Source organism: Nocardioides yefusunii (genome assembly GCF_004014875.1).
GTDB classification, from domain to species: domain Bacteria; phylum Actinomycetota; class Actinomycetes; order Propionibacteriales; family Nocardioidaceae; genus Nocardioides; species Nocardioides yefusunii.
The window spans coordinates 2751458-2807862 of record NZ_CP034929.1 but is presented as its reverse complement, the minus strand read 5'-3'; the positions used below and the strand labels follow the sequence as shown (position 1 = coordinate 2807862).

Annotated in this window: 55 protein-coding genes and 2 tRNA genes (1 of these 57 cut by a window edge); 37 read left to right on the top strand and 20 right to left on the bottom strand. The window is 68.9% G+C overall.

Annotated features, from left to right (window positions below; all coding sequences use genetic code 11):
• From EOV43_RS12855 to EOV43_RS12835, 5 genes are all read left to right on the top strand, one after another.
• Nucleotides 1–35: transfer RNA gene (locus EOV43_RS12855), tRNA-Arg, on the top strand; it begins 41 nt to the left of the window's first position.
• A gap of 142 nt (nucleotides 36–177) precedes the next feature.
• Entirely contained in the window at nucleotides 178–483 is a 306-nt protein-coding gene (locus EOV43_RS12850; RefSeq protein ID WP_128221647.1) for a DUF2510 domain-containing protein, read from the top strand.
• A gap of 146 nt (nucleotides 484–629) precedes the next feature.
• Nucleotides 630–1025: a hypothetical protein gene (locus EOV43_RS12845; protein ID WP_128221646.1), complete on the top strand. Its 396-nt coding sequence runs from the start codon at nucleotides 630–632 to the stop codon at nucleotides 1023–1025.
• A gap of 149 nt (nucleotides 1026–1174) precedes the next feature.
• On the top strand, nucleotides 1175–1369 hold the full coding sequence (locus EOV43_RS12840) for a hypothetical protein (RefSeq protein ID WP_128221645.1): 195 nt from the start codon (nucleotides 1175–1177) through the stop codon (nucleotides 1367–1369).
• Nucleotide 1370: 1 nt separating this feature from the next.
• Nucleotides 1371–2177, top strand: a complete 807-nt coding sequence (locus EOV43_RS12835) for a hypothetical protein (protein WP_128221644.1) — start codon at nucleotides 1371–1373, stop codon at nucleotides 2175–2177.
• A 15-nt stretch (nucleotides 2178–2192) separates the two neighbouring features.
• Here EOV43_RS12835 and EOV43_RS12830 read toward each other — a convergent pair whose 3' ends face one another.
• On the bottom strand, nucleotides 2193–3422 hold the full coding sequence (locus tag EOV43_RS12830; RefSeq protein WP_128221643.1) for a saccharopine dehydrogenase family protein: 1230 nt from the start codon (nucleotides 3420–3422) through the stop codon (nucleotides 2193–2195).
• Between the two features lie 143 nt (nucleotides 3423–3565).
• Here EOV43_RS12830 and EOV43_RS12825 point away from each other — a divergent pair, with 143 nt between their 5' ends.
• Together EOV43_RS12825 and EOV43_RS12820 are read left to right on the top strand one after the other, a co-directional pair.
• Nucleotides 3566–4840 carry an LCP family protein gene (locus EOV43_RS12825; protein WP_128221642.1) on the top strand — a complete coding sequence of 425 codons (1275 nt, stop codon included), beginning with the start codon at nucleotides 3566–3568 and terminating at the stop codon, nucleotides 4838–4840.
• Nucleotides 4841–4909: 69 nt separating this feature from the next.
• Nucleotides 4910–5137: a hypothetical protein gene (locus EOV43_RS12820; protein ID WP_128221641.1), complete on the top strand. Its 228-nt coding sequence runs from the start codon at nucleotides 4910–4912 to the stop codon at nucleotides 5135–5137.
• A gap of 86 nt (nucleotides 5138–5223) precedes the next feature.
• Here the strand turns inward: EOV43_RS12820 and EOV43_RS12815 are convergent, their stop codons facing one another.
• The 4 genes from EOV43_RS12815 to EOV43_RS12800 form a co-directional block, all read right to left on the bottom strand.
• Nucleotides 5224–5604: an MscL family protein gene (locus EOV43_RS12815; RefSeq protein ID WP_128221640.1), complete on the bottom strand. Its 381-nt coding sequence runs from the start codon at nucleotides 5602–5604 to the stop codon at nucleotides 5224–5226.
• Nucleotides 5605–5741: 137 nt separating this feature from the next.
• Entirely contained in the window at nucleotides 5742–6383 is a 642-nt protein-coding gene (locus EOV43_RS12810; RefSeq protein ID WP_128221639.1) for an SAF domain-containing protein, read from the bottom strand.
• A 162-nt stretch (nucleotides 6384–6545) separates the two neighbouring features.
• Nucleotides 6546–6743, bottom strand: coding sequence for an FmdB family zinc ribbon protein (locus EOV43_RS12805; protein WP_128221638.1), 198 nt, complete (start codon nucleotides 6741–6743; stop codon nucleotides 6546–6548).
• Between the two features lie 66 nt (nucleotides 6744–6809).
• Nucleotides 6810–7430, bottom strand: a complete 621-nt coding sequence (locus EOV43_RS12800) for a 5-formyltetrahydrofolate cyclo-ligase (protein ID WP_128221637.1) — start codon at nucleotides 7428–7430, stop codon at nucleotides 6810–6812.
• Between the two features lie 22 nt (nucleotides 7431–7452).
• Here EOV43_RS12800 and EOV43_RS12795 point away from each other — a divergent pair, with 22 nt between their 5' ends.
• From EOV43_RS12795 to EOV43_RS12760, 8 genes are all read left to right on the top strand, one after another.
• Entirely contained in the window at nucleotides 7453–8889 is a 1437-nt protein-coding gene (locus EOV43_RS12795) for a UTP--glucose-1-phosphate uridylyltransferase (protein ID WP_128221636.1), read from the top strand.
• 64 nt (nucleotides 8890–8953) lie between these two features.
• Nucleotides 8954–10255, top strand: coding sequence for a molybdopterin molybdotransferase MoeA (locus tag EOV43_RS12790; protein ID WP_128221635.1), 1302 nt, complete (start codon nucleotides 8954–8956; stop codon nucleotides 10253–10255).
• A gap of 51 nt (nucleotides 10256–10306) precedes the next feature.
• A complete protein-coding gene (locus EOV43_RS12785) occupies nucleotides 10307–10930 on the top strand; it encodes a GNAT family N-acetyltransferase (protein WP_128221634.1) in 624 nt (207 codons plus the stop codon).
• Between the two features lie 61 nt (nucleotides 10931–10991).
• Nucleotides 10992–11888: a divisome protein SepX/GlpR gene (gene sepX, locus EOV43_RS12780; protein ID WP_128221633.1), complete on the top strand. Its 897-nt coding sequence runs from the start codon at nucleotides 10992–10994 to the stop codon at nucleotides 11886–11888.
• 75 nt (nucleotides 11889–11963) lie between these two features.
• Nucleotides 11964–12036, top strand: a tRNA-Ala gene (locus EOV43_RS12775).
• Between the two features lie 189 nt (nucleotides 12037–12225).
• Nucleotides 12226–12831, top strand: coding sequence for a TetR-like C-terminal domain-containing protein (locus EOV43_RS12770; protein ID WP_206611324.1), 606 nt, complete (start codon nucleotides 12226–12228; stop codon nucleotides 12829–12831).
• Nucleotides 12832–12942: 111 nt separating this feature from the next.
• Entirely contained in the window at nucleotides 12943–13686 is a 744-nt protein-coding gene (locus tag EOV43_RS12765; RefSeq protein ID WP_128221631.1) for a maleate cis-trans isomerase family protein, read from the top strand.
• Between the two features lie 37 nt (nucleotides 13687–13723).
• Nucleotides 13724–15499: an alpha/beta fold hydrolase gene (locus EOV43_RS12760; RefSeq protein ID WP_128221630.1), complete on the top strand. Its 1776-nt coding sequence runs from the start codon at nucleotides 13724–13726 to the stop codon at nucleotides 15497–15499.
• 87 nt (nucleotides 15500–15586) lie between these two features.
• On the opposite strand, the gene EOV43_RS12755 is transcribed toward EOV43_RS12760, so the two are convergent.
• Nucleotides 15587–16108 (bottom strand): CarD family transcriptional regulator, encoded by a 522-nt coding sequence (locus EOV43_RS12755; RefSeq protein WP_128221629.1) that lies wholly within the window; start codon nucleotides 16106–16108, stop codon nucleotides 15587–15589.
• 111 nt (nucleotides 16109–16219) lie between these two features.
• On the opposite strand from EOV43_RS12755, the gene EOV43_RS12750 reads away from it, so the two are divergent.
• The 5 genes from EOV43_RS12750 to EOV43_RS12730 all read left to right on the top strand — a co-directional run bounded on the left by EOV43_RS12750 (nucleotide 16220) and on the right by EOV43_RS12730 (nucleotide 21712).
• Nucleotides 16220–18268: an MFS transporter gene (locus tag EOV43_RS12750; protein WP_128221628.1), complete on the top strand. Its 2049-nt coding sequence runs from the start codon at nucleotides 16220–16222 to the stop codon at nucleotides 18266–18268.
• Between the two features lie 125 nt (nucleotides 18269–18393).
• The gene (locus tag EOV43_RS12745) at nucleotides 18394–19527 is read left to right on the top strand and encodes an ABC transporter permease (RefSeq protein WP_128221627.1); all 1134 of its coding nucleotides are present in this window, start codon (nucleotides 18394–18396) and stop codon (nucleotides 19525–19527) included.
• Nucleotides 19524–20189, top strand: a complete 666-nt coding sequence (locus tag EOV43_RS12740) for an ABC transporter ATP-binding protein (RefSeq protein WP_128221626.1) — start codon at nucleotides 19524–19526, stop codon at nucleotides 20187–20189. The genes EOV43_RS12745 and EOV43_RS12740 overlap by 4 nt, the downstream gene beginning before the upstream one ends.
• Before the next feature lie 34 nt (nucleotides 20190–20223).
• Nucleotides 20224–20802: a TetR/AcrR family transcriptional regulator gene (locus tag EOV43_RS12735; RefSeq protein ID WP_128221625.1), complete on the top strand. Its 579-nt coding sequence runs from the start codon at nucleotides 20224–20226 to the stop codon at nucleotides 20800–20802.
• 97 nt (nucleotides 20803–20899) lie between these two features.
• Nucleotides 20900–21712, top strand: coding sequence for a lysoplasmalogenase (locus EOV43_RS12730; RefSeq protein WP_128221624.1), 813 nt, complete (start codon nucleotides 20900–20902; stop codon nucleotides 21710–21712).
• Here the strand turns inward: EOV43_RS12730 and EOV43_RS12725 are convergent.
• On the bottom strand, nucleotides 21696–23375 hold the full coding sequence (locus tag EOV43_RS12725) for a dolichyl-phosphate-mannose--protein mannosyltransferase (RefSeq protein ID WP_239022121.1): 1680 nt from the start codon (nucleotides 23373–23375) through the stop codon (nucleotides 21696–21698). The two genes, EOV43_RS12730 and EOV43_RS12725, sit on opposite strands and share 17 nt — an antisense overlap.
• A gap of 114 nt (nucleotides 23376–23489) precedes the next feature.
• Between EOV43_RS12725 and rsmI the strand changes: the two genes are divergently transcribed.
• From rsmI to EOV43_RS12695, 6 genes are all read left to right on the top strand, one after another.
• Nucleotides 23490–24317, top strand: coding sequence for a 16S rRNA (cytidine(1402)-2'-O)-methyltransferase (gene rsmI, locus EOV43_RS12720; protein ID WP_239022319.1), 828 nt, complete (start codon nucleotides 23490–23492; stop codon nucleotides 24315–24317).
• Between the two features lie 63 nt (nucleotides 24318–24380).
• On the top strand, nucleotides 24381–25271 hold the full coding sequence (locus EOV43_RS12715) for a TatD family hydrolase (RefSeq protein ID WP_128222316.1): 891 nt from the start codon (nucleotides 24381–24383) through the stop codon (nucleotides 25269–25271).
• A 319-nt stretch (nucleotides 25272–25590) separates the two neighbouring features.
• Nucleotides 25591–26775, top strand: a complete 1185-nt coding sequence (locus tag EOV43_RS12710; RefSeq protein WP_277745776.1) for a resuscitation-promoting factor — start codon at nucleotides 25591–25593, stop codon at nucleotides 26773–26775.
• A 113-nt stretch (nucleotides 26776–26888) separates the two neighbouring features.
• Nucleotides 26889–27788 (top strand): 16S rRNA (adenine(1518)-N(6)/adenine(1519)-N(6))-dimethyltransferase RsmA, encoded by a 900-nt coding sequence (gene rsmA, locus EOV43_RS12705; RefSeq protein ID WP_128221621.1) that lies wholly within the window; start codon nucleotides 26889–26891, stop codon nucleotides 27786–27788.
• Between the two features lie 2 nt (nucleotides 27789–27790).
• Nucleotides 27791–28738, top strand: a complete 948-nt coding sequence (locus EOV43_RS12700) for a 4-(cytidine 5'-diphospho)-2-C-methyl-D-erythritol kinase (protein ID WP_128221620.1) — start codon at nucleotides 27791–27793, stop codon at nucleotides 28736–28738.
• A 45-nt stretch (nucleotides 28739–28783) separates the two neighbouring features.
• Entirely contained in the window at nucleotides 28784–30604 is a 1821-nt protein-coding gene (locus EOV43_RS12695; RefSeq protein ID WP_128221619.1) for an ABC-F family ATP-binding cassette domain-containing protein, read from the top strand.
• A gap of 185 nt (nucleotides 30605–30789) precedes the next feature.
• Here the strand turns inward: EOV43_RS12695 and EOV43_RS12690 are convergent, their stop codons facing one another.
• The 6 genes from EOV43_RS12690 to EOV43_RS12665 form a co-directional block, all read right to left on the bottom strand.
• Entirely contained in the window at nucleotides 30790–31275 is a 486-nt protein-coding gene (locus tag EOV43_RS12690) for a MarR family winged helix-turn-helix transcriptional regulator (protein WP_128221618.1), read from the bottom strand.
• A 102-nt stretch (nucleotides 31276–31377) separates the two neighbouring features.
• Nucleotides 31378–31980, bottom strand: a complete 603-nt coding sequence (locus tag EOV43_RS12685) for a TetR/AcrR family transcriptional regulator (RefSeq protein ID WP_128222315.1) — start codon at nucleotides 31978–31980, stop codon at nucleotides 31378–31380.
• Between the two features lie 86 nt (nucleotides 31981–32066).
• Complete coding sequence (locus EOV43_RS12680; protein WP_128221617.1) at nucleotides 32067–32930, bottom strand: amino acid ABC transporter permease; 864 nt, start codon at nucleotides 32928–32930, stop codon at nucleotides 32067–32069.
• Nucleotides 32927–33616, bottom strand: coding sequence for an amino acid ABC transporter permease (locus EOV43_RS12675; protein WP_128221616.1), 690 nt, complete (start codon nucleotides 33614–33616; stop codon nucleotides 32927–32929). Before EOV43_RS12675 ends, EOV43_RS12680 begins: the two co-directional genes overlap by 4 nt.
• Nucleotides 33617–33702: 86 nt before the next feature.
• Nucleotides 33703–34587: a glutamate ABC transporter substrate-binding protein gene (locus EOV43_RS12670; protein ID WP_128221615.1), complete on the bottom strand. Its 885-nt coding sequence runs from the start codon at nucleotides 34585–34587 to the stop codon at nucleotides 33703–33705.
• Nucleotides 34588–34645: 58 nt separating this feature from the next.
• Nucleotides 34646–35431 carry an amino acid ABC transporter ATP-binding protein gene (locus EOV43_RS12665; protein ID WP_128221614.1) on the bottom strand — a complete coding sequence of 262 codons (786 nt, stop codon included), beginning with the start codon at nucleotides 35429–35431 and terminating at the stop codon, nucleotides 34646–34648.
• 228 nt (nucleotides 35432–35659) lie between these two features.
• Between EOV43_RS12665 and miaB the strand changes: the two genes are divergently transcribed.
• Both miaB and EOV43_RS12655 read left to right on the top strand, forming a co-directional pair.
• Nucleotides 35660–37219: a tRNA (N6-isopentenyl adenosine(37)-C2)-methylthiotransferase MiaB gene (miaB, locus tag EOV43_RS12660; RefSeq protein WP_128221613.1), complete on the top strand. Its 1560-nt coding sequence runs from the start codon at nucleotides 35660–35662 to the stop codon at nucleotides 37217–37219.
• A gap of 90 nt (nucleotides 37220–37309) precedes the next feature.
• The gene (locus tag EOV43_RS12655) at nucleotides 37310–38185 is read left to right on the top strand and encodes an endonuclease domain-containing protein (RefSeq protein ID WP_128221612.1); all 876 of its coding nucleotides are present in this window, start codon (nucleotides 37310–37312) and stop codon (nucleotides 38183–38185) included.
• A 288-nt stretch (nucleotides 38186–38473) separates the two neighbouring features.
• Here the strand turns inward: EOV43_RS12655 and EOV43_RS12650 are convergent, their stop codons facing one another.
• Nucleotides 38474–38965, bottom strand: coding sequence for an NUDIX domain-containing protein (locus tag EOV43_RS12650; RefSeq protein WP_239022119.1), 492 nt, complete (start codon nucleotides 38963–38965; stop codon nucleotides 38474–38476).
• On the bottom strand, nucleotides 38962–39168 hold the full coding sequence (locus EOV43_RS12645; protein ID WP_128221611.1) for an antitoxin: 207 nt from the start codon (nucleotides 39166–39168) through the stop codon (nucleotides 38962–38964). Before EOV43_RS12645 ends, EOV43_RS12650 begins: the two co-directional genes overlap by 4 nt.
• A gap of 68 nt (nucleotides 39169–39236) precedes the next feature.
• Between EOV43_RS12645 and miaA the strand changes: the two genes are divergently transcribed.
• The 6 genes from miaA (at nucleotide 39237) to EOV43_RS12615 (ending at nucleotide 47929) form a co-directional block, all read left to right on the top strand.
• Nucleotides 39237–40151, top strand: a complete 915-nt coding sequence (gene miaA, locus EOV43_RS12640) for a tRNA (adenosine(37)-N6)-dimethylallyltransferase MiaA (protein ID WP_128221610.1) — start codon at nucleotides 39237–39239, stop codon at nucleotides 40149–40151.
• Nucleotides 40152–40426: 275 nt separating this feature from the next.
• The gene (locus EOV43_RS12635; protein ID WP_128221609.1) at nucleotides 40427–40969 is read left to right on the top strand and encodes a dihydrofolate reductase family protein; all 543 of its coding nucleotides are present in this window, start codon (nucleotides 40427–40429) and stop codon (nucleotides 40967–40969) included.
• Nucleotides 40966–41775 carry a diaminopimelate epimerase gene (dapF, locus tag EOV43_RS12630; protein WP_128221608.1) on the top strand — a complete coding sequence of 270 codons (810 nt, stop codon included), beginning with the start codon at nucleotides 40966–40968 and terminating at the stop codon, nucleotides 41773–41775. The genes EOV43_RS12635 and dapF overlap by 4 nt, the downstream gene beginning before the upstream one ends.
• Before the next feature lie 50 nt (nucleotides 41776–41825).
• Nucleotides 41826–43352 (top strand): GTPase HflX, encoded by a 1527-nt coding sequence (gene hflX, locus EOV43_RS12625; protein ID WP_206611323.1) that lies wholly within the window; start codon nucleotides 41826–41828, stop codon nucleotides 43350–43352.
• A gap of 203 nt (nucleotides 43353–43555) precedes the next feature.
• Nucleotides 43556–45835 (top strand): protein translocase subunit SecD, encoded by a 2280-nt coding sequence (gene secD / locus EOV43_RS12620; protein WP_128221607.1) that lies wholly within the window; start codon nucleotides 43556–43558, stop codon nucleotides 45833–45835.
• A gap of 141 nt (nucleotides 45836–45976) precedes the next feature.
• Entirely contained in the window at nucleotides 45977–47929 is a 1953-nt protein-coding gene (locus EOV43_RS12615) for an ATP-dependent DNA helicase (RefSeq protein WP_239022118.1), read from the top strand.
• Nucleotides 47930–47999: 70 nt separating this feature from the next.
• Here EOV43_RS12615 and lexA read toward each other — a convergent pair whose 3' ends face one another.
• Nucleotides 48000–48716 carry a transcriptional repressor LexA gene (lexA, locus tag EOV43_RS12610; RefSeq protein ID WP_128221606.1) on the bottom strand — a complete coding sequence of 239 codons (717 nt, stop codon included), beginning with the start codon at nucleotides 48714–48716 and terminating at the stop codon, nucleotides 48000–48002.
• 105 nt (nucleotides 48717–48821) lie between these two features.
• Nucleotides 48822–49613 (bottom strand): GNAT family N-acetyltransferase, encoded by a 792-nt coding sequence (locus tag EOV43_RS12605; protein WP_128221605.1) that lies wholly within the window; start codon nucleotides 49611–49613, stop codon nucleotides 48822–48824.
• Nucleotides 49614–49945: 332 nt separating this feature from the next.
• On the opposite strand from EOV43_RS12605, the gene EOV43_RS12600 reads away from it, so the two are divergent.
• Complete coding sequence (locus tag EOV43_RS12600; RefSeq protein WP_128221604.1) at nucleotides 49946–50341, top strand: LysM peptidoglycan-binding domain-containing protein; 396 nt, start codon at nucleotides 49946–49948, stop codon at nucleotides 50339–50341.
• A 20-nt stretch (nucleotides 50342–50361) separates the two neighbouring features.
• On the opposite strand, the gene EOV43_RS12595 is transcribed toward EOV43_RS12600, so the two are convergent.
• A complete protein-coding gene (locus EOV43_RS12595) occupies nucleotides 50362–50697 on the bottom strand; it encodes a hypothetical protein (RefSeq protein ID WP_128221603.1) in 336 nt (111 codons plus the stop codon).
• Between the two features lie 465 nt (nucleotides 50698–51162).
• On the opposite strand from EOV43_RS12595, the gene nrdR reads away from it, so the two are divergent.
• The gene (gene nrdR, locus EOV43_RS12590) at nucleotides 51163–51630 is read left to right on the top strand and encodes a transcriptional regulator NrdR (RefSeq protein WP_128221602.1); all 468 of its coding nucleotides are present in this window, start codon (nucleotides 51163–51165) and stop codon (nucleotides 51628–51630) included.
• A 119-nt stretch (nucleotides 51631–51749) separates the two neighbouring features.
• Nucleotides 51750–54560: a vitamin B12-dependent ribonucleotide reductase gene (locus EOV43_RS12585; protein ID WP_239022317.1), complete on the top strand. Its 2811-nt coding sequence runs from the start codon at nucleotides 51750–51752 to the stop codon at nucleotides 54558–54560.
• Nucleotides 54561–54736: 176 nt separating this feature from the next.
• On the opposite strand, the gene EOV43_RS12580 is transcribed toward EOV43_RS12585, so the two are convergent.
• The gene (locus tag EOV43_RS12580) at nucleotides 54737–55204 is read right to left on the bottom strand and encodes a hypothetical protein (protein WP_128221601.1); all 468 of its coding nucleotides are present in this window, start codon (nucleotides 55202–55204) and stop codon (nucleotides 54737–54739) included.
• 67 nt (nucleotides 55205–55271) lie between these two features.
• Nucleotides 55272–56240 (bottom strand): matrixin family metalloprotease, encoded by a 969-nt coding sequence (locus tag EOV43_RS12575; RefSeq protein WP_128221600.1) that lies wholly within the window; start codon nucleotides 56238–56240, stop codon nucleotides 55272–55274.
• Between the last annotated feature and the right edge of the window lie 165 nt (nucleotides 56241–56405).

Sequence of the window (56405 nt, the reverse complement as noted above, 5' to 3'; positions counted from 1 at the left end):
AAAGGTCGCAAGTTCGACTCTTGCCTGGGGCACCACCACGATCGAACCCCGTCATCCTGTGCAGACAGGATGGCGGGGTTTCGTGCATCGAGACGTTGAGCACCGCCACATGCTGTCCGTCAGCGCGATTCTGGAATGGATCCCGTCCTTGTCCTTGTATATCTACCGTGTTCGCTCATGGGGACAAGTGACGAGCAGCCGACCCAACTCAAGAAGGGTTGGTATCCGGATCCGGATGACGATTCCTCGCTGATCTACTGGGACGGCGAAGCATTCGGGCAGCGGATGCCCAAACCCGTTAAAAGTGGCGGCCCGTCGACGTGGAAGATCCTCCTCGGCGTCATGGGCGGCATCTTGGCGGCGCTGTACGTGCTTGCCTGGGTCTCAGAATTGACGAAGCCTGAGCGGCCAGAAGACTGCCACGAACAGATCATGGACCGCGCCATGGGCGGCTTCTCCTACGTCGACCCCGCTTGCGAGTGAGTGGGTGCCTACGGAGTGCGGTTAATGCCCTGATCGTTGGCGCACGCGAGGTCGTCACCTGCCGCGGTGCATCCACAGACGGGAGACGAGGGCCCTCCTGTGGATGACGCCAGCGGGCCGGGGGAGTGCGGGGCCATGGTGGGCGCATGGAGACCACACGCGACGCTGCTGCCGACATGACCCGCACGCTGGACGAACAGATGGCTCGCGCCGAGGCAGCCGTCGTCCGGGCTCGTGCCCACGCCGACCGGATCACCCGCCTGCGCGGACGGGGCTCGTACCGCGGTGTCCACGTCATCGTCGACGCCGGCGGGATGCTCACCGACATCCGGTTCGACGACGCCACTCGCGGCACCGCGCCGGCGACGTTGGCCCACGCGGTCCAGTTCGCGCTGCGGGCTGCGCTCACCGACGTCATGGCCGCGGCTCGCGCCGTCACCGTCGAGACGTGGGGCGAGGACGACCCCGTGGTCCTCTCCAGCCTGGACGACATGGCGGCCCGCTTCGGGATCGAGCGTGCGAACGGGCAGGGCGCCTCATGAGCGCGGGCCAGATCCGTCTCGACCCCGGTGTGCTCCGGCGGGAGGCGAAGGCGAACGATGGGCACGCGGGAACCTGCGCTGAAGCGGCAGCGCGGGTGCGTGGGGCGTCGTTGGGTTCCTCTGACATGGGGTTCATTGGCAGGACGCTGGTGGGAACCGTCAACCGTTCGACCGAGGAGGTCGCTGACGCGATCGGGGCAGTGGGCGAGCTCTGGGGTCGCATCGCCTCGGCGTTGGTGGCCACTGCCCAGGACCATGTCGAGGTCGACCGGCGCGTGGCACACAGGATCGAGGCGCTGACAGTCCGGGTGGATGGAGTGGACGTTCCCCAGGTGGGCAACTGACATGGAGATGGTCGACTTCTTCGCAGGTACTCCGGCGGCAGCGCTCTACAGCGGAGCTGAGTCGCTGGACAAGGGCGACGCGTTGCCCGGCATGCTCGACCTCGCCTCGTCGGGGCTTGACGTCGTGGGACTGTTCGTGAAGGGCGCCGCGGTGGACACCGCTGCCTCGTTCGGTGTCAGCTGGTTGATCGAACACATGTACCCGCTAGATCACTGGCTCGACTCCCTGGGCGGATCTCCAGACGCGGTGAGGAGCTTCTCGGCCACATTCGCCTCGTCGGCAGCGTCACTGGCCGTGGTCGAGCAGGAGAACGTGCACGGCGCGACACTGTGGACCGGAGAGGCCGCAGGACCCCATGCGGTGGCGCGCGCCGCGACTCTGGGCGCCACGCGTGCGCTCGCGCGAATGCTGGAGTCTGAGGCCGCGTCTCTGGAACGTGTGGCGATGGCCGTGGACGCCGTACGGAGTCTCATCCGATCCGTCATCAGCGACCTGATCGTGAAAGCGGTCCGGAACTTCTCCCTCGCGGGTTTCGTGCCCGTAGTGGGACAGGCGGCGGCCACGTTCGCCACTGCTGCCGACGCCGCGAAGGAAGCCGCGAATCTGCGGAAGACCTACGACGCCGTGATCCTGCTGCTGAGGGGCCTCGACGACGCGATCCTGGGACTCCTCGGCCAGGTCGACGACGTGATGCTCGACCTTGCCAAGAAGGTGGTGGGCGACGGGAAGGGTCTGGTGAGAGCGGGCTGGTCAGCGCTCTCGAGCAGCAGCGCCAGCGGACTGCGCTACGCAGAGGAGCAGCCATGAGGCCCCGGGGTCGGTTCAGGTCTCCGAGATGAACTCCATGCCCCGAGCCACCAGTCGTTCCCGCAGCAACGGCCCGAACGCCACCGCGGTGGTCACCTGCCCGGCGACGTCGGGGACGTCGTCCATCACCAGGCACAGGGCGGACTCAGCCAGCATCTTCGAGGTCTCGGTGTAGCCGGGGTCGCCGCCGCTCACGCGGGCCTTCGCGGTACGACCGCCCGAAGTGGCAGTGAAGTCCACGGTGAACCAGCCCCGATCCCGACGCTCCTCCGACGGCCCACTGCCACGGGGGATCCGTGACCCCACGAGCTTCCTGAGCGGTCCGATCCGCGCGGCGACAGCGAGAGCTCCCAGCCCGAGGCCGGCCTTGGCGAGTGTCGAGGTCCGTTGGATCCCCGCGAGGTGGGCGTAGGTGAAGTCAGTGCCGTACGCAGGCAACGCCCGTGCGCTCCTGGCCACCACGGCCGGGTCGATCGTGGGCAACGCAACCAGCCACAGTCCTGAATCCTGGTCGCGTCGAGGACGCGGGTTCTCGACCCGGACGATGCGTCCCGGCGGGCGTGGCTCGCGTCGTCGACGCCGGTCCGCAGCCTGTCGTGCCTGCTTCTGACGGGCGAACGCGCCCAGCGCGGAGTGGAACGTCCCGCCCGAGACGGTGCCGGCGGTCCGCACCACGCCCTGCACGGTGACCGGCTCCGTGAGAGCCCCACCAGCAGCGAGCTTCTCGAGGACGAACTGCACCCCCAGGTCGTGCGGGATCGAGTCGAACCCGCACGAGTGCACCAGCCGAGCACCCGAGGCTCGCGCCACGTCGTCGTAGAGGTCGAACATTCGGTCCACGAACTCTGGTTCCCCGGTGAGGTCGAGGTAGTGGGTGCCGTGGGTGGCGCACGCCTTCACCACCGGTTCGCCGAGCTCCAGGTACGGCCCGACCGTGGTGACCAGCACTGCGGTGCTCTGCACCAGCTCCTCCAGCCGAGCGGTGCGGGCCTCGTCGCCCGGCTCGGGCGTCTCCACCACCGCCCAGTGCGACGGCGGGCAGGGGGCGTCGGCGAGCGACTCCACGAGCTGGTCCAGGCGTGACGGGTCGCGGCCGGCGACGGCCCAGCGCAACCCTGCGGGGCCGTGTTCGGCCAGGTGCCGTGCGGTCAGCGTCCCCGTGAATCCGGTCGCGCCCAGGAGGACCACGTCGAAGTCGCGGTCGTGGGACAGGCGGGTCACGCGCGGCTCATCGGCTCCGGTCATGTGACTCATGGTGTCAGTGGGAGCGGCTCGTCGGAAGAGGATCACGTCCCCGAGGGGCTGCGTCCGTGCTCGTTCGTTGGCCTCGGGCCCGTATATTCAGTGCGGGTCCCGACGCTGTGTCGGGCACGGAACACGAGGTGGGCATGGACGAGCAGCAGCCGCGGCACTCGGTCGAGCCCGGTTCAGCAGCCCCGTCGGACGTCGAGCGCATCGCTGCACAGCGCAAGGTCGCCGGCAAGCGCCGCGGCAAGCCGAAGCGCAGCCGCACCATCTTCACCGTGCTGGCCTCCACCGTGCTCGTGCTCGCGCTGGTCACCGGTCTCGGCGTGGTCTTCGCCTACCGACACCTGCAGGCCAACATCGAGAAGACGGACCCGTTCGCACACCTGGACAACGCCGATCGTCCTGAGGACTACGGCGACGGCAAGTCCAAGACCGTCCTCATCATGGGCCTCGACACCCGCGAGGGCGAGAACGCCATCGACGACGAGCAGGGCCTCAACGGTTCCGACACGACGATCCTCGTGCACGTCTCCGCCGACCGCACTCGCGCCTACGGCGTCTCGATCCCGCGCGACTCGATCGTCGACCGCCCCGCCTGCGGAAGCGACGACGAGGTCCCGGCCAAGATCAACGCGCAGTGGAACGAGGCGTACAGCGTCGGCGGCGCGGCCTGCACCGTCGCCCAGTTCGAGGCCGCGACCGGCGTCCGCGTGGACGAGACGATCGAGGTCAAGTTCGCCGGGTTCGTCGACATGGTCGACGCCGTCGGCGGCGTCCCGATGTGCGTCCCGCGCGACATCACCGACCCCAAGACCGGCCAGTTCTTCCCGAAGGGCGAACGCGACATGGACGGCGAGGAAGCCCTGGGCTACGTCCGTCTGCGCTACATCGGCTCGGGCAGCGACCTCGACCGGATCACCCGCCAGCAGACCTTCGTGGCCTCGCTGGTCAACAAGGTGGTCTCCAAGGGCACGCTGGCCCGCTTCGACAAGGTCTACAAGTTCGCCAACGCCACCACGAAGTCTCTGATGATCTCCGAGGGTCTGGCCGACCTCAAGGAGCTCGCCAAGTTCGGTCTGAGCCTCAACAGCGTCGGCCTCCACCAGATCCAGTTCCTCACCGTCCCCAACGGTGCCTGGGACCAGAACCCCAACCGGGTCGCCTGGAAGCCCGAGGCCCAGGAGATGTGGGACAAGATCGCGCACGACGAGGCCCTCGGCGAGGAGTTCACCGCCGACGCCATCGCGGCCGGGGAGAAGAAGGAGAAGAAGCCGAAGAAGGACGCCTCCGCGTCTGCCGCGCCTTCTGCCTCGCCGTCGTCGGAGCCCAGCGTGGACGTCACCAAGGCTCCCGAGGACGAGGGCCCGACCGAGGCCGAGATCGCTGCCGCGGCCGAGAAGGGCCTCTGCCTCTGAGCCAGCCCGTCAACTGGGCGGGCTCGCCCGGACGTGCTCGCACGACCGGTGCAGTGGCACTCTGGAGTCATGAGCACTTCCGACGACTCCACCCCGGACGGCGTCGCCCCCACCTCCTCGGCGAAGGCCGAGAGCGACTGGCAGCGCAAGCGTCGACTCGCCGAGATCTTCGGCGACGTCCTGCCGTCCACCACCCGCGACGAACGTGACCCCGGCGTGAGCCGTCCGTCCGCCCGCAACGCCTCCGAGGCCTGGCTGCTGAGTCAGGTACCGCCGCATCACGGCGGTCACGGCTGAGACCTTCCCCGGAACGGCGAAGGCCCCGCAACCCATCGGGTGCGGGGCCTTCAGCGTCGTCGGACGTCGACGAGCCGTGACGTGGGTCAGGCGCGGTGCTTGGAGTTGTTCGCGGCGAGCAGGTCGCGGATCTCCTGCAGCAGGACGATGTCCTCGGGAGCGGCGGCGTCCTCCTCGTCCTTGGCCGGGAAGTACTTCTCCTTGGCCTTGGTGTAGGGCGTGATGATGAAGAAGTAGACGACCGCAGCCATGATCAGGAACGAGATCAGGGCGGTCAGCCAGGCACCGATGCTGACGCCACCGGGGTTGTAGGAGGAGAAGTCGGGGGTGCCGCCGATCTTTCCGATCAGGTCCATGATCAGGGTGACGGTGGCGGTGACCACGGCGCCGAAGGCGGTCGCCATGATGACTGCGGTGGCAAGCTCGATCAGGTTGCCGCGCAGCAGGAAGTTCTTGAAGCCGGTCATGTGCACTCTCCGTGACTCGTCGTGTCCGTGGGTGGTCAGGCGGCCCACGGTAATCCGCCCTCTCCCTGACGCGTCAACCACCACCTCATGACGCGAGGGGCACGTCTTTCTTCGAAAGACGTGCATGACGCCATGGATCACGAGGTGAGAACGACCCTGATCGAGCCGTCCCCACCCGCTGCGGCCACGCCCCCGGCCTCGCCCGGCGCCACCGCCAGCGCCACCAACGGCCCCGCGTCGCCGCCACTGCGACGTGCCGACGCCGGTACCACGGCCACCACGCGGGCGGCGCTGCTCAGGGACCGGTGACCGACGCCGCGCGGGTCGACCGCCCACAGTTCGACGACGTCCCCCACGCGCAGCAGCGCAGCCACGTCGGGGTCGCCCAGCCGCACCGGGACGACGCTGCGTCCGGGTACGTGCTCGGTCAGGCCGGGGGAGAGCAGCCGTGCGTCCGTCACCGGCTCCCCGCGCCGCAGCGGCGAGGCCAACGTCCGGCCCCGGACGTCGTCGAGGACGAGCGCACCGTCGGGTACCTGGTCCTCCGCGAAGCGGGTGCTCGCCAGGTCGACGTCGTCGAGACGGGTGCCAGCAGGGAGATCCTGAGCGGCGACGACGACGGCCGTTCCGTCCTCGCCCTGCGAGGCCGTGGCGCCCAGACCTGTCCAGAGTGCTGCCGCCACGCAGGCACCCGCGATCCATCGACGGTGGTAGGTGGCCAGGGCGCGGGCCCGGGCCAGGCGGGCCGAGGAGACTGACGTGGACGGGGTGGGATTCACCCGGGTGAACCTAGGCGGCGTCGGCGCCGTCGAACATCGAGGCGGAGCGAGGGCTGTGGACGGCCTCCAGGAACGACGACAGCCGCCCTGCCTGGGGAGGCAGGACGGCTGTCGATCAGATTCGTAGGGACAACTTCTCTGGGGAAGCGTGTCCGGGGTGCGTCAGTCCGACGAGCTGCCCGAGGAGCGGGAATCGGTGCGGTAGAAGCCCGATCCCTTGAACGTGACGCCCACGTTGTTGAACACCTTGCGCAGGCGACCGTCGCACTCAGGGCAGACGGTCAGGGCGTCGTCACTGAAACTCTGGAACTGCTCGAAGGCGTGACCGCACTCCGTGCACGCGTACTGGTAGGTCGGCACGACGAGGAGTTTACGCCACTCGCGGTCGCGCGCTGGATTCAGACCGTTGGATTCAGGCCGTTGGATTCAGGCCGTGAAGCGGACGACGCCCTCGGCGCTCACCACGACGTCGACGCGCTGGTCGTGCGGTGCGGCGGGGACGTCCTGGTCGATCTCGTCGGGGTGCAGCAGCAGCACCCGCAGGGCGTTCTCACCGACCCGGGCCAGAGCGCGGTCGTAGGAGCCGCCGCCCCGTCCCATCCGGACCCCGTCCGCCGAGACCGCGAGGCCCGGGACGAGCACGACGTCAGCAGAAGCCACGGCGTCCACTCCCAGAGGTGTTGTGGCGGGTTCACGCAAGCCCCGTCCGGCGTCCCGCAGGGAGTCGGGGCCCTCGTACGGCGCCCAGTCGAGGTCGTTGTCGCCCAGCAGTACCGGCAGCAGCACGTGTGCTCCGCGGGCGTGCAACGCGGCCAGGACGGCGTCGGTGGGTGGTTCGGTGCCCATCGAGACGTAGGCCGCCACGGTGCCCGCGAAGGCCACCTCGGGGATCGCCAGGACGTGGGCCCCCAGCGACGCGGCGCGTGCGTCGAGAACCTCCTGGGGTGTGTGACGGCGAGCCGTCAGGAGACGTTCACGCAGGTCACGTTTGCGCTCAGCAACGGCGTCACCGCTGCGCGGGTCTGGACCGTTTTCCTGCTCACACATGTAGTCAGCCTACGATCGGCCAATGCCTACATCTGCACGCAACGGCGCGGCAGGTCTCACCGCCGCCCGGGACAAGATGCGCGAGGCCGGCGTCGACGAAGTCGCCGTCGAGACGTTCGCCCATTACTACCGGCTCCTGGAGCACGGTGAGACCGGCATGGTGCCGGAGTCCACGATCGACCCCCTCGACATGCCTTCGCTGGCCGACGTCGAGGTCTCTGACGAGGACGCGCTCGCCGCGGTTCGCAAGACGGTCGTGATCAAGCTCAACGGCGGCCTCGGCACGTCGATGGGCATGGACCGCGCCAAGTCGCTGCTCTGTGTCCGCCGCGGGCTGTCGTTCCTCGACATCGCCGTGCGCCAGGTCCTGAAGCTGCGCGAGAAGTACGAAGCGCCGCTCCCGTTGGTCTTCATGAACTCGTTCCGCACCTCCCAGGACACCCTCGACGCGGTCGCGCGCTACGCCGACCTGCCCGTCGACGGCATCCCGCTGGAGTTCCTGCAGAACAAGGAGCCCAAGCTCCTCGTCGACGGCCTCACCCCTGCCTCCTGGCCCAAGGACCCGTCGCTGGAGTGGTGCCCGCCGGGCCACGGCGACATCTACACCGCGCTGCAGGGATCGGGCATGCTCGACACCCTGATCGAGGCCGGCTACCGGTACGTCTTCGTCTCCAACTCCGACAACCTCGGCGCCATCCCCGACGCCCGCGTCGCCGGCTGGTTCGCCACCTCGGGCGCCCCGTTCGCGATCGAGGCCGTGCGTCGCACCGCGTCGGACCGCAAGGGCGGCCACTTCGCCCGTCGCAAGTCCGACGGCCGGATCGTCCTGCGCGAGACCGCGCAGACCCTCGACGAGGACAAGTCGGCCCTGGCCGACCTCTCACGTCACAAGTACACCTCGACCAACAACCTCTGGTTCGACCTGCACGCGATGAAGAAGACGCTCACCGAGCGTCAGGGCATCCTCGGCCTCCCGATGATCCGCAACGTCAAGACCGTCGACCCGGCCGACCCGTCCTCGCCGTCGGTGATCCAGATCGAGACCGCCATGGGCGCCGCGATCGAGGTCTTCGACGGCGCGCAGACGATCGAGGTCGGCCGCGACCGGTTCGTCCCGGTCAAGACCACCAACGACCTGCTGGTCCTGCGTTCGGACGTCTACGACATCTCGCCCGACTTCGTCCTCGACCAGGTGAGCGACGAGGTTCCGTTCGTCGACCTCAAGGGCGACTTCTACAAGCTCGTCGGCGAGTTCGACAAGCGGTTCCCCGACGGCGCACCCTCGATGAAGGATGCTTCTTCGGTACGCATCGACGGTGACTTCACCTTCGGTCGCGGCGTCACCTTCACCGGCGACGTCGCGCTCACCGCTCCGGCGGCCCAGCGGGTCGACTCCGGCGCGGTCCTGGGTGAGTCCACCGCATCGCTGGAGAGCTCCGCACCGACCCGCTCGGAGTGACCCAGAGCCCACCGGGGGGAGGGTCATGCGACAGCACCGACCAGCACCACCGATGGGACCTGAGATGAACCACGCCACCGCCCGCGACGACCGTGCCCGCGACGACCAGCTCGAGGTCGACGACTTCGTGGCATGCGTCGTCGCGGGCGTCCGGCCGCTGCCGGACTTCCCCCTGCCCCTCATGGATGCCCTCGGCATGGCCGTCGCGCAGGACGTCGTCGCGGACGTGGCCCTGCCGCACGTCGACAGCTCTGCTGTCGACGGGTACGCAGTTCGGCACGCCGACGTCCGCGGCGCCACCCGCGACGAGCCGGTGCAGCTGCCGGTCGTCGGCGAGGTGGTCTCCGGCCGTGCCGCCCACCTCGCGCTCTCGCCCGGCACCGCTCTGCGGATCGGTGCGGGTGCCCCGGTCCCGGCGGGCGCCGACTGCGTGCTGCCGCTGGCGTGGACCGACGGCGGCGTCGCCCGCGTCGTCGTGACCCGTGGAGGTGTGCCCGGCGAGAACGTGCGCCGCGCCGGCGCCGACGTGGGTGCCGGTGACGTCGTCCTGGAGCACGGCACCGTGCTGGGGCCGCGTCACCTGGGGCTGCTCGCGGCGCTGGGTCGTGCCCAGGTGCGCTCGCGTCCGCGTCCGCGCGTCGTGGTGATCTCCACCGGTGCCGAACTCCGCGAGCCGGGAGCGGCGCTGACCCACGACTCCGTCTACGACGGCAACTCCTACCTGCTCGCCGCGTCGGCCCGCACGGCCGGCGCGACCGTCTACCGCGTCGGGATCGTCCCCGACGACGTGCGCGCGTTCACCGAGGCGTTGGGCGACCAGCTGGTCCGCGCCGACCTCGTGGTGACCACCGGCGGAACCGCCGGCAGTGGCTTCGACGTCGTTCGGGAAGCGCTGGGGGAGCGAGCCCACTCCGTCGGCGGTCTCGGCGGGGTCGAGTTCGTCGACGTCGCGATGACGCCCGGCGGACACCTCGGCTTCGGCCACGTCGGTGAGGACCGGGTGCCGGTGCTCTGCCTGCCCGGCGACCCGGCCGCCGCCTACGTCGCGTTCCAGACGGTCGTCCTCCCGGTCCTGCGCACGCTGATGGGAACGCTGCCGGTGGAACGTCCCACCCGACTCGCACGCCTCACTCACGGCCTGCGTTCCCCGGCCGGGGTGACGGAGTTCGTCGCTGCGGTCCAGGGCAGTGACCGTCAGGGCCTCTCCGCCACGCCTGCCGCCGCGCTGCGCGGCCACTACGGCAGCAGCGACCCGCAGCCCGGAGACCTCGCCACCGCCAACTGCCTGGTGCGTCTCGACGCCACGGTGACGTCGGTGGAGGCGGGGGAGATGGTCCCGGTTCTCTTCCTCGACGAGGAGTTCTGAGGGCAGGATGGGGCGGTCGCCGTCCCGCGACCGGTTCCTGAGGAGAGTCACATGTTCGGACGGGGCAAGTCCCGCCCGCGGCCCTGGCCGGTGGTGCTGCGCGACGGCGACCTGACCGTCCGACCGATCGCCTTCGGCGACCAGGAGCAGTGGACGGCGTTGCGGGCCGCGAGCGCGGAGTGGTTGCGACCCTGGGAGGCAACGGTCCCACCCGGCGCCCACGACGCCCCGGCGTCGTTCCGTGAACTGGTCCAGCGTCTGCACCGGGGTGCCCGGCTGGGGACGACGTTGCCGTTCGTCCTGGAGGCCGAGGGGCGGTTCGCCGGTCAGGTGACGGTCAGCAACGTGGTGCGGGGATCGGCGCAGTTCGGGTCGGTGGGCTACTGGGTGGGACACGAGTTCGCCGGGCGTGGGTTCGCTCCGCGTGCGGTGGCGTTGGTGATGGACCACTGCTTCATGACGGTGGGCCTGCACCGCCTCGAGGTGTGCGTGCGTCCGGAGAACACCAACTCGTTGCGGGTGGTGGAGAAGCTCGACCTGCACGAGGTCGGGTACGCGCCCGGCTACCTCCACATCGACGGCGACTGGCGCGACCACCGCGTCTACGCAGCCACCCGTGAGCACTTCCCGGAGGGTGTTCTCGCGCACCTGAAGACGCACCTGTCACGGGAGTAGTTGCGCGACACACCCGGCCACCTGTGATGCATGTCGCTGACCTGCACATAGGCTCATGCCCGTGACCGACCCGAGCGCTCTGATCTTCATCGCCCTCGCCGTCGCCTGGGCCGCCTACCTGGTGCCCAAGGCATTCAAGAGCCGCGAGGAGCTGGAGCGCGCCTCCACCTCGCAGAGGATCGCGGATCGTGTGCGTGTCCTGGCACGTCGCGAGCCCACGTCCAGCAAGGACGCCCGCCTGGTCGTGACGCCTGCAGCAGCCCCGGTGCGCCCCGGTGCCCCGTCGGTCGCCGACGCCGTGCGTGATGCCGAGAGGCCCTCGGAGCAGACCGGTACCCGGGCGCTGCCCGTGGTGTCGCAGGCTGCCCGTCGTGCTGCGGCGAGCGCAGCTGCCCGTCGTCGACGCAACGTCCTGACCGTGCTGGTCGCGGTCTGGGTGATGGTTGCCGGCGTCGTCACCGGTGGACTGCTCTCCGCCTGGTGGCTCACCGCTCCGACGGCGCTGATCGCGGCGTGGCTGGTCACCTGCCGCCTGACGGTGAGGCGTGAGCGACGCCCCGCGGGTACCTACCTGCTGAAGACGCCGGACCTGTCCGGCGCCCAGCGTTCGAGCCGCAACTCCTACGAGCGCAGCCGCTTCGACGAGGTCGAGACCCAGGTCGCGATGGCGCCGGTGGCCTACGAGATGGACGACGAGACCGGCGAGATCACGCCGATCAGCGACGACCCGTCGCGCTGGGACATGGTTCCGGTCACCCTCCCGACCTACGTCACCGCTCCGGTCGCCGACCGCACGGTCCACGTGATCGACCTCGACTCCACCGGCGTGTGGACCTCGGGCCGCACCCGCGAGGACGCCGAGCTGGCCAAGCAGGACGAGCTCCGTCGCCGCTGGAACACCCGCGTCGAGGACCAGGGTGACGAGCCGGTCGTCGAGCAGCGTCTCTACGGTTCCTGATCGACTTCCGAGGGGGTCGGATTCCTCCTCGGGCCACCGTGGTGCTATGTTTTTCCACGCACCACACGGTGTGGAGGGGCTTTGGCGCAGCTGGTAGCGCGTCTCGTTCGCAATGAGAAGGTCAGGGGTTCGAATCCCCTAAGCTCCACAACACACACGAAGGCCACCGGTTCTCCGGTGGCCTTCGTGCTTTTCTGGCCACTGCTGGTGGTGGTGTCCCACCCAGCGCGGCGTGATGTCGCTGAGAACTCGGCAGAGTCACGTGTTCATCACGGTGTCTAGACGTTGGCGTGTGCTTTTAGTACACAACCCGGCGCAGGTCGTATCGTCAATCAACGTGAGCAAACTGGGGAGGCCCGCCGGGCCGGCAGCCGACACTCTGACCACCGTCCTCACGGCAGCACTCGAGCTGCTGCTGACCGAGGGCGGCACCGCGCTGACCCCGCTGCGCCTGCACCAGGCGACCGGTGTCTCGCGGTCCACCATCTACCGTCACTGGGCCACGCCCACCGACGTCCTCGCGGCACTGATCGACGTCGCGCCGGGCGTCGAGCGCAGCACCACCGGTGACGTGGTTGCCGATCTGCACGCCGAGGTCGACCTCCTGTGCGACCGTCTCCGTGACCGTCCCGTGGGTGCGTTCCTCGCCGCGCTGGTGACGATGGCCGCCAGCGACCCGGCCGCTGTCGAGTTGCGCACCAAGTACGTCGACGACCTCGTCGAGCCGTTCCGGGTCCTGGCGCGCACCACCGGTCGTGACGACCTCGAGGTGGCTGACGCCATCAACGCGATCGTCGCGCCGCTCGTCGTCGACTCCCTGCTCCTGGGCCGTGAGGCGCACCGCGACCGCGCCCACCGTGCTGTCGACCTCTACTTCAGCGCCGAGAGCGCCGAGAGCGCCGTGGCGGTCGAGGCCGACGAGGACGCCAGCGCCACCGTCTGACCCCTGGCGCGCGGGGGCTGCGAGCCCCCGTGCGTCGTCAGCCTCCCCGATCGGGGATGATCGGCGCGCGCAGGCACCTGCGTCACCGCGCCCGTTCCCCAGGAGGCCCCCGTGACCAACGTCGTCGGACCCCGCGCCGTCTTCGGCGTCATCGTCCCCAGCACCAACACCGTCGTCGAGCACGACTACTGGAAGGCCGGCGTCGAGGGCGTCGCCTTCCGGGCCGGGTCGATGTACATCCCCGACCCCTCCATCAACGGCGACGAGGGCTTCAAGGCCCTGCTCACCCAGATCCGTGGCTCCATCGACGACGCCGTGCGCGACGTCCTGACCGCCGAGCCCGAGCGCATGGTGATGGGCATGAGCGCCGAGACGTTCTGGGGCGGCACCGAGGGCAACCGTGCGTTCGAGGAGCGGATCGGAAAGCGGACGGGCCTGCCCGTGACCACCGGTGCCTCGGCCTGCCGTGAGGCGCTGCGTGCGCTGAAGGTGAAGAAGATCGCCGTCTTCTCGCCCTACCAGCCGATCGCGGACAAGGAGGTCGGCAACTTCTTCACCGAGGCCGGCTTCGAGGTCACCTCCATCACCGGTCTGCGTTGCCCCACCGCGATGGACATCGCCCGGGTCGAGGAGCCGCGCCTGCGCGAGGTGATCGCGCAGATCGACAGCCCCGAGGCCGAGGCGATCGTCCAGGTCGGCACCAACCTCTCCTTCGTCAAGCACGCCGAGACCTTCGAGGCCGAGCTCGGCAAGCCGGTGGTCGCGATCAACGCGGCTACGCTGTGGCATTCACTGCGTGAGCACGGCATCGACGACCAGGTCTCCGGGTCCGGGACCCTGCTGCGCGAGTACTGAGGACGTCGCCCGTGCGGCGTCGGAGGAGGTGGCAGTCGTGGTCGCAGAGCGTCCGCTCCCAGCGTTCGTGAAGGGGCTGGACCGTCCGTGGCGGATCGTCGTGGGCCTGGCACTGGTGGTGCTGGGCCTCTGGCTGGTCGCCCGGCCGCTCACCTCCCTGACGCTGCTCGCGCTGTACGTCGGCATCACCCTCGTCATCGTCGGCGTCGGTGACCTGATCGAGTCCCGCGGGCGACGCGGCGAGGGCCGGGACGGGGTCCGTACTGCCTTCGGTCTGCTGTGGCTGGTGATCGGTGTCGGCGCGGTGCTGATGCCCGGACGGGCCTCGGAGACGCTCCCGGCCGTCCTGGCCGTGTTGATGGCGTTCAGCGGTGTGCTGCGGGTGGTGCGCGCCCAAGGTGGCGACGTGCGCTCCCGTGACCGCCGCTGGTCGGCCTCGCTGTTGGGTGCTGCCGAGGCGCTGCTGGGCCTGGTGGCCCTGATGTGGCCCGACGTGACACTCGTCGTCGTCGCGGTCCTGTTCGGGGTTCGGGCCGTGGTGCTGGGAGTCCAACTGCTGTGGGACGCCCTGGCCCGACGCGCCCCCGGCACTCCCGGAGCCGACGACGTCCGTCCCCCGCGACGGGTCTGGCGGATCGGTCGTCTCGTCGCCAGCGGCGGCGCACTCGTGCTCGCCCTGGTCGTCCTCACTGCCTCGGTGCTGGTCCGCACCGAGGAGACCGCCTCGGTGCGCGAGCCGGACGGCGACCCGGAGCTCTCGACGCCCGGGCATCTGCTCGACGCCGAGCCCTTCACCTCCGAGGTTCCTGACGACGCCAACGGCTGGCGGATCTGGTACTCCACCGTCGACCAGCACGGCGAGCCCACGTGGGCCACCGCACTCGTCGTCGTTCCCGACGAGACCACCGACGGCGGACACGACGTCGTCGCCTGGGCCCACGGCACCACCGGGCAGGCCCGGCAGTGCGCACCCAGCCTGCTCGACGAACCGTTCACCGCCGGTGCGTTCCCCGCCGTCATGGACGACGTCGTCGACCGGGGATGGGCCGTCGTCGCCCCCGACTACGTCGGGCTCGGTGGTCCGGGCGAGCACGCCTACCTGGTGGGTGAGGTCGGCGCCACCGCGATGCTCGACGCCGTGCGAGCGGCCCGCCAGTTGCGCGAGGCAGAGCTGTCCGCGCGGACCGCGGTCTGGGGTCACTCCCAGGGCGGCGGCGTGGCCCTGTGGACCGCCCAGGTCCAGCCCGAGTACGCCCCCGACGTGCCGCTGGTCGGCACCGTCGCGATGGCTCCGGCCACCGACCTCCCGGCCGTCGCCGCCCGCCTCCACCAGGTCACCGGCGGCAGCGTCTTCGCCTCCTACGTCGTGGCCGGGTACGCCGCGACCTACGACGACGTCACCGTCCGCAACACCGTCCGCCCGGCCGCGGTGAAGCTGGTCGAGGAGATGGCCTCACGCTGTCTCTCCGAGCCGGGTGTGCTGGCCTCGGTGCTCACCGCACTCTCCCTGGGTGACGCTGACGTGATCCGTCCCGAAGCGCTCAGCGGCGAGGTCGGCAAGCACCTGTCGGAGAACGTCCCCACGTCGTTGGGCGACGCCCCGGTGCTGCTCGCCCAGGGATCCGAGGACCAGCTCATCTCCCCGGCCCAGCAGGGCGCCTGGGTGAAGCGGATGCTGCGGGCCGGTCACGTCCCCGACTACGAGGTGGTCCCGGGCATGGACCACCTGTCACTGGTCCAGGAGGGGTCGCCGTTCCTGGCTGAACTCATGGACTGGACCGCGGCGCGTCTGGCCGGCGAACCGGTCGAGTGACGCCGAGTGGCGTGGGGTGTCCCGAAATGCCCGACGCCCCGCCGGCCGTGAGGCTGCGGGGCGTCGTGACGGGGGGATGCGGGGGGATCAGGCGTCAGCCGTCTCCACCTCGGTGCCGAGGACGGCGTTGCGCAGCAGAACCTCTGCTTCGTCCTCGCTGATGCCCTTGGAGAGAGCCAGCTCTGCGAGCACGAGACGGCTGGAAGCCTTGAGCATCTCGCGCTCGTTGGGGGAGAGGCCGTGCTCTTCCTGGCGGCGGATGAGGTCGCGGACGACGCCAGCCGTGGTCGGGAGCGAACCCAGCTTGAGCCGCTCGGAGTTGGCCTTCATGCGACGCGACCAGTTCTGCTCCTGGGCGCCGGTGGGGGCGCGCAGGACGTCGAGGAGCTCGTTGGTCTCCTCCTCGGCGAAGACGGCGCGGACGCCGACCTCGTCTGCCTGGTCGACAGGAAGGTTGATGGACATGTCGCTGCCGTGCACCTGCAGCTCCAGGTAGGTGCGCTCCTGCCCCTTGAAGGTGCGGCTGAACACCTTCGCTACGGTCGCAGGACCGTGGTGGGGGTGGATGACCGTCTGGCCCTGGGAGAACTCCATGCTCACACTCTTCATCGATTTCAGACTGTCCCGTCACTCCGGGGCGGAGTGACGGCTACTCCATTGTCTCACGATCAACAAGATCGTGCAGTTCTGCGAAGTAGTTAACGGTGTTAGTGTCTTGAAGTGAGTTCTCGGATATGGACCCGGGACTTCAGTCTCGCTGTCGTCACCAACACTTTTGTCTCCCTCGTCTTCTACCTGCTGATGAGCGGCATGACGCTGTACGCGGTGGAGCAGTTCGCCGCCAGTGACACCCTCGCGGGACTGACGTCCAGCATGTTCGTCATCGGTTCGGTGGCCGCCCGCGTCTACGCGGGCAAGCTTCTCGACGTCGTGGGACGCCGTCGGATGCTGGTGGTCGCGATGGTCGTCTACGTCGTCTGCTCGGTGCTCTACACCGTCACTGACCAGATCGGCCTGCTGCTGCTCGTCCGTTTCGTGCACGGCATGGCGTTCGGCGCCGGCAACACCTCGGTGGCTGCGTCGGTGCAGTCGATCATCCCGCCCGAACGACGTAGTGAGGGCACCGGTTACTTCGGTCTCTCCACCACCGTCGCGATGGCCGTCGGCCCGCTGCTCGCGGTGACGCTGAGCGCCGGTGGGCACTGGGATGCCCTGTTCTGGTCGGCGAGCGTGGCGTCGCTGGTGGCCTTCGGGGTCTCCCTGGTGTTGCGCCTGCCTGAGCGTGAGGTCGGCCCTGAGGAGCGCCACCAGTGGTGGCGCCTGCGGATCACCGACGTCTTCGACGCGGCCACGATGCCGATCGCGGTCATCATGCTGCTCTCCGGCATCGCGTACTCGTCGATCCTGTCGTTCCTGGCCAGCTACGGCGTCGCCGAGGGGATGTCGGGAGGCGCGAGCGCGTTCTTCATCGTCTACGCCCTCGCGGTCCTCGTCTCGCGCCTCGTCGTGGGTCGGATCCAGGACCGTCTCGGCGACAACGCCGTCATGTACCCCACGATGGTCTCGTTCGTGCTGGCACTCTTCGTCATCGGGTGGGCACCCAACGGCCTGGCGCTCGCACTGGCCGGAGTCCTGGGCGGCTTCGGTTTCGGCGCGATGATGTCGTGCGCCCAGGCGATCGTCGCCTCCCGTGCGACCCCGGCCCGGATCGGCGTGGTCACCTCCACCTTCTTCATCCTGCTCGACGTCGGCTGCGGCCTCGGCCCGGTGGCGCTGGGCAGCGTCGTCGGGGGAGTGGGTTACCGCGGCATGTACCTGGCGATGTCGGTGCTGATGATCCTCACCATCGCCCTCTACTGGTTCCTGCACGGCCGCGCCCAGGGCGCTCCGCGCACCGCACCCAGTGCCGCGACCGTCTCCGAGGCCGGTACGTCGGCCGTCGTGGGACGTCGTGTGCTGGTCGGCTTCGACGGCTCTGCGGACGGTCTGCGCGCGCTGCGCTACGCCGCGAACGCGGCCAACGTCGCCGGGTACGACCTCTGGGTCGTCTCGGCCGTCACCACCACCGCCACCGGTGGCGACTTCTCCTCGCACATCGACGCCGCCGACGTGGCGCGTCAGGGCGGGGCCCGGCTCGACGCGGCCCGTGCGCTGCTCACCGAGATGCGCTTCCCGGCCGAGCAGACCGTCCTGGAGGTCGTCACCGCCCACCCCGTGGTCGCGCTCACCGAGCGCAGCGGTCGCGCGGTGCTGATGGTCCTGGGACGCCGTTCCTCCAGCGGTCTGGAGCGGATGTTCGTCGGCTCCACCAGCCTGGGTGTCGTGGCCGGCGCCAAGTGCCCGGTGGTCGTGATCTCCGCCGCCTCGACGCCACACCTGACCGACCGCAACGGCGTCGTCACCGTCGCGGTGGGTGCTCGCGGTGGCGACCGTGGCTCCATCTCGTGGGGTCTGGCCGAGGCTCGTCGCCGTCACGCTTCGCTGCGCGTCGTCCACGTCACCAAGCCCGGTGACGACGAGGCTGAACTGCGCGAGCGCGCGCTGGCCCGTCTCGAGGAACTCTCGCCCGGCTACCCCGACGTCGAGCTCCTGGTCGACCTGCCCCGCGCGACCGGCCGGTCGGCGGTCGACGAGCTCGTGGAGATCTCCCGGTCCTCGGACCTGCTCGTCCTCGACGCCCGCGGCAACCGGGTCACCGGCCTGCCGATGGGCGGCGCGGTCCGTGGCGTGCTGGCCCACGCCGAGTGCCCGGTCGTGCTGGCCGGCTGAGCCACTGCGCGGCCGGTTGACTGGACCAGAGGTCACGGTTGCGTCGCGCATGACGTGTTTCCCGACGGGGTGTCGCTAAACTTGTCGACACCCCGTCGTCACACACTCAACAGCTAGGTGGATCGATGTTCCTCGCACTCCGCGAGCTCCGCTTCGCCCGGGCCCGTTTCGGGCTCATGGGCGCAGTCATCGTCCTCATCGCGATCCTGATGGTGCTGCTCAGCGGCCTGTCCCAGGGTCTCGTCAAGGACGGTGTCTCCGGGCTCCAAGCTTCTCCCGCCAGTGCCTTCGCCTTCGAGAAGGACGTCCAGAAGGACTCGGCGTTCACCCGTTCCTCCGTCCCCGTCGAGACGGCCGAGACCTGGGCGGCCCAGGACGGCGTCGTCGACGCCGCTCCGTTCGGTCTCGCACTCGTCAACGGCGCCAACCAGGACGGCACCCAGGTCGACCTCGCCCTGATCGGCGTCGAGCCCGGTTCGTTCGTCGACCCCGAGGCTGCCGAGGGCGAGCGCATCTCCTCGCCTGAGGGCATCGTGGTCTCCGCCCACGCCAAGGAGGACGGCGTCTCCCTGGGTGACGTCGTCACCCTCGAGGGTTCCGAGATCGCGCTCACCGTCGTCGGATTCCTCGACGGCCAGCACACCTTCGGACACGTCGACATGGCCTACGTCGACCTCGGCACCTGGCAGCGCGCCAACGCCGGCATCGGCGAGGGCGAGGAGCTCCCGGCCGTCAAGGTCGACCAGGTCACCTCGATCGCCGTGCAGTACGACGGCACCCCGTCCGCCGACCAGCTCGAAGCCGGCGACAAGGCCGCTGACACCACCACGATGACCCAGAAGGCTGCCTACGGCGCCTCGCCCGGGTACACCGCCGAGACCATGACGCTGCAGATGATCCAGGTCTTCCTCTACGCCATCTGCGCCATGGTCGCGGGCGCCTTCTTCACGGTGCTCACCATCCAGCGCAAGCCCGAGATCGCCGTCATGCGTGCCATGGGCGCCTCCACCGGCTACCTGCTGCGTGACGGTCTGGGTCAGGCGTTCCTGCTCCTGCTCGGTTCCGTCGGTCTGGGCATCGGCCTCGGTGTCGCCGCCGGCGCCGGCCTGCAGGGCACCGCGATGCCGTTCGCGCTGGCCGCCGGACCGATCGTCCTGGCTGCCGTCCTGCTCATCGTCCTGGGTCTGATCGGTGCTGCGGTCGCGATCGTCCGCATCGCCAAGGTCGACCCCCTCACTGCACTGGGAGCAGCCCGATGACCGGACTCAAGATCACCGACGTCACCCTCGTCCACGGCGACGGCGAGGACACCGTCACCGCTCTCGACCACGTCTCCCTGACGGTGGCGCCGGGCGAGTTCGTCGCCATCCTGGGCCCGTCGGGCTCGGGCAAGTCGTCGCTGCTGGCCGTCGCCGGTGGACTCACCACCCCCACCTCGGGATCGGTGCGGATCGGCGACACCGAGCTCGTGGGGCTCAAGGCCAAGGAGCTCTCGAAGCTGCGTCGCGAGAACATCGGCTTCGTCTTCCAGTCCTCCAACCTGGTGCCGGCCCTCACCTCGGTGGACCAGCTCAAGCTGCCGACGACGTTCGGGAAGTTCACCGACACTCGTGACCCGCTCGAGCTGCTCGAGCAGGTGGGCATGGCGCACAAGGCCGACAAGCGTCCCCACCAGCTCTCCGGCGGTGAGCGTCAGCGCGTCGGCATCGCCCGCGCACTGATGGTCCGTCCGCAGGTGCTGCTGGTCGACGAGCCCACCGCTGCGCTCGACCGAGCCCGCAGCCAGGAGGTCGTGAAGCTGATCGCCGACGAGACCAAGGCACACGGTGTCGCCTCGATCATGGTGACCCACGACCACGACGTCATCGGTCACTGCGACGCGGTGTACGAGATGGTCGACGGCAAGCTCACCCGCCGCTGACCCCGCACCCTCACCCCCGCAGGAGAAGACACAGATGCCCAGGATCACCGCCGACACGCTCGCCGAACACCGCGAGCTCCAACGGCGCGCGATCCTCGACGCCGCCCGGGACCTGTTGGCCGAGGCCAGCCGGGACCCGGGCGGCAAGGCGCCCAGCCTCGCCGACGTGGGGCGTCGCACCGGGCTGGCCCGCACCAGCCTCTACCAGTACTTCGCCTCGCGCGAGGAGCTGATGGACGCCGTCATCGCCGATGTCTTCCCGCAGTGGCAGGCCCGCCTGCACGACGCCATGAACACCGTCGCGGGCAATGGTGAGAAGGCCCGTGCGTACTGCCGGGTCAGTCTCGAACTCGTCGCCGAGGGCGAGCACGCCGTCGTCAGCGGTCTCTCCCTGCACGCCCGGGACCGGGTCACCACGGCTGGCAAGGAGCTCCACGACACCGTCGTGCGTCCCATGATCGAGACCCTCGGCGGCAGCCACGAGCTGGCCGAGATGGTGCAGTCGGTGGTGTGGACCGCCTCCAAGCAGATCGAGGACGGCAAGGACGCCCCGACGGTGATGCGGCACGTCGAGAGCCTGCTCGGGCCCTTCTTCGACTCGCTCCGCGACTGATCCCGGCCAGGGCAGCGCGGGAGAGAACGCCCCCAGTTCGAGGGAACTCTCGCGAGTCGGGGTTAGGACCCCCCCGTTCGCGGGGCACTGGACCGTCATGGGACACCACGACGTGCTGCTGCGAGCGACCACGAACGTCTCCGTCGTGCGGAACGGGGGTCGCGCTACCGCCGACGCACCCGCGCCGCGGTCGCCGCGGGTGCCGAACCTCGCAGGGCTGCCCAGCCCGGTGACGTGGCCCTTCTTCGTCGCAGCGAGCATCCATCTGCTGGCCCAGTACGCGGCGTGGCAGGGCATCGCAGTGGCCGACGACGTCGCCGAACTGTCCAAGCTGGTGTTGCTGCCGGCCCTGTGGCTCGTCCTCGACGCGGGCCTGCGCCACGGCGCCCGGATCACCGGTGCGCTCCCGGGCTGGTGGAGGTGGGCCGCCGCGGCGCTCGCCTTCAGCTGGCTCGGCGACGTGGTGCTCACCAGTGAGCCGCTGCTCCTGGCCGGCATGGGCTTCTTCGCCGTCGCCCACGTCGCGTACGTCGTCACGTTCCTGCAGGCGGCCCGGGGCCGCTCCACGCAGCGGCCCCGCTGGCTGGTCGTCCCCTACCTGGCCTGGTGGGGTGGCCTGGTCGTGTTCGCGCTGGCAGGGGACGTTCCGGTGACGTTCGTGGTGCCGGCCCTGCTCTACGGCACCCTGCTGGTGGCGATGGCCTGGCTGGCCGCGCGGGTCTCGCTCGCGGTGGGCATTGGTGCGGCGCTCTTCGTCGTCTCCGACTCCCTGATCGGCCTGAGGGTCGGGGACGTCACGATGCCGCTGCACGGCGTCGCGGTGATGGCCACCTACCTGGCCGCGCAGGCCCTGATCGTCACCGGACTGATCAGGGCAGCGCGCGATGGATCGATCAGATCCAGTCCTTGAGCCACATCCGGCTCGACCACTCGTCGTAGGTGATGAGCTGGTCGGTCCAGATCGGCCAGAAGAACGCGAACAGCGCGATCGCGACGATGAGGAACAGTCCCGCCACGACGGCCGAGACGGTGCGTCGGGTCGAGGGGCCGCGCTTCGGCCCGATCGCCGCGCCCAGGCAGAGCACCAGGGCCAGCACCATGAACGGCAGGAACGCGATCGAGTAGAAGTAGAAGATCGTGCGGGCCTCGTACTGGAGCCACGGCAGCCACGTCGCCGCGACGCCCAGCACTGGTACCCCGAAGCGCCAGTCACGACGTGCGATCCACAGCACCAGGCACGCCAGCACCGCCAGCGAACCGCCCCACCAGATCACCGGGTTGCCGAGCAGCAACACCTGACGCATGCAGGTGGAGCCCTCCGCGGCCTCGCAGCCCTGGTCGCCGGGCTGGATGTCGAGCTGGGCGTCCACGCCGACCGGACGGTTGATCAGCGGCCAGCCGATCGGGGAGGAGGCGTAGTCGTGGGTGGAGTCGTTGAGGAACTGGGTGTGGAACGTGTAGACGTCGCGGTGGTAGTACGCCAGCGACTTCAACGACTGCACGACCTCGCCGAGGCCGTCGGCATCAGGTTCGGTCGCGGTGCTCCACTGGGCCCGGCCGTCGAACGTCGAGTACTGGGTGTTGGAGAGCGTCTCCTCGTACTCCTCGGCGTGCACCAGCCAGCCGGTCCAGGAGACCAGGTAGACGACGAAGGCGACACCCACCAGGGACAGGAACGCGACCGGGCCGTCGGTGATCGCAGAGCGCCCCACCGCGAACCGGGTGCCGCGACGGTGACGCTCCACCGCAGCGGCGAACCAGATCCAGACACCGAACAGGGCCAACGGGTACAGCGCGGTCCACTTCGTGCCGACCGCCAGGCCGAACCAGACGCCGGCCACGAGCAGCCACGGGCGCCAGAACAGACGCGGTCCCCAGGACGCGGCACCACCTCGGGTCCGTGGATCGACGTCAGCGTCCATCCGCCGACGCAGCCACTGCCGGTCCGCGACCAACGAGTGCACGCCGCCGAGCAGGAAGAACGCGAGGAAGATGTCGAGCAGGGCGAGCCGTGACAGCACCAGGTGCAGGCCGTCGAGGGAGAGCACCAGACCGGCGATCCAGCCGAGCAGCACCGAACCGGTGATGCGGGTGGCGAAACGGCACATCAGCAACACCATCAGCGCGCCGATCGCCCCCGACGCCAGACGCCACCCGGTGGGGTCCATCCCGCCGATCCACTCGCCCGCCGCGATCAGCCACTTGCCGACCTCGGGGTGGGCGATCATCTCGGGGTAGTCGTCCCAGACCCCGGAACCGGTGGTGACACCGGACAGGATCTGCGCGTCCGCGCCGTCGGGGGAGTGCAGGACGTAGCCGTGCTGGAGCAGCGAGAGACCGTGCTTGGCGTAGTACGTCTCGTCGAACGCGAACGAGTGCGGCTCACCGATCCGGACCAGTCGCACGAGGAACGCCACGACCGCGAGCAGCAGTGCTCCCGCCCACGGGACGCCGGGGCGAGTGGTGAAGTCGTCGATCCGCTGGCGGAGCGTCGTCGACGAGGCTCCCGCGGCCGCGAGCGGCTCCGGGGAAGTGGCAGGGGGCACCGTCGGAGCGGTCGGCTCGGGGGTCACGATCGGCAACTGTAGCCATCACGGGGCAGGATGGGGACCATGACTGACGCAGGTACCGTTCGCCCGTCCGACCGCAGCGAGTCCAGCGGCCAGAAGCGGGAGGGTGGTGCCGGCGTGCTGGTGCTGGCAGGCACCCCGATCGGGCGTCCCGAGGACGCCCCCCCGCGCCTGGCCACCGAACTTGCCGGCGCCGACGTGATCGCCGCCGAGGACACCCGTCGTTTCAAGCGCCTCCTGAACGACCTCGGCGTCACCACCTCCGCCCGCGTCTACTCCTACTTCGAGGGCAACGAGTCGGGCCGCACCCCGCAGCTGCTCGAGTTCCTGCTCAACGGCGAACGCGTCGTCCTGGTCACCGACGCCGGCATGCCCAGCGTCTCCGACCCCGGGTACCGCCTCGTCGCTGCGGCGGTCGAGCACGACATCAAGGTCACCGCCGTCCCCGGCCCGTCCGCCGTCCTCACCGCCCTGGCCGTCTCGGGCCTGCCCGTGGACCGGTTCTGCTTCGAGGGCTTCCTGCCGCGCAAGGCGGGCGAGCGTTCCCGTCGTCTGGAGTCGCTGGCGAAGGAAGAACGCTCGATGGTCTTCTTCGAGGCCCCGCACCGCACCGAGGCCGTCCTGACCGCGATGGCTGACGCCCTCGGTGACGACCGTCCTGCCGCCGTGTGCCGTGAACTCACCAAGACCTACGAAGAGGTCATCCGCGGTGGCCTGCGCGAGCTCGCCGAGTGGGCGGCCGGCGAGGTACGTGGCGAGATCACGATCGTCGTCCAGGGCGCCGACCCCAGCGCGGCGATCGAGAACACTCCGGAGGCGTTGACCGCTGCAGTGGCCGGGATGGAGGCCGAGGGCGTCAGCAAGAAGGACGCCATCGCCGCGGTCGCGAAGGCGGCCGGGGTGCCGAAGCGTGAGGTCTACGACCTCGTCCACGTGAAGAAGTGAAGGACTCCCGCCGTGTGTGCTGACCCGACCTCCGTTCCCGACCCCAGCGCCGAACCGCTGCGGATGCGTGCCGCGACCGAGGAGAAGTCCGGTTCGAAGCGCGACCGTGAGCGTCCCCCGGCTCCCGAGCCGCTGCCGCATCCGGTCGTCGACAACCACTGTCACCTCGAGATCGCCGACGGCGACTGGATGGCGACCGACACCGCGCTCGCCGAGGCCGCCTCGGTGGGCGTGCCCCGGATCGTGCAGATCGGTTGCGACCTCCCCGCCGCCCGCTGGTCGGTCGAAGCAGCCCGGCAGTACGACGCGATCGTCGCCGGTGTCGCCCTGCACCCCAACGAGGCGCCGCGTCTGGCGGCCGAGGGGAAGTTGGAGGAGGCGCTGGCCGAGATCGAGCAACTCGCGTCGGCCCACGACAAGGTCCGCGCGGTCGGTGAGACCGGTCTCGACTTCTTCCGCACTGACGCCGACGGCCTCGCGGCGCAGGAGTACTCCTTCCGGCGCCACATCGAGATGGCCAAGCGGCTCGACAAGACCTTGGTGATCCACGACCGCGACGCCCACGACGACGTCCTGCGGGTCCTGGACTCCGAGGGCGTGCCCGAGCGCTGGGTGATGCACTGCTTCTCCGGTGACGTCGAGTTCGCGAAGGCGTGCCTGGACCGTGGCGCCTGGCTCTCGTTCGCCGGAACGGTGACGTTCAAGAACGCCCAGCACCTGCGCGACGCCCTCGCGATCACGCCGCAGGACCGCATCCTGGTGGAGACCGACGCCCCGTTCCTGACCCCGCACCCGTACCGCGGACGCCCCAACGCGTCCTACCTGGTGCCGGTGACGATGCGGGTGATGGCCGAGACCCGGGGCGACGACCTGGGCGAGCTCTGTGCGGCCGTCGACGCCAACACCGAGGCCGCGTTCGGTGGCACCTGGGGTGCTGGATCCGCGTCGTCCTGAGGTGAGGCCGGGGCTTTCATCCACGGCCAACCCCTGTTCGTCGCTGGTCTGGTCCGCTAGCCTCGACGACGGCGCTCCAGCGATGGGGTGCCGGTCACACCGTGGTCACTGAATTGGGGGCCTACCCCGTTTTGGTTACCGTGGACGACTTGACGGCCGGGATCAGGAATCACCACCCCGACCGACGCACCTGTGCATGACGTGGCCCCCGGGCCTCGCCAGCGCAGGGCCGTGCAGGCCTACTTCCCCCCGGAGGACCCGGAGGCGAGCACACCATGCGTCGGACCTGAGAACCGGAAAGAACAACGTTCGGAGAATCGTGCGCTCCTCCATCGCACAGAAGACCAAGGCCGCCCTGCACAGCCGCAAGCTGCTCGCAGCCCTCGGCGGCGTCGTCGCAGTCGCAGTCGTCGGCACCACCGTCGGCTACGCGTCCCTCTCGAAGTCGGTCACGCTGACCCTCGACGGTGAGACGCAGACCCTGACCGCGCTGGGCGGAACCGTCGGCGAGATCCTCGCCTCCGAGGGCATCGAGGTCGGCGAGAACGACGTCGTCGCCCCCGCACTCGGCAAGGACGTCCAGGACGGCACCGCGATCACCGTCGCGTTCGCGCGCCCCCTCGACCTCACCGTCGACGGCAAGCAGGCCACCCACTGGGTCACCGCCACCTCGGTCGGCGGAGCCCTCGAGCAGCTCGGACGTCGCTACGACGGCGCCGACCTCTCCGTCTCCCGCTCCGCAGCCCTGGGCCGCGAGGGCATGGACATCGACGTCGTGACTCCCAAGACCGTCAAGGTCAAGGTCGCCGACAAGAAGGCCAAGAAGCACGAGGTCACCGCGCTGACCGTCGCCGAGGTCCTCGCCGAGCTCGACGTCAAGGTCTCCGACGCCGACAAGGTCAAGCCCGCACTCGACACCGAGATCGAGGACGGCACCGCGATCACCGTGACCCGCATCAAGGTCACCACCGACGTCGTCAAGGGTCAGAAGATCGCCCACGACGTCGTCGAGAAGAAGACCGCCACGCTGGAGAAGGGCGAGACCAAGGTCGTCGAGGAGGGCCGCGACGGCTCCCGCGACGTGACCTACGAGGTCCGCACCAAGAACGGCAAGGTCGTCTCCCGCACCGAGGTCTCCTCCAAGGTCACCCAGAAGCCCCAGACCCGCGTGGTCAAGGTCGGCACCAAGGAGCCCGAGGTCGTCGAGGCCGACGAGCCCGCGAAGGCCGCCCCGGCCGCACCCACCGCACCCAACTACGCGTCGGGCAACACGGTCTGGGACCAGCTCGCCAAGTGTGAGTCGGGTGGGAACTGGTCGATCAACACCGGCAACGGCTACTACGGCGGCCTGCAGTTCTCCCCCTCGTCGTGGCGTGCCGTGGGCGGCTCCGGCCTCCCGCACCAGGCCTCCCGCGAGGAGCAGATCAAGCGCGGCCAGATGCTCCAGGCCCGCGGCGGCTGGGGCCAGTGGCCCAGCTGCAGCTCCAAGCTCGGCCTGCGCTGACCCTCAGCTCGGCCTGCGCTGACCCTCAGCTCGGCCTGCGCTGGGCCAGCTGAACAGCACGTCGTCAGCCTCGGATGGGGATATCCCGTCCGGGGCTGACTACATTTGGTCCCATGTCTGACGCTCCCTCCGCACCCCGTCTCCTCGGTCCGGCGGAGGTCCGCGCCCTCGCGGCCGAGCTCGACCTGCGCCCCACGAAGCAGAAGGGCCAGAACTTCGTCATCGACCCCAACACGGTGCGCCGCATCGTGCGGGAGTCCCACATCACCGGTGACGACGTCGTCGTCGAGGTCGGTCCCGGCCTCGGTTCGCTGACCCTGGCGATCCTCGAGGTCGCGAAGTCGATGGTGGCGATCGAGCTCGACGAGGTCCTCGCTGCCCGCCTGCCGCAGACCATCGCGGAGTTCGCGCCCGACCAGGCCGCCAACTTCTCCCTGGTGATCTCCGACGCGCTCAAGGTCACCGAGCTCCCCGGCCCGCCGCCCACCGCACTGGTCGCGAACCTGCCCTACAACGTCTCCGTCCCGGTGCTGCTGCACCTGATGGCGCTGCTGCCGTCGCTGGAGCGTGGCCTCGTCATGGTGCAGTCCGAGGTCGCGGACCGTCTGGCCGCCAAGCCGGGCTCGAAGGTCTACGGCGTGCCCTCGATCAAGGCCGCCTGGTACGCCGACGTGCGTCGCGCCGGTGCGATCGGCCGCAACATCTTCTGGCCCGCCCCCAACGTCGACTCCGGTCTCGTGGCCTGGACCTCGCGTCCCGCCCCCGACACCACCGCGACCCGTGAGCAGGTCTTCGCCGTCGTCGACGCCGCGTTCGCGCAGCGCCGCAAGATGCTGCGCGCCACGCTCAAGCCGCTGGCAGGCGGTGACGGCGAGCGCGCCGAGGCCGCGATCGTCGCTGCCGGACTCGACCCGCAGGTCCGCGGTGAGACGCTCGAGATCGACGCGTTCGTCGCGATCGCCGAGCACCTCTTCGCCGGTACCGCCGAGGCCCCGGCCCGCGGCGAGGTCTGAGCGTGACCGATCCTCGGCCCCTCACCGACCCGCGCCGACTGACGGTCCGCGCCGCAGCCAAGATCAACCTGCACCTCGGCGTCGGCGCGCCGCGCGAGGACGGTTTCCACCCGCTCGACACCGTCTACCAGGCCGTCAGCCTCTACGACGACCTCACCGCCACCGAGGCCGACGACTGGTCGCTGAGCACCGTCGTCGACCCGGCGCTGGGCGCCGTCGAGCTGCCCGGCCCCGGTGAGAACATCGTCGACAAGGTCGCTGACCTGCTCTGCTCCGAGCGTCGTGGGGCCGAACGTTCTGGGGGAGTGGCTCCGGCCGCTCACGTCGAGGTCTCCAAGGCGATCCCGGTCGCCGGTGGCATGGCCGGCGGATCCGCCGACGCCGCTGCCGCGTTCGTCGCCCTCGACCGGCTCTGGAACCTGGAGACTCCCGACGAGGTCCTCCTCGACCTCGCGGCCCGTCTCGGGTCCGACATTCCGTTCTCTCTGATCGGTGGCACCGCCCGCGGTGTCGGCCGCGGGGAGGTCGTCACCCCGGTCGACGACGACGGCGCGTGGGCCTGGGTCGTGGTCCCGGCCGTCGGCGGGCTCTCCACCCCGGCCGTCTACCGGCACTGGGATGCGATGTTCCCCGACGCCTCACCCGAGCCTGCCCCGGCCGAGCGTCTGCTCAAGGCCCTGGCCTCCGGCGACCCGCACGTCCTGGCCACTGCCCTGCACAACGACCTCCAGGCCGCCGCCGTCGACCTGCGTCCCGACCTGGGCGAACTGATCGCCGAGGGCGAGGCTGCCGGCGCGCTGCGCGGCATGGTCTCGGGCTCCGGGCCCACCTGCGTCTTCCTGTGCGAGTCCGCGGAGTCCGCCCGCGCGGTCGCCGGGGAACTGCGCGCCAGCGGCCACACCGCGTTGACCGCCCACGGCCCCGTGGCCGGCGCCCACGTCGTCGCCTGACGTCCTGCTGACCTTTCCTCCCGTGCTGCTGAGAGAAACGAACCGATGAGCAACCTGATCAACCTCGAGCGCGTCTCGAAGTCCTACGGCATCCGTCCGCTCCTGGACGACGTCAGCCTGGGCATCGCCGTCGGCGAGCGTGTCGGCATCGTCGGCCGCAACGGTGGCGGCAAGACGACGCTGCTGGAGGTGATGACCGGCATCGAGACCCCCGACACCGGACGCGTCTCCAAGACCGGCAGCCTCGACATCGGCTACCTCCACCAGGGCGACGAGCTCGTGGAGACCGACACGGTCCGCGACGCCGTCCTGCGCGGCAAGATGGAGCACGAGTGGGCCTCGGACCCCGCCGCCCGCGGCGTCGTGCGTGAACTGCTCACCGGCATCGACCTGGAGCGCACCGTCGAAGGCCTGTCCGGTGGTGAGCGTCGCCGCTGTGCCCTGGCTGCGCTGCTGCTCGACGCCCACGACCTGATCGTGCTCGACGAGCCCACCAACCACCTCGACGTCGAGGCCGTGGCCTGGCTCGCCGAGCATCTGGTGGCGCTGCCGTCCGCGCTCGTCGTCGTCACCCACGACCGCTGGTTCCTCGACGCCGTGTGCCAGACGACGTGGGAGGTCCACGACGGCAAGGTCGACGCCTACGAGGGTGGCTACGCCGCGTTCGTGCTGGCCAAGGCCGAGCGCTCGCGCCAGGCCTCTGCGTCGGAGGAGCGTCGTCAGAACCTCGCCCGCAAGGAGTTGGCCTGGCTGCGTCGCGGTGCCCCGGCCCGTACCTCCAAGCCGAAGTTCCGAATCGAGGCCGCGAACGCCCTGATCGAGGACGTCCCGCCGCCGCGTGACCGCCTCGAACTGCAGTCGTTCGCCACCCAGCGTCTGGGCAAGGACGTCATCGACGTCGAGGACGTCGACCTGGTGCGCGGCGAGAAGATCCTGCTCGACCAGGCGACCTGGCGCATCGGTCCGGGCGACCGCATCGGTCTGGTGGGCGTCAACGGTGCCGGCAAGACGTCGATGCTGCGCCTGATCTCCCACGACCTGGCTCCCAGCGCGGGCAAGGTGAAGCACGGCCGCACCGTCGCGCTGGCGCACCTCACCCAGGCCGTCCACCCCGAGGACCCCAACGCGCGCGTCCTGGAGACCGTCGACTCGATCCGTCGCGAGATCAAGACCACCGACGGCCAGAAGTTCACCCCCACCTCGCTGCTGGAGCGGTTCGGTTTCACCGGCGACCGCCTCACCGCGCGACTGGGTGACCTCTCCGGTGGTGAGCGTCGACGGTTCCAGCTGCTCAAGCTGCTGCTGGAGGAGCCCAACGTCCTGCTCCTCGACGAGCCCACCAACGACCTCGACATCGAGACCCTCAACGTGCTGGAGGACTTCCTGGACTCCTGGCCCGGCACGCTCATCGTCGTCTCCCACGACCGTTACTTCCTGGAGCGCGTCACCGACTCGATCTGGGCCCTGATGGGCAACGGCCAGATCGCGATGCTGCCCCGTGGCGTCGACGAGTACCTGGAGCGTCGTGCCGCCGGCGTGCAGGAGACCCGGATGGTGGCCAAGGCCGCCGTCCCGACCCCCGCCACCCTGGCCGGTGCTGCAGGTGAGAGTGCCCCCGTCTCCACGAAGGCGAAGGCAGGTTCGGCGGAGGAGCGCAACGCCAAGAAGGCTGTCTCCCGTGTCGACAAGCGGATGGCGAAGATCACCGAACTCGAAGCGAAGCTCCACGCCGAGCTCGCGGCCCTGGCCAGCGGCAACGACTACGACCGGATGAACGCCATCACCGCCGAACTCTCTGCTCTCACCGCGGAGAAGGACGAGCTGGAGATGGAGTGGCTTGAGGCGATGGAGGTCCTCGAGGGCTGACCCCTCACCCCTTCACCCCTTCACCCCTTCACCCTCCGCCGGACGTCATAGGAATCCGGGGCCCTGGGCCTCGATTCCTATGACGTCCGCGGCGTTGGTGCTTCGGGACGTCATAGGAATCCGGGGTTCCAGACCTTGATCCTTATGACGTCCGCGGCGTCGCGGCGGTTCGAGGAGGGGACGCGTCAGGAGAAGGGCTCGAGCAGACGCCGCAGCAGCGTCGCGAGCGTCTCGCGCTCGGCGTCGTCGAGGTCAGGCATCAGGGCTCGCTCGGCGGTGAGCAGTGCCTCGAAGGCGTCGTCGACGGCGACCTTGCCCTCCGGGGTCAGGCGAACCAGGACGCCTCGCCGGTCGTTGGGGTCGGGCAGGCGCTCGACGAACCCGCGGGCGGTGAGGCGGTCGACGCGGTTGGTCATCGTCCCCGACGTCACCAGCGTCTCGCGCAGCAACTTGCCCGGCGAGAGCTCGTAGGGGGCGCCGGCGCGACGCAGGGCGGCGAGCACGTCGAACTCCCACGACTCGATGCCGCTGGCGGCGAAGGCCCCCTTGCGGGCGAGATCCAGATGGCGCGAGAGGCGACCGATGCGGCTGAACACCTCGACGGGCATCAGGTCGAGGTCGGCACGCTCGCGTGCCCAGGCGGCCACCAGCTCGTCGACTTCGTCTCGCATGGGAACCACCCTAACCCTGACGTCGTCGATCGAGAATCTTGATGTCGTGAAACAGAGGCGTCGAGAGATCCGGGACGACGTGGCGCCGCCCGGTGCGCCGGCTCAGTCCTTGTCGAGCATCCTCAGGGTCGGCTTCGCGACCAGTCCGTCCAGCCCGTGCCAGGTCAGGTTGACCAGGTGCGCAGCCACGACCTCCTTGGCCGGCTTGCGGGTGTCCATCCACCACTGGCCCAGCGAGACCGTCGCCCCGATCAGCATCTGCGTGTACATGGGGGCCGCACGGTGGTCGAGCTTTCGCGCCTTGAACGCGTCGGCCAAGATGCCCTCGACCCTCGAGGCGACGTCGCCGATGATCGACTGGAACGTCGCGGTGGAAGAACCGATCGGGGTGTCGCGCACCAGGATCCGGAAACCGTCCGGGTGGGACTCGATGTAGTCCAACAGCGACAGCGCTGAGGCCTCCAACAACTGACGCGGCCCACCGTCGGTGAGCGCACCCCGCATCATCGTCAGCAACTGCGTGACCTCACGGTCGACGACGACGGCGTAGAGCCCCTCCTTGCCCCCGAAGTGCTCGTAGACCACCGGCTTGGAGACCTCGGCCCGCGCCGCGATCTCCTCGATCGCTGCGCCCTCGAACCCGCGCTCGGCGAACACCGTCCGGGCGACGTCGATCAGTTGCTCGCGTCGTTCCGCGCCGGTCATTCGCTTCGTCGCCCGCTTGCTCACCTCCTCAGCATGCCCCGTGAGCAGCGGGTCCGTGGCGTCGACGGAGACTCCGAGCTTCCTGATCAGCCGACCTTGGCGCCGCTGCTCGCGTCCCCGGCAGCACCCGCGGCCGGGACGTCGAGGATCTTCTTCTCGCCCACCAGCTTCTTCTGCACGACGGTGGCCAGCCAGGTCAGCAGCAGGTTCACCGCGATGTAGAGCGCCGTGACGACGATCGCGGTGGGGATGTGGTTGCGGCCCTCGGTGGAGATGATCTTGTAGGCGTACGTCAGGCCGGGCGCGGTGATGTAGTAGCCCAGCGAGGTGTCCTTGAGCGCCACCACCATCTGGCTGATCAGTGCCGGGAGCATCATCTTCACGCCCTGGGGCAACTGCACGTGCGTCATCACCTGGGTCTTGCGCATGCCGATCGCGTACGCCGCCTCGGCCTGGCCACGTGGCACTGCGTTGATGCCGGCCCGCACCACCTCGGCCAACACCGAACCGTTGTAGAGCGTCAGCGACACCACGACCACCCAGAACGGGGTCAGCGGTCCGCCGCCGATCGAGAACCAGAAGAAGAAGAAGATCATCATCAGCAGCACCGGCACGGCACGGAAGAACTCCACCACCAGCCAGCACGGCCACCGCACCCACACGTGGTCGGACAGCTTCCCGATGCCGAACAGGACACCGAAGACGACGGCCAGCACGATCGCGAAGACCGCCATGGCGAGGGTGTCGAGGAGCGCCGAGAAGATGACCCTCAGATAGTCGGGGGTGACGAAGTACTCCCACAGTGAGTACTCGAACTGGCCGTAGTCGTAGAGCCGCTTCGCAACCACGCCCACCAGCGCGACCAGTGCCACCAGGGCGAGGACGCCGTAGATCCGGTGCCGGACCTTCGTCCGGGGGCCGGGGGCGTCGAACAGGACACCGGCACTCATCGGGCCACCTTCATCTTCCGCTCGAGGGCGTAGGAGCTGAACGCGACCACCTCGACGATGACGACGTAGCCGATCGCGAACATCAGGAAGATGCCCAGACGTTCGTCAGCGTTGTTGTTGGTGAAGATGCGCATCGTCGCGGTGGCCTCCGCCATGCCGAACGCCGCAGCCACCGAGGTGTTCTTGATCAGGGCCACGATCACGCTCGTCATCGGCCCGATCACTGCCCGGAACGCTTGGGGAAGCACCACCAGCGTCATCACCTTCATGAACGGCAGCCCGATCGCCCGGGCTGCCTCGGCCTGCCCCAGGTCGACGGAGTTCACTCCCGAGCGCAGCGCCTCGCACACGAAGGCCGAGGTGTAGACGGTCAGCGCGATGCAGGAACGGACGAAGAAGGCCGACGCGTTCCAGCCGAAGACCTCGATGTCCTCGACGAACTTGAAGTTCCAGCCGATCCGGACCCCGCCGATCGCGAAGAGCACGAAGATCATCAGCAGGGGCGTGTTGCGCACCAGCGTCACGTACAGCGAGGCGAAGCCCCGCAGCAGCGGCACCGGCCCCACCCGGAACGACGCCAGGATCGTGCCGAACACCAGGGCGCCGATCCCCGAGACCACGAACAGCGCGATCGTCAGGGAGAACGCCTTGAGGTACTCGTCGAAGTTGCTGAACACCGCGTCCACGAAGCGGTCTCCTCTCGGCCGGGGACCGGCGGCGACGATGCGCCGCCGGTCACCTCAACGGATGGCCGTGCAGGCCGGGGTCGGACTCAGGAGCAGGCGTCGGCGCTCGGCGGGGTGGGAGTCTCCACGCCCGACTTGCCCAGCGTCGCCTCGAAGGCCTTGGCCCAGACGCCGTCGTCCTGCGACTTCTTCAGGGCGTCGACGATCCACTGGCACATCTCGGGGTGGTCCTTGCTGTAGCCGACGCCGTAGCGCTCCTCGCTGAACGGGTCGACCGCGACCTTGAGTGCGTCGGGCTGCTCGGCGGCGTACCCCATGAGGATCGCGCCGTCGGTGGTCATCGCGTCCACCGCGCCGTCGACGACCTGGTCGACGCACTCGGAGTAGGTGTCGAAGCCGCGGGGGACCGCGCCTTCCTTCTTGATGTTGTCCAGGGACGTCGAGCCGGTCACCGAACAGACCTCCTTGCCCTTGACGTCGGCCAGGGTGGAGATCGAGCTGTCCTTGGCGACGAGGAGTTGCTGGCCGGTGACGTAGTAGGGGCCGGCCTGCCCGACGACCTTGCGACGCTCGTCGGTGATCGAGTACGACGCGATCACGATGTCGACCTCGCCGGCCTGGAGGAACGGCTCACGGTTGTCGGAGATCGTCTCCTTCCAGACGATCTTGTCCGACTCGATGCCCAGCGAGGCCGCCAGGATCCGGCCGACCTCGGGGTCGAAGCCCTGCGGCTGGTCGTCGGTGGCGCCCTTGAACCCGATGCCGGGCTGGTCGAACTTCACGCCGATGGTGATCTTTCCGTCCTCGGCGAGTTCCTTCATGCGGCTGCCGTCGGCGAACGACGACGCGGCGTCCTTGGCCACGTCGACGTCGACGTCACCGCCGCCGCTGTTGCCTGCCTCGCCGCAGGCGGTGAGTGCCAGTCCGAGTCCTGCACAGAGCACGAATGCCTTGGTGGTGGTGAATCGCATCGGAGTCTCCCTAGGTCGAGTCGTCACCGGCGTCCCACACGCCGGCGTCCAGCGGTGGTCAGTGGGTGAGGATCTTGGACAGGAAGTCCTTGGCGCGCTCGCTGCGCGGGTTGTTGAAGAACTCCTCCGGCGTGTTCTCCTCGACGATCGCGCCGTCGGCCATGAAGACGACGCGGTCGGCGGCAGTGCGGGCGAACCCCATCTCGTGGGTGACGACGATCATCGTCATGCCCTTCTTGGCGAGGTCGACCATGACGTCGAGGACCTCGTTGATCATCTCGGGATCGAGGGCGGAAGTCGGCTCGTCGAAGAGGATCGCCTTGGGTTCCATCGCCAGGGCCCGCGCGATCGCGACGCGTTGCTGCTGGCCGCCGGAGAGTTGGGCGGGGTACTTCAGCACCTGCGACTCGACGCCCACGCGCTCCAGGAGGTCCCGGCCGAGGGTGTCGGCGGCGTCCTTCGCCATCCCGCGGACCTTGACCGGGCCGAGGGTGACGTTCTCGAGGATCGTCTTGTGGGCGAAGAGGTTGAAGGACTGGAAGACCATGCCGACCTCGGCTCGCAGCTTCGCGAGCGCCTTGCCCTCCTGCGGGAGCGCCTGCCCGTCGAGGAGGATCTCGCCGTCGGAGATCGTCTCGAGGCGGTTGATCGTGCGGCACAGCGTCGACTTGCCCGAGCCGGACGGCCCGATGATGACCACCACCTCGCCGCGCTTGACGGTGAGGTTGACGTCCTTGAGGGCGTGCAGTTTGCCGTAGTACTTGTTCACGCCGCGCACGACGATGAGGTCGTCGGGGCCGGGGGCTGCAGGGGTGCCCGCGTGTGTCTCCGAAGCCGCTGTCATGACTACAACGTGTCACAGATCACCCGCGCTGACTATGGTTGAGTGATCAACGAGAAAGGGGTGGGCAGGGCTCCGCAGAGGCCCTCGTCGACAGCCACGGAAACACGGTCCCACCGTCCGTTTGCTCCGTCCAGACCGGCCCGGTCTCGATTCGGCAACCACGTGACGAAGGCCAGTGCCGTGCGGGTTCCCCGGCGCACCCGGATGAGCCTTACCCTTGAAGACGCCATGACTGCTTCCACTGACGCCGCCGACGCCGCACTCGAGACCGCCACCGCCGCCACCGAGAACGCGGACGCCCCGCGCACCTACGAGGTCAAGACCTACGGGTGCCAGATGAACGTCCACGACTCCGAGCGCCTCACCGGCCTGCTCGAGACCGCGGGCTACGTCGCCGCGCCGGAAGGTGAGCAGGCCGACGTCGTCGTCTTCAACACCTGTGCCGTCCGCGAGAACGCCGACAACCGCCTCTACGGCAACCTCGGCCACCTCGCCCCGGTGAAGGCGAAGAAGCCCGGCATGCAGATCGCCGTCGGTGGCTGCATGGCGCAGAAGGACCGCGACACCATCACCAAGAAGGCCCCGTGGGTCGACGTCGTCTTCGGCACCCACAACATCGGCTCCCTCCCCGCACTCCTCGACCGGGCCCGGTCGCAGGAGGCCGCGCAGGTCGAGATCCTCGAGTCGCTGTCGGTCTTCCCCTCGACGCTCCCCACCAAGCGCGACTCCGCCTACGCGGCGTGGGTCTCCATCTCGGTCGGCTGCAACAACACCTGCACGTTCTGCATCGTCCCGTCGCTGCGCGGCAAGGAGCAGGACCGCCGCCCCGGCGAGATCCTCGCCGAGATCGAGGCGCTCGTCGCCGAGGGCGTCACCGAGGTGACCCTGCTCGGCCAGAACGTCAACGCGTACGGCGTCGAGTTCGGCGACCGTCAGGCGTTCTCCAAGCTGCTCCGCGCCTGTGGCGAGATCGAGGGCCTGGAGCGCATCCGCTTCACCTCCCCGCACCCGGCCGAGTTCACCGACGACGTGATCGCCGCGATGGCCGAGGTCCCCACCGTCATGCCGCAGCTGCACATGCCGCTGCAGTCCGGTTCCGACCGCGTGCTCAAGGCGATGCGCCGCTCGTACCGCCAGAAGAAGTTCCTCGGCATCCTCGACAAGGTCCGCGAGCAGATCCCCAACGCCGCGATCTCCACCGACATCATCGTCGGCTTCCCGGGCGAGACCGAGGAGGACTTCCTCGACACCATGGAGGTGGTCCGCAAGGCCCGCTTCGCCCAGGCGTTCACCTTCCAGTACTCGATCCGCCCCGGAACCCCGGCCGCGACGATGCCGGACCAGATCGACCCCGCGACGGTGAAGGACCGCTACCAGCGCCTCGCCGCCCTGGTGGAGGAGATCACCTACGAGGAGAACCAGAAGCTCGAGGGCAGCGTCGTCGAACTCATGGTGTCCGAGGGCGAGGGACGCCGCGACGGCGAGACCCTGCGTCTTTCGGGCCGCGCCCCCGACAACCGCCTGGTGCACTTCGCCGCCGACTTCTCGCAGGTGGACGCCGACTCCGTGCGCCCCGGCGACATGGTCACCGTCGAGATCACCCGCGGTGCCCCGCACTACCTGATCGCCGACGCCCCGATCCGTGCCCTGCGCCGCACCCGCGCCGGTGACGCCTGGGAGAAGCGCACCAACGCTCCCGTCGAGACCCCGAAGGGTGTCGGTCTCGGCATGCCCAGCATCGGTGTTCCGGCGCCGCTGCCCGAGGGCCCGTCCTGCGGCATCAACTGACGCTCGCTGCGCTGACGTAGTGCGGCGCGGGCCCGGAGCCCCTGTGGAGAAGTCCACGGGGGCTCCGGCCATTTCCGCCACCCTCGCGGCATGGACGTCGACGCAGTGCTGCTCCGGCTCGGGGGAGTGGCCACCCGGACCGAGTTGGTGACGAGGTGCGGGCGGGCGGCGGTGGACGCAGCCCTCTCGTCACGTCGGATCGAGACCGTGGGACGCGGGCGCTACGCCCTGCCGACCGTGGGCGCCGACCTGAGGATGGCACACGGGATGAGTGGGGTGCTCTCCCATGCCAGCGCTGCGCTGGGACACGGATGGGCGGTGCTGCGGCACCCGGACAAGCCGCACGTCACCGTTCCGCGCACCCGCAGGGTGGCGGCGGCCGCGAGAAGGGACGCCGTCGTCCACTGGTCCACGCTGGACGCCGAGGAGGAGGTGGGCGGAATGACGACGGCCCGCCGCACGCTCGCCGACGTCCTGCGTGCTGCCCCGTTCGACGAGGCGCTGGCGGTGGCGGACTCGGTGCTGCGTTCGGGGCGGAGCCATGCCTGGGTGGTCGCGGTCGCTGACGAGGTCCGTGGACGCGGTGCTGCGCGAGCGCGTCGCGCGGCTCTCGCGGCCGACCCTGCGGCAGCGAACCCCTTCGAGTCAGGGCTGAGGGCCCAGGCGCTGGACGCGGGCCTCGAGGTCCGAGCGCAGGTGTGGGTGGAGGACTCCTACGGGAGGTTCCTCGGCCGTCCCGACCTCGTCGACGTGGAACGGCGCCTCGTCCTGGAGGCCGACTCGTTCCAGTGGCACGGCAGTCGGTCGGGTCTGGTGCGGGACGCCCAGCGCTACAACGGGTTCGTGGTGGCGGGGTGGAAGGTCCTGCGCTTCACGTGGGAGGACGTGGTGGCGCACCCCGATCGGACGCGGGACCTGCTCAGGTCGTACGTACAGCAACATGCAAAGGTCCTCCCGCTGGCCTGATGAGGGCCAGATGGAGGACCTTTGCATGTTCTTCTACGCCGCTCGTCAGGCGGGCGGCTCCACGGGAGAAGGGCTGAGCTCGGGCGGCAGGTCGCGGCACAGGCCGGCTCCGTCCGGATCGCGGTCGAGGGCATCCCTCCCTCCGGGGCGGTGGTCAGGAGTGACGGCGACCGATGGCGGTCGGGGCGGCAACGTCTGCATGCTTCCTCCGGGAGGGTGGGTATCTCCCGTTCTACTCCCGTGTCACCTGCCCCGGAACCCCCTGACGGCGCGGGGGCGAGAAAAGTTTCAGAAGCCAAAGGACAGGTAGCGCTGCTCGCCACCGAGGTGAGCCAGCGCGAACCGCTCGTGCGGGACCATCGGTTCGGGCAACGCGTCGAGGGGGAACCAGCCGATCTGGGCGCACTTGGACGCCTCCACGATCCGTGGCTCACCACGCCATGACCGCGCGGTGAAGAAGAAGTCGGCTCGTTCGTCGATCGCCAACGCGCGGTCGGTGCGCTGCATCGTGAACTCGAACGTCAGGTCGGCCTCGACGTCCAGTTCTTCCCGCAGTTCCCGGGCTGCGGCCTGGGGCGCGGTCTCGCCACGCTCGACGTGCCCGGCCGCTCCGGCGGCCCAGTGCCACGCCATGAAGTCGACGTCACCGCGTTGCTGGAGCAGCACCTCGGTGCCGTTCTCGGCCTCGCGCAGCAGGTAGACGTACGACGCCGGGACCACCACGAAACGGCCCAGTTCCTGGGGCGTCGGGCCGGTCCCGGCGTCGTGCGGGACGCTCACTTGAGGTCGTCGCCCTTCTTGCCGTCGAGGCCGTCGAGGGCCTCCTTGGCCTTGGCGACCGCACCGTCGATCTTGTCGGAGTGCTTCTTGCCGGTCTTCTCGTCAGCGATCCCGGCCACCTTGTCGAGACCGGCGCTGATCTTGTCGCCGTTCTTGTCCACGGCGTCGGTCAGCTTCTTCTTGGCGTCGTCCAGGAATCCCATGACGTTCTCCTTGTGAGGTCCGGCCGGTGCATTGGGCGCACCGGATCAGATTTGGAACACTAGCGACCATGACCGTGCCCCCGATCGTCGCCGTGGTCGGTGCCACCGCAGCCGGCAAGACCGGCCTCTCCCTCGATCTCGCCGAGCGTCTGGACGGTGAGATCGTCAACACCGACTCCATGCAGGTCTACCGCGGCATGGACATCGGCACCGCCAAGCTGCCGCTGGCCGAGCGTCGCGGAATCCCGCACCATCTGATGGACCTCCTCGACATCGACGAGATCGCCACCGTCGCCGACTTCCAGGCGCTGGCGCGTGCTGCGATCGCCGACATTCGGGGTCGAGGCAAGGTGCCGGTGCTGGTGGGAGGTTCGGCGCTGTACGTCCGCGCGATCCTGGACCACTACGACTTCCCGGGCACGGACCCGGAGATCAGGGCGGAGTTGGAGGCCGAGGCCGCCGAACGTGGCACCGCGGTCCTGCACGCGCGACTCAAGGAGCTCGACCCCGAGGCTGCCACCAAGATGGAGCCCAGCAACGGGCGACGGATCGTGCGAGCCCTCGAAGCGATCGCCGTCTCGGGCAAGAAGTTCTCCTCCTCCGAACCCCGGATGGAGTACGCCGACCCGCGCACGGTGCAGATCGGCGTCGACATCGACCGCCCGACGCTCGACGTCCGGATCGCGCAGCGTGTCGACGAGATGTTCGAGACCGGCTTCGTCGCCGAGGTGGAACACCTGATGGCGAACGGGCTGGAGCAGGCGCGCACCGCGGCGATGGCGATCGGCTACGCGCAGGTGCGTCAGCATCTGGCTGGGGAGATCACTGAGGCCGAGGCGCGGGAGCGGACGGTCTTCGCGACGCGTCGGTTCTCGCGTCGTCAGGACTCGTGGTTCCGCAAGGACGACCGGATCTCCTGGATCCGGTTCGACGCCGAGGACCGGCTGGAACGGGCGCTCGACGTCATCGCTGCGCTGGACTGACCGGCCGTGGGCTCGGCGACCAGGGACTGACTCGCCCCGTCGGGCGAGGGACGGCCCCTCCAGGCCGTCCCTGCGCCTCCCCTCCCCAGGGGCCTGCTGCGCGTTCCCCGAGCCTCCCTCGGGAACGTACGTGGCCCGCGTCGTTGCCGACCGTTGCTGCCGTGAGGCCACGAGCGTTGAAACTACCGAGTGGTAATGAAGTCGCCAACCAGTCGTCTCATGTGATGGACACCACACTGGAGTGACCGGTGGGGTGCACGGGGCAGGATGGGGCAATGGCGACCCTCTTCTACACCGGCTGCTCGCTCGACGGGTTCATCGCGACCCGCGACCACGACCTCACCTGGTTGACCACGCGCAGCATCGAGTCCGAACGCGACATGGGCTACGGCACCTTCGTCCCGCGCATCGGTGCCGCCGTCATGGGGGCCAGCACCTGGCAGTGGATGCTGGACGCGGGGGAGTCGGCCTTCATGGGCGGCGTGCCCACGGTCGTCCTGACTCATCGCGAGTTCGAGCCGGTCGAGGGGATGCGCTTCACTGCAGCCGACGACGACGACGACGCGCTGCGCCGGATCCATGCCGGCCTCGTCGTCGCTGCCGGTGACAAGGACGTCTGGGTCGTCGGCGGTGGCGCGCTCGCCGCTCGTCTGGCCGGGCTCGGACTCGTCGACGAGTTCTGGGTCCAGTTCGCACCCGTCACGCTCGGTGAGGGCCAGCCACTCTGCCCGGGCCACGTCGAGCTGCGCCTCCTCGACGTCGTCCGCAACGGGGACTTCGTCTGCACCCGCTACGCAGTGGAAGAATCCCGGCCGTGACCTATCCCTTCCTCAAGGGCCACGGCACGGAGAACGACTTCGTGCTGCTGCCCGACCACGACGGCTCGATCCACGGCGACCTCTCCGCGGAGCGCGTCCGTGCGCTCTGCGACCGCCGCGCCGGCATCGGTGCCGACGGTGTCCTGCGCGTCGTCCGGTCGGAGAACCCCGACCCGGCCGTCGAATGGTTCATGGACTACCGCAACTCCGACGGCTCGATCTCGGAGATGTGCGGCAACGGCGTGCGGGCCTTCGCCCGGCACCTGCTCGACGAGGGCCTCGTTGACACCACGGCTCCGATCCACGTCGACACCCGTGCCGGCGTCAAGGTGGTCACCCAGACCGAGGACGGTCTGCTGACCGTGGACATGGGCGAGCCCAAGGTGTTCGGTCAGTCCGAGATCAGCGTCGGCGCCGAGACCTGGACGGCGCTGCACGTCGACATGGGCAACCCGCACGCGGTGCTCTTCGTCGACGACCTCGCCGACGCCGGCGACCTGCTCACCCCGCCCGTCCACGACGAGCGTGTCTACCCGCACGGCGTCAACGTCGAGTTCGTCGTCGAGAAGGGCAAGCGTCACGTCGGGATGCGCGTCCACGAGCGCGGCTCCGGAGAGACCCGTTCGTGCGGCACCGGCGCCTGCGCCGTCGCGATCACCGCGATGCTCGCCGACGACGCCCCGCGCGGCACCACCTACCGCGTCGACCTGCCCGGCGGCCGCCTCGACATCACCTGGACGGCTGACAACCACATCCTCATGACCGGCCCGGCCGTCGTCGTGGCGAAGGGCGAGACCGACCTCTGAGCGTTCTCGGGGTCGTCGGACATGGACACGACGCGTAGCCTTGATCGCATATGAACGACAAGCGCGCCACCTCCCTGTCCGACGCCCTCGACGCCACCGCTGAGTGGGCGGAGACCGACGAGCCCGACGAACTCGACGACTTCGTCTCCGGGTACGCCGACGAGCCGGACCCCGAGGACGGGCTCGACGGCTGGGGCGACGACGACGCAGCGCCCACCGTCGGTGCCCTCGACCTGATCGAGCGTCACGCTCTCAGGCGAGCCGCCGGCCTGCGCACCGAGCTCGAGGACATCACCGAGGTCGAGTACCGCCAGCTCCGCATGGAGCGGGTCGTCCTGGTGGGTGTGTGGACCTCGGGCACCGTCGCCGACGCCGAGAACCACATGGCCGAGCTGGCCCTGCTCGCCGAGACCGCCGGTTCGGAGGTCCTGGAGGCGATCTTCCAGCGCCGCCAGAACCCGGACCCGGCCACCTACATCGGCCGCGGCAAGGTGGACGGCCTCAAGGAGATCGTCGCCGCGACCGGCGCCGACACCGTCATCTGTGACGGTGAACTCGCCCCGTCGCAGCTGCGCAACCTCGAGGACCGGCTCAAGGTCAAGGTCGTCGACCGCACCGCTCTGATCCTCGACATCTTCGCCCAGCACGCGAAGTCGAAGGAGGGCCAGGCCCAGGTCGAGCTGGCGCAGTTGCAGTACATGAAGCAGCGCCTGCGTGGTTGGGGTGGCAACCTGTCGCGTCAGGCCGGTGGCCGTGTCGCCGGCGGTGACGGCATCGGTGGCCGTGGTCCCGGTGAGACCAAGATCGAGACCGACCGTCGCCGTATCAACGACCGCATCGCCAAGCTGCGTCGTGAACTGAAGGAGATGTCGCGGGTCCGCGAGACCAAGCGCTCCCAGCGTCGTGGCAACAAGGTGCCCAGCGTCGCGATCGCGGGCTACACCAATGCCGGCAAGTCGTCGCTGCTCAACCGCTTCACCGACGCCGGAGTCCTGGTCGAGGACTCCCTCTTCGCGACCCTCGACCCCACGACCCGCAAGACCACCACCTCCGACGGTCGCCTCTACACGATGAGCGACACCGTCGGATTCGTGCGGCACCTGCCCCACCAGCTGGTCGAGGCGTTCCGTTCGACGCTGGAGGAGGTCAAGGAGTCCGACCTGATCCTGCACGTCGTCGACGGTTCGCACCCCGACCCCGAGGGTCAGATCAAGGCGGTCCGCGAGGTCTTCGCCGAGATGGGTGCCGAGCAGATCCCCGAGATCATCGTCATCAACAAGTCCGACGCCGCCGACCCGCTGGTGCTGGCGCGTCTGCGTCAGCGTGAGCCGCACTCGATCGTCGTCTCCGCGAAGACGGGCGAGGGCATCGCCGAGGCGATCACCTACCTCGAGGCCGAGCTCCCGCGTCCGGGCGTTCCGTTCGAGGTGCTGATCCCGTACGAGCGTGGCGACGTCCTCAACCGTCTGCACCAGGAGGCGGAGATCGAGTCCCTCGAACACACTGGTGAGGGCACCCGCGTGAGCGGCCGTTCCAACGAGGACCTCGTCGGGGAGCTGGCGCGTTTCGCGGTCTGAGCCCGACACGAATGTGATCGGCGCCATGCAAGGGCGCCCTCATCTTTCACGGCGTACCCTTCGAGATGACGACGGGTACTCGGCGTCCCCTCGACGCCAGCGGATCGGATGCGGCGTCCGGGAACCGGGGCCTTGTGCGACTCGTTGTCCGCAGAGCGCCCCGACGTGGGGCCGCCGCTCTTCGCTGAGGAAAGATGACACGCATGTCTCGTAGTGCCTGGATCAGATTCGTCCTCGTGCTCGGCCTCCTGGCCGGGTGCGCGGCGTTGGCGATCACCAAGAAGCCCACGCTCGGTCTCGACCTGAGGGGTGGCATGTCCATCACTCTCCAGGCGAAGGACGCCGACGGTGTCGAGGCGAATGCCGAGAACACCGACCGCGCCAAGGACGTCATCGAGAAGCGTGTCAACGGACTCGGCCTCTCCGAGCCCAACATCTACCGTTCGGGTTCGGACAAGATCGTCGTCGAACTGCCTGACGTCAAGGACCCCGAGGCGGCCAAGGAGCAGGTCGGCAAGCAGGCCCAGCTCTCCATCCACGGCACGATCGCCAACGGTCTTGCAGAGGGAGCCGAGCCGTCGGCCGAGGGCAACCAGGTGCTGCCCGACGCCGGCGCCGGTGCGTGGGTCGAGGTCGGCCCGGCGCAGCTCGGTGGCTCCGACGTCACCAGCGCCCAGTCGCGCAGCAACGCCTCGCAGGGTGGAGGCTTCGTCGTCGACGTGGAGTTCTCCGACGACGGCGCCAAGAAGTTCAAGACGCTCACCGCTGACGCGGCCTGCGACACGGGCCTGGCCCCGTCGGGCAACATCGCCGTCGTCCTCGACGGCGAGGTCCTGACCGACGCCCACGTCCAGGGCAACTGTGGCTCGTCGATGTCGAGTTCCACCCAGATCTCGGGCAACTACACCGCCGAGAGCGCCGGCGAGCTCGCCGCGCTGATCGAGGGCGGTTCGCTGCCGCTGCCGCTGGAGACCATCAACGTCCGCGAGATCGGCCCCTCCCTCGGCGAGGACGCCATCCAGGCCTCGATCCTCGCCGGCGTCGTCGGCATCGCGCTGACCGGTGTCTTCATCGTCGCCGTCTACCGTTTCGTCGGCCTCATGGCCACCATCGCTCTCGCGTCGTACGCGCTGCTCTCCTACGCGATGCTGATCGCGCTGGGATCGACGTTGACGCTGCCCGGTCTGGCCGGTTTCGTGCTCGCGATCGGTATGGCGATCGACGCCAACGTCCTCGTCTTCGAACGTGCCCGTGAGGAGTACGCGGCGAACCCGAAGGCGGGTCTGCGTCGTGCTCTCGTGGTCGGCTTCGACAAGGCGTGGACCGCGATCATCGACTCCCAGGTCACGACGCTGCTGGCCGCCGGCCTGCTGTTCTTCCTGGGCTCCGGCCCGATCAAGGGCTTCGGTGTCACCCTCTCCATCGGTGTCATCGCCTCGATGATCTCCGCACTCATCATCGCCCGCGTGCTCACCGAGATCGGTGTGAGCACCAAGTTCCTGGCCAAGCGCCCCAACGTCACCGGCATCGGCGACATCGGTCGCGTCCGCACCTGGTTGGACCGCAAGAACCCCGACATCCTCGGCAAGAGCAAGCTCTTCCTGGGCATCTCCGTGGTGGTCACGTTGGTCGCGATCCTGGGCATGTTCGTGCGCCCGCTGAACCTCGGCATCGAGTTCTCCGGTGGTCACCAGTTGGAGTACTCCACCACCCAGAAGGTCTCCGCCGACGAGGTGCGCGACGCACTCGCCAAGGAGGGGCAGACCGACATCTCCGTCCAGGAGACCGACAAGGACAAGATCCTGATCCGCACCTCCGAGCTCAGCACGGAGGAGAAGGCCACCATCGAGAACGTGATGGAGGAGATCGGCCAGGGCGCGACCCAGGTGCTCGACGAAGAGGTCTCGGCCTCGTTCGGCAAGACCCTGCGCGACAAGGCGATCATCGCCTTCATGGTCGCGTTCCTCGCCCAGCTCGCCTACCTGGCGTTCCGCTTCAAGTGGACCTTCGGTGTCGCTGCGATCACCGCGATGGTCCACGACGTCGTGATCGTCGTCGGTCTGTTCGCCTGGCTGCAGAAGCCGATCGACGGCATCTTCCTGGCTGCTGCGATGACGATCATCGGTCTGTCGGTCAATGACACCGTCGTCGTGTTCGACCGCATCCGTGAGCGTTGGCGCAACTCCGGCGACGACGCCGACTTCACCGCCGAGGCCAACCGCGCTGCGGTGGAGACCCTGCCTCGCACGGTCAACACCGGTCTCGGCACGATGTTCATCCTCGCGGCCCTGGCGATCATCGGTGGTGACTCGCTGCAGGACTTCGCGATCGCCCTCCTCGTGGGTCTGATCGTCGGCACCTACTCCTCGGTGTTCACCGCGACACCGCTGGTGGCGATGTTCCAGAAGAAGTCGCCGCTGTCGAAGACGCTGGAGATCGACGAGATCGCGATCCAGCGCGACGAGTCCGGCGCGGTCGTCTGAGACGCCCACCTGAGCTCTCGCGGCTCTCCGCACCACGTCCTGCGCGGGCGGTCCCTCTCCGGGGCCGCCCGTGCGGCGTTCCCGGGTTCTTCCGATGTCGGTGCCCCTGACTAGAGTGCCGGGGTGCCTGAGACGTCGTCCGTGAGTGAGCTCCTCTCCGAAGCCGTCGAGGCGCTCGGAGGTTCGACCCGCGACGGCCAGGTCCAGATGGCCGAGGCCGTGGGCCGGGCGATGGCCGACCAGGAGCACCTGGTGGTGCAGGCCGGCACCGGTACCGGAAAGTCGCTGGCCTACTTGGTCCCGAGCCTGCTGCACGAGGAGCGTGTGGTCGTGGCGACCGCGACGCTCGCGCTGCAGCACCAACTGGTCGAACGCGACATTCCGCGTCTGGTGGAGGCGGTCAAAGACAAGGGTCTCGACACCTCCTACGCCGTGCTCAAGGGCCGTTCCAACTACGCGTGCCTGCACCGCGTCCGCGAGGGTGTCCCCGACGACCAGGGGATGCTGATCGACGTCCCGCAGGGCTCGATGGGCGCGGAGGTCCTCGAGCTGCGTGCGTGGGTCGAGGAGCAGGCCGAGTCGATGGGCCCCGGCGACCGCGACCACGCGCCGCGTCACACCGACCGGGTGTGGCGTCAGGTCAGCGTCAACCACCGCGAGTGCCTGGGGGCCACCAAGTGCACCTTCGCCGAGGAGTGCTTCGCCGAGCGGGCCAAGAAGAAGGCCGCGGAGTCGCACCTCGTCATCACCAACCACTCCCTCCTCGCGATCGACGCGATCGAGGGCGTCCCGATGATCCCCGACTACGACACCGTCGTCATCGACGAGGCCCACGAGCTGGTCGCGCGGGTGACGCAGGCTGCCACCGACGAACTCACCGTGGGTGACGTCGAGCGAGCGGCGCGTCGTGCTCAGAAGCACGTCCCGGACCGGGGCAAGAACTCCGGAGCTGCCGACGACCTCGCCGACGCCGCCTCCGGACTGGCCGACGCGCTGGCCGCGACCATGCCGGGCCGGGTCGAGGAGATGGGGGAGCAACTCCATGACGCCCTGGAGATGGTGCGTGACGCTGCCCGCGCCCTGATCTCCGCCTTCGGCAAGGACGAGGGCGACGCCGACGCCGGCAAGGTCCAGGCCAAGGGCATGGCGCAGGACGTGTTCGCGACCGCCGAACGTCTGGCCAACAGCTCCGACGCCGACGTCATCTGGGTCTCCGAGGCCCGCGAACGCATCCCGGCGAGGATCGCAGTGGCTCCGCTGCAGGTGTGGGCCCAGATGCGTGAGGGGCTGCTGACGGAGAAGTCGGTGGTCTTCGCCTCCGCCACGCTCAAGCTCGGCGGCGACTTCAACTCCGTGGCGGGCTCGCTGGGCCTGCGTCCCACCGAATGCGTGGACGCCCCCGGCGAGCTGGGGGAGGGGGCGCTCCCGTGGCGCGGCCTCGACGTCGGTTCGCCGTTCGACTACGGCAAGCAGGGCATCCTCTACGTCGCCAAGCACCTCCCGCAGCCCGGCCGTGACGGTCTGGCGGAGAAGCACCTCGACGAGATCTGTGAACTGATCGACGCCGCTGAGGGACGCACCCTCGGGCTCTTCTCCTCCCGTCGGGCCGCGGACCAGGCCGCCGAGGCGGTTCGCAAGCGTCTGCCGCACCTGACGACGTTGGCCCAGGGCGAGGCCCAGTTGCCCGAACTGACCAAGCAGTTCGTCGAGGACCCGCACACCAACCTGTTCGGCACGCTGTCGCTGTGGCAGGGCATCGACGTCCCGGGCGACTCGCTCTCGTTGGTCATCATCGACCGGATCCCGTTCCCGCGTCCCGACGACCCGCTGATGTCGGCGCGTCAACGGGCGGCCGACAAGGCCGGCGGCAACGGTTTCATGCAGGTGGCCGCGACGCATGCGGCGCTGCTGCTCGCCCAGGGCGTGGGCCGTCTGATCCGCACCACCAGCGACCGTGGTGTGGTGGCGATCCTCGACCCGCGGATCGCCACGGCTCGCTACGGCAGTTTCCTGAAGGCGTCGTTGCCGCCGATGTGGCCCACCAACGACCCGCGCATCGTGCGTCAGGCGTTGGGGCGTCTTGCCCAGGGCTGATCCGTGCCGTGTTTCTGAATGCAGAAGGGCCCCGCCGTGAGGCGGGGCCCTTCTCATGTTCGTGGGTGGGTCAGATGCTGCGCAGTACTGCGGTGACCTTGCCGAGGATCGTGGCGTGGGTACCGTCGATCGGCTCGTAGGCATCGTTGTGCGGCATCAGCCAGACGTGTCCGTCTCGACGCTGGAACGTCTTGACGGTGGCCTCGCCGTCGATCATCGCGGCCACGATGTCGCCGTTGTCGGCGTCGGGCTGACGACGAACCACGACGTAGTCGCCGTGGCAGATGGCGGCGTCGATCATCGAGTCTCCGGAGACCTCGAGCATGTAGAGCTCGCCCTCGCCGACCAGCTGCCTCGGCAGTGGGAAGACGTCCTCGACGCGCTGCTCGGCCAGTATCGGTCCGCCTGCCGCGATGCGACCCACGACCGGGACGTTCACCGCTGCGGGCTGTGCGTTGCCGAGGTCGGTGGGGTCGAAGGTCTCGTCGTCAGTGCGCGCGGCCGTCAGCGTCTCGGGCAGAACCACCTGCAGTGCGCGCGGCCGGTTGGGGTCGCGACGCAGGTAGCCCTTCTCCTCGAGGGTGCGGAGCTGGTGCGAGACGCTGCTCGAGCTGGTCAGGCCCACGGCCTTGCCTATCTCGCGCATGCTCGGCGGGTAGCCGGCCTCTTCGATGGCGGCCTGGATGGTGGTGAGCACCAGGTGCTGGCGCGGCGTGAGGTCGCTGGGGACCGACCCTCCGCTCCGCAGCGCGACAACATTGTTGTCGCTGGACTGCGACTTGGGCATCGGATCCTCCTGAGCCTGGCGTGGACGTTGGTCCAACGCTAGTGGCTCAGGGCACTCGTTTTCAAACAGGTGTTCGAATTGGACACCGCGGCGCGCGCCCGCGGATCAGCGGTGCGGCTTCCAGACCCACGTGACCACGTCGAACTGGGTGCGGAACCCCAACTCCAGGTAGGTCGCGTAGGTGGCGTGGTTCGCGACGATCGTTGCGGTGTTCGAGCCGGTGCTCGCGGCGCGGTTCATCATCGTCGCGGCCAGGGCACGTTCGAGGCCGCGGCCTCGGGCAGGCGGGAGCACGGTGATGTTGGCGAGCATGACGCTGTCGCCGCGGGCGTGCATCGTGCCGGCGCCGAGCGTCATCCCGTTGAGGAGGCTGCGCGCCAGGAAGTAGTGGTTCGTCTCGGGGTCGAGCGTCTCGAGGATGTCGAGGTGCTCGTCGGCGAGGTCCTCGGCGTGTCCGAAGTTGTTGAAGATCGCGGTGGTGACGGGTGCGACCTGGTCGGGCCAGACGATGTCGATGAAGACGTCGTGCGGGGTGCAGGGGTCGACCGGGTTGCGCAGGCTGGCGTGCATGGCGGGGTACTCGTGGGCGCGGAGTCCGGCCTGGGCGAGGGTCGACTCCAGAGTGGGGGTGGTGGTCGAGGGGGTGGTGATCCACTGGAAGGGGTGCCCGCGCTCGACGAAGGGGGCGATGAGTTCGGTGACGCGCTCGGCTGCCTGTGCATCGGGGATGTGCGCGTCTGCGATGACGTTGACCGCGACGAGGGGCAGAGGTGCCCAGAAGGCCGTGGCGTCAGGGGCGTCGAGCCGCTGCAGGACGGCAGAGCGCGACAACCTCCGCTGGAGGGTCGAGAAGTCTCCCTCGACGGTGTCCTGTGGGGTCGTCAGCACGTGGCGCATGTGGCACACGTTAGGCAGGGGGCGGGGCACCTGCATCCCGGAAAGTGGTGACGTTCCTGCTGGTGGAACAGGTGGGGGTGCGTGGGCGACGCCATGGCGTCCGGGACGACTCCAATCGAACATTTGCTCGAACAAATGCTTGATCCGTTCGAACAGGTGTTCTATCGTCGGCATCGCGCTCGATTCGAACACCTGATCGAACGCTTCGGCGTGGTGGGCTCCGAGTTGGGGATCCAAAGATGTCGGAGCGGGCAACTAGACAACGGAGTGAGCGTCCGGCGCACGGCCGGATCGACCAGTGAAGAACTGGCCGCCACTTCCAGGAGGTCCCCATGAGCAGTGTCGTCATCGAGTTCCCCGGCGCTCCGGCCGCCTCGTCGCGTGTGCGTGCTCAGGGTGGCGTGGTTGATCCGGCTCGGCCTGCGCCCCGCGGTGGCGTCCGTCTGACGCGACGGGGGCGCGTGGTCGTGGTGGTCGCAGGGCTCCTGATCGCGTTCTTGGCCGGCGTGGTGCTGGGGAGCGTGTCCGAGGCTGCCGACAAGGCGGGTGAGGATGTGGCCTCGCGCATCGTCGTGGTCGACGAGGGTGACACATTGTGGGGCATTGCTGCGGAGATCGCCGACGACGGCGAGGTGCGCTCGGTGATGCGTGAGATCGAGCGGATGAACGCCCTCGACACTGCGGTGGTCCAGCTCGGCCAGCGCCTCCGGGTGCCGGCTGAGGTCTGAGGCCTCGGGGTCCCTGGGGGTCAGCGCGCGGCGCGCCGCCCGCCCGTGGGCCGTGGCGGCACGGGCTTTCCGTCAGGGTCGCTCTGGGTCAGGCCCAGGGTGCTGAGGAGTCGGAGGGTCAGCATGAGGCCGACGAACAGGCTGGCGGCGGCGCCGACGGCAGCCAGGGCCAGGAGGACCCAGGCGAGTGAGTTGCCGTTCTTGGCGGTGCTCCCGAAGTCCACGGCCGACAGGACGAGATACCCCCACGCAATGACGCAGGCAGTCACGCCACCGATGTGGAGGAGCGTCGAGGCGTGGGGTTTGGGGGTCGAGGAAGCAGCCCGACGGGATCCTGCACGCTTGCCTGTTGCCACGGGGTCATTGTGGCAGGGGAGTGGTTCGCGAGTGGGGTCTTCGGGCGTGCTCGTCGCGTCACATCGGCGTGGTCCAGACGGACTCCCGAGGTTGTTCGAGAGTTGTCGTGGCGGGCGTGACCTGCGTCTTTGCTGAAGCATCTTGAAGGGTGGACGTGGGCGCTTTTTCTGGTTCCCTGAGTCCGGTGGATCGGCTTGCCAAGTATTGGGGAAGGCGCGTACGGTTGCCACAAGATCTAGTAGTCACAGCGGTGCGGTCATCCACATCTAGTGACATGATGGTCTGGCGATGATGCACAGAAAGCCCGTGTTCATCCACAGAAAAGGCGCTTCTGTCCACAGGTGCCCGTTCCCAGAGGGGGGATGCGGGAGGCATGTCTGAGGACGGCGTCGCGGTGGCTCTGTCACTGAAGAAACGAACCAGCAACACCGACGTCGTCGTCGGGAGACCAGGAGGGGTGAGCCGTGCACTGTCCGCACTGCCGACACAGTGACACCCGGGTCCTCGATTCCCGCGTCTCCGAGGACGGCGGTCAGATCCGCCGTCGTCGCACCTGCACCCAGTGCGAGAAGCGATTCAGCACTGTCGAGCTCATGCAGCTCAACGTGCTCAAGCGCTCCGGCGCCACCGAGCCGTTCAACCGGGACAAGGCCGTCCAGGGCGTCCGCAAGGCCTGCAAGGGCCGCCCGGTCACCGAGGACCAGCTCGCGTGCCTCGGCCAGGAGGTCGAGGTCGCGCTGCGCGCCAAGGGTTCGGTCGAGATCGAGGCCCACGCAGTCGGCATGGCGATCCTGGCCCCGCTCAAGGCCCTCGACGAAGTGGCCTACCTGCGCTTCGCGAGCGTCTACAAGTCGTTCACGGACGCGGACGACTTCATCCGGGAGATCGAGTCCATGCGCGCCACCGCGCGTGAGGCCGTCCCCGCCACCTGAAACTTCGGCAGCGACCCGCCCCACAGGGCGTCGTGCCGGCAACGCATCACACCACTATTCGAGAGCAGCGAAGGGAACCGCGCGTGAGCACGAAGACGGTCAACAAGGGCGGACTGAAGATGAAGCGTGTCTTCAGCACCGAGGGCGTCCACCCGTACGACGCCATCACCTGGGAGCGCCGCGACGTCGTCCAGACCAACTGGAAGACCGGCGAGACCGTCTTCGAGCAGCGCGGCGTCGAGTACCCCGACTTCTGGAGCGTCAACGCCTCCACCATCGTCACCACCAAGTACTTCCGTGGTGCCGTGGGCAGCGCCGAGCGCGAGCAGAGCCTCAAGCAGCTCATCGACCGGATCGTGAAGACCTACGCCAAGGCCGGACTCGACCACGCGTACTTCGCCTCCGCCGCTGACGCGCAGATCTTCGAGGAGGAGCTGACCTGGCTCCTCGTCAACCAGTACTTCTCCTTCAACTCCCCGGTGTGGTTCAACGTCGGCACCTCGTCGCCGCAGCAGGTCTCGGCCTGCTTCATCCTGTCGGTCGACGACTCGATGGACTCGATCCTCAACTGGTACAAGGAAGAGGGCTTCATCTTCAAGGGCGGTTCGGGCGCAGGCCTGAACCTCTCCCGCATCCGTTCCTCCAAGGAGCTCCTCTCCTCGGGCGGCACCGCGTCGGGCCCCGTCTCCTTCATGCGTGGCGCTGACGCGTCCGCCGGAACCATCAAGTCGGGCGGCGCCACGCGTCGTGCGGCCAAGATGGTCGTCCTCGACGTCGACCACCCGGACATCGAGGAGTTCGTCGAGACCAAGGCGCGCGAGGAGGACAAGATCCGCGCGCTGCGCGACGCCGGCTTCGACATGGACCTCGGCGGCAAGGACATCACCTCGGTCCAGTACCAGAACGCCAACAACTCGGTCCGCGTCACCGACGAGTTCATGAAGGCCGTCGAGGCCGGTACCGAGTTCGGTCTGCGTGCCCGCGACACCGGCGAGGTCATCGACACCGTCGACGCCCGCTCGCTGTTCCGCAAGATCTCCAAGGCCGCCTGGGAGTGCGCCGACCCGGGTCTGCAGTACGACGACACCATCAACGACTGGCACACCAACCCCGAGACCGGCCGCATCACCGCGTCCAACCCGTGCTCGGAGTACATGTCGCTCGACAACACCGCCTGCAACCTGGCGTCGCTGAACCTGCTCAAGTTCCTCAAGGACGACGACACCTTCGACACCGACCTCTTCGAGAAGGCCGTCGAGCTGATCATCACCGCGATGGACATCTCCGTCGCGTTCGGTGACTTCCCCACCGAGGCCATCGAGAAGAACACCCGCGACTACCGCCAGCTGGGCATCGGATACGCCAACCTCGGCGCCCTGCTCATGGCGATGGGCCTGGGCTACGACTCCGAGGGTGGCCGCTCGATGGCCGCCGCCATCACCTCGCTGATGACCGGTACCTCCTACAAGCGTTCCGCCGAGCTCGCGAAGGTCGTCGGCCCGTACGCCGGCTACGCCCGCAACGCCGACGCCCACAAGCGCGTCATGCGCAAGCATCGCGACGCCAACAACGACGTCAAGACCCTCAACAACGTCGACACCGCCGTCCTCGAGGCCGCCAAGAAGGCCTGGGACGCTTGCATCGATCTGGGCGAGACCAACGGCTACCGCAACGCGCAGGCCTCCGTGCTCGCGCCGACCGGCACCATCGGCTTCATGATGGACTGCGACACCACCGGCATCGAGCCCGACTTCTCCCTGGTGAAGTTCAAGAAGCTCGTCGGCGGCGGTTCCATGCAGATCGTCAACCAGACCATCCCGCGTGCTCTCAAGAACCTCGGCTACCAGCCGGAGCAGATCGAGGCGATCGTGGCCTACATCGGCGAGCACGGTCACGTCATCGACGCGCCCGGCCTCAAGACCGAGCACTACGAGGTCTTCGACACCGCGATGGGTGCCCGCGCTCTCGCCCCCATGGGTCACGTCCGCATGATGGCTGCCACTCAGCCGTTCCTGTCGGGCGCCATCTCCAAGACCGTCAACCTCCCCGAGACCGCCACGGTCGAGGAGATCGAGGACGTCTACATGCAGTCGTGGAAGCTGGGCCTCAAGGCCACGGCTGTCTACCGCGACAACTGCAAGGTCGGCCAGCCCCTGGCTGACGGTGGCGGCAAGGCCAAGAAGGACGCTGCTGACAAGGACGCCGCTGCTGCTGCCGCGTCCGACGACGCCGCGGTCAAGGTCGTCGAGAAGATCGTCTACCGCCCGACCCGCAAGCGTCTGCCCAAGTCGCGCGTCTCCCGCACCACGTCGTTCACCGTCGGTGGCGCCGAGGGTTACATGACCTCCGGCGCGCACGAGGACGGCCAGCTCGGTGAGGTCTTCCTCAAGCTCGGCAAGCAGGGCTCGACCCTGTCCGGCGTGATGGACGCCTTCTCGATCGCCGTCTCGATCGGCCTGCAGTACGGCGTCCCGCTGGAGACCTACGTCTCGAAGTTCACCAACCTGCGCTTCGAGCCCGCCGGTCTCACTGATGACCCGGACGTCCGCATGGCGCAGTCGATCATGGACTACATCTTCCGTCGCCTGGCTCTCGACTACATGTCGTTCGACGAGCGCTCGATGCTCGGCATCTACTCGGCCGACGAGCGTCAGCGTCACCTCGAGACCGGTTCCTATGAGCCTGTTGCCGAGGAGACCGAGCTGGAGTCCCTCAAGGCCGCTCCGGTCGAGGTCCTCGAGGCCAAGGTCGTGGAGCCCAAGGTCGTCGTCGAGAAGGTCGGTCAGGCGCACACCTCCGCCGAGCTGCTCGAGAAGATCACCGGTTCGGCCGTCGACTCCCCGCTCTGCATGACCTGCGGCACCAAGATGCGTCCCGCTGGTTCCTGCCACGTCTGCGAGGGTTGCGGAAGCACCTCCGGCTGCAGCTGATCGTCTGCCGCTGAACGCCTGAAGGCCCGGTCCCTCCTGTGAGGGGCCGGGCCTTCGGCATTGCTGCACCTGTGTGGGTGAGCGGAAGGTGTGCAGTTCGGGGCGTTGAGCGAGGTCTGAACCCTCGCAACTGCACACTTTGGGCGCAGTGACGCCGGCGTCAGCGGCGCTGAGGGTCAGTACGTGGGCCGCTCGCTGCGGTTGCCCTGGTCGCAGAGCATGAGGATGCCCGACACGATGTTGCAGAAGAGGAGCGTGCAGACGGCCAGAGCGGTGTGCTGGACCCTGTCCTTGGCGCCCTTGTGGATGGCGATGGTCATGGGGATGTACCACGCAGCGGCGATGATCCCGAGACCGCACGTTCCCACGACCAAGAGCCCGAGCACGACCCAGTTGATGATCGCAGCCACTTGGTACAGGGTGCTGGTCGGCGCGGCAGCGGCACCGGTCGCGCCGAGGTGGGCGTACTGGGCATAGGGGCTCCCCGCGACGCCGTACGGAGCCTGCCCCGGCATCGGCTGGCCGTACTGCTGCCCGTACTGGGGAACCGGCGGCTGGGCGGGTGCGGCGTACGGGTTGTACGGGGCGACCGGCTGCGGGTTCTGGGCGTACGGGTCGTGGCTGGGGTTCGACTGATCGGTCACGCGTGGACGGTACGTGCCGAAGAGCCCGCTGCGCGGCGTTTCCGCTGGGCCGGACGACGGGAAGCGGTCAGCCGATGCAGCCGTAGGTGGCGCCGACGCGCTTGAGTCCGGCGACGTCACCGGCCCCCCACGTCTTGCTCCACCGCTTGGCGTTGGGGGCGTCCACGATCGTGTAGGCGTACATCCGCTGCTTGGAGTCCTTGACGTGGTCCAGGCCCACGGCGTGCGCGAGTTCGTGACGCATCACCGAACGCCAGAACGTCCGGCCGTAGAAGTAGTCGGCGAGGTCGAGCGAGATGCGCGCAGTCACGAGTTCGCCCTGACGCGTCACGCCCGTCCTGGTGACACCGGAGGTGTCGCCGGCCAAGGACGGGATCTTCTTCGCGGTACGCCACTGGACGTAGATGTCGGAATCCTTGCGGGCCCCGGTGCCCTCGAAGTCGAAGGTGAGTCCGGTGTAGAGCGAGTTCTCTGCCAGCACCGACTTCAGTTCCTTCACGAACCATGACGGGGCGTTGGTCTTGTCGGCCCGCACGGTGATCGGAGCGCAGGGGTTCCAGCGCGCCACCATGCCGTCAAACAGAGGGGTCCAGGCCTTGGCCGATCCGCCGGTGGTGGCCGGGATCGTGCGCTTCAGCTTCACGACCTTCGAGGTGCCGACCTTGACCTTGCCAGCGGCAGCGGCCCGGACCCGCAGCGGGTGCGTGCGGTTCCAGGTGGGCGTCGGGAACGCGAACGAACCGTCAGCCTTGGTGCGGCGCGACTCGAGCGTGCGCCAGCGGCCCTTCGCGTCCCGGGTCTGCAGGGAGACCTTGCGCTTCGCCTTCGACGCACCCTTCACCGAGCCACGCAGGACGACCTTCGTGCCGATCTTCGCGGTTGCGCGGTCCAACTTCACCGACACCGTTGAGGCGGTGGCACGCGAGGACGTGGTGCCTGCGCCGAGCGCGGGGGCCGGGGCGAGGGCGAGGCACGCCACGGAGGTGGCGAGGGCAGCAGAGCCGGCCAGGGCAGAACGGACAGGACGAAGGGGCACACGGTCTCCCGAGAGTGGATGGTGGGCTTCTTTCGACCGTACCGGTCGGTGGGAAGCATCCCCAGAGATCGTCGGAGTCAGATGGCTCTCACCCGTCCGTTTGTGTCCGGACGCAGACGTCCCCGTCCGACACGGAGTACGTGGGCACCCCGATCGGGCCACCCG

What these genes read in the sequence shown, in the direction of transcription:
- EOV43_RS12790 (WP_128221635.1), top strand. Translation starts at nt 8,954, where the DNA reads ATGAACCACGCCACCGCCCGCGACGACCGTGCCCGCGACGACCAGCTC.
- EOV43_RS12835 (WP_128221644.1), top strand. Translation starts at nt 1,371, where the DNA reads ATGGAGATGGTCGACTTCTTCGCAGGTACTCCGGCGGCAGCGCTCTAC.
- EOV43_RS12845 (WP_128221646.1), top strand. Translation starts at nt 630, where the DNA reads ATGGAGACCACACGCGACGCTGCTGCCGACATGACCCGCACGCTGGAC.
- EOV43_RS12795 (WP_128221636.1), top strand. Translation starts at nt 7,453, where the DNA reads ATGCCTACATCTGCACGCAACGGCGCGGCAGGTCTCACCGCCGCCCGG.
- EOV43_RS12715 (WP_128222316.1), top strand. Translation starts at nt 24,381, where the DNA reads ATGCGTGCCGCGACCGAGGAGAAGTCCGGTTCGAAGCGCGACCGTGAG.
- EOV43_RS12825 (WP_128221642.1), top strand. Translation starts at nt 3,566, where the DNA reads ATGGACGAGCAGCAGCCGCGGCACTCGGTCGAGCCCGGTTCAGCAGCC.
- EOV43_RS12800 (WP_128221637.1), bottom strand. Translation starts at nt 7,430, where the DNA reads ATGTGTGAGCAGGAAAACGGTCCAGACCCGCGCAGCGGTGACGCCGTT.
- EOV43_RS12655 (WP_128221612.1), top strand. Translation starts at nt 37,310, where the DNA reads ATGGACGTCGACGCAGTGCTGCTCCGGCTCGGGGGAGTGGCCACCCGG.
- EOV43_RS12695 (WP_128221619.1), top strand. Translation starts at nt 28,784, where the DNA reads ATGAGCAACCTGATCAACCTCGAGCGCGTCTCGAAGTCCTACGGCATC.
- EOV43_RS12600 (WP_128221604.1), top strand. Translation starts at nt 49,946, where the DNA reads ATGAGCAGTGTCGTCATCGAGTTCCCCGGCGCTCCGGCCGCCTCGTCG.
- EOV43_RS12730 (WP_128221624.1), top strand. Translation starts at nt 20,900, where the DNA reads ATGGGACACCACGACGTGCTGCTGCGAGCGACCACGAACGTCTCCGTC.
- rsmA (WP_128221621.1), top strand. Translation starts at nt 26,889, where the DNA reads ATGTCTGACGCTCCCTCCGCACCCCGTCTCCTCGGTCCGGCGGAGGTC.
- hflX (WP_206611323.1), top strand. Translation starts at nt 41,826, where the DNA reads ATGAACGACAAGCGCGCCACCTCCCTGTCCGACGCCCTCGACGCCACC.
- miaA (WP_128221610.1), top strand. Translation starts at nt 39,237, where the DNA reads ATGACCGTGCCCCCGATCGTCGCCGTGGTCGGTGCCACCGCAGCCGGC.
- EOV43_RS12755 (WP_128221629.1), bottom strand. Translation starts at nt 16,108, where the DNA reads ATGAAGAGTGTGAGCATGGAGTTCTCCCAGGGCCAGACGGTCATCCAC.
- EOV43_RS12690 (WP_128221618.1), bottom strand. Translation starts at nt 31,275, where the DNA reads ATGCGAGACGAAGTCGACGAGCTGGTGGCCGCCTGGGCACGCGAGCGT.
- EOV43_RS12605 (WP_128221605.1), bottom strand. Translation starts at nt 49,613, where the DNA reads ATGCGCCACGTGCTGACGACCCCACAGGACACCGTCGAGGGAGACTTC.
- EOV43_RS12785 (WP_128221634.1), top strand. Translation starts at nt 10,307, where the DNA reads ATGTTCGGACGGGGCAAGTCCCGCCCGCGGCCCTGGCCGGTGGTGCTG.
- EOV43_RS12735 (WP_128221625.1), top strand. Translation starts at nt 20,224, where the DNA reads ATGCCCAGGATCACCGCCGACACGCTCGCCGAACACCGCGAGCTCCAA.
- EOV43_RS12820 (WP_128221641.1), top strand. Translation starts at nt 4,910, where the DNA reads ATGAGCACTTCCGACGACTCCACCCCGGACGGCGTCGCCCCCACCTCC.
- EOV43_RS12585 (WP_239022317.1), top strand. Translation starts at nt 51,750, where the DNA reads ATGAAGCGTGTCTTCAGCACCGAGGGCGTCCACCCGTACGACGCCATC.
- lexA (WP_128221606.1), bottom strand. Translation starts at nt 48,716, where the DNA reads ATGCCCAAGTCGCAGTCCAGCGACAACAATGTTGTCGCGCTGCGGAGC.
- miaB (WP_128221613.1), top strand. Translation starts at nt 35,660, where the DNA reads ATGACTGCTTCCACTGACGCCGCCGACGCCGCACTCGAGACCGCCACC.
- EOV43_RS12635 (WP_128221609.1), top strand. Translation starts at nt 40,427, where the DNA reads ATGGCGACCCTCTTCTACACCGGCTGCTCGCTCGACGGGTTCATCGCG.
- EOV43_RS12645 (WP_128221611.1), bottom strand. Translation starts at nt 39,168, where the DNA reads ATGGGATTCCTGGACGACGCCAAGAAGAAGCTGACCGACGCCGTGGAC.
- EOV43_RS12830 (WP_128221643.1), bottom strand. Translation starts at nt 3,422, where the DNA reads ATGACCGGAGCCGATGAGCCGCGCGTGACCCGCCTGTCCCACGACCGC.
- EOV43_RS12685 (WP_128222315.1), bottom strand. Translation starts at nt 31,980, where the DNA reads ATGACCGGCGCGGAACGACGCGAGCAACTGATCGACGTCGCCCGGACG.
- EOV43_RS12850 (WP_128221647.1), top strand. Translation starts at nt 178, where the DNA reads ATGGGGACAAGTGACGAGCAGCCGACCCAACTCAAGAAGGGTTGGTAT.
- EOV43_RS12740 (WP_128221626.1), top strand. Translation starts at nt 19,524, where the DNA reads ATGACCGGACTCAAGATCACCGACGTCACCCTCGTCCACGGCGACGGC.
- EOV43_RS12745 (WP_128221627.1), top strand. Translation starts at nt 18,394, where the DNA reads ATGTTCCTCGCACTCCGCGAGCTCCGCTTCGCCCGGGCCCGTTTCGGG.
- EOV43_RS12815 (WP_128221640.1), bottom strand. Translation starts at nt 5,604, where the DNA reads ATGACCGGCTTCAAGAACTTCCTGCTGCGCGGCAACCTGATCGAGCTT.
- EOV43_RS12665 (WP_128221614.1), bottom strand. Translation starts at nt 35,431, where the DNA reads ATGACAGCGGCTTCGGAGACACACGCGGGCACCCCTGCAGCCCCCGGC.
- EOV43_RS12680 (WP_128221617.1), bottom strand. Translation starts at nt 32,930, where the DNA reads ATGAGTGCCGGTGTCCTGTTCGACGCCCCCGGCCCCCGGACGAAGGTC.
- EOV43_RS12670 (WP_128221615.1), bottom strand. Translation starts at nt 34,587, where the DNA reads ATGCGATTCACCACCACCAAGGCATTCGTGCTCTGTGCAGGACTCGGA.
- secD (WP_128221607.1), top strand. Translation starts at nt 43,556, where the DNA reads ATGTCTCGTAGTGCCTGGATCAGATTCGTCCTCGTGCTCGGCCTCCTG.